The organism is Pseudomonas sp. NPDC008258, from assembly GCF_042956345.1.
Taxonomy (GTDB): Bacteria; Pseudomonadota; Gammaproteobacteria; order Pseudomonadales; family Pseudomonadaceae; genus Aquipseudomonas.
On the sequence record NZ_JBIBGE010000020.1, the window covers coordinates 20,116 to 77,786 of the forward strand.

49 protein-coding genes (1 of these 49 running past the window's edge) are annotated in these 57,671 nt (G+C 59.7%); 16 read left to right on the plus strand and 33 right to left on the minus strand.

What is annotated here, in order from left to right; translation table 11 throughout:
- From ACFY9W_RS17070 to rplU, 5 genes are all read right to left on the minus strand, one after another.
- Positions 1–450 (minus strand): CreA family protein (locus tag ACFY9W_RS17070; RefSeq protein WP_391132265.1); only part of this gene is annotated, 450 nt, incomplete at its 3' end.
- On the minus strand, positions 447–1,565 hold the full coding sequence (gene proB / locus ACFY9W_RS17075) for a glutamate 5-kinase (protein ID WP_391132267.1): 1,119 nt from the start codon (positions 1,563–1,565) through the stop codon (positions 447–449). The genes ACFY9W_RS17070 and proB, both read right to left, overlap by 4 nt.
- 85 nt (positions 1,566–1,650) lie before the next feature.
- A complete protein-coding gene (gene cgtA, locus ACFY9W_RS17080) occupies positions 1,651–2,877 on the minus strand; it encodes an Obg family GTPase CgtA (RefSeq protein ID WP_391132269.1) in 1,227 nt (408 codons plus the stop codon).
- A gap of 188 nt (positions 2,878–3,065) precedes the next feature.
- Positions 3,066–3,323 carry a 50S ribosomal protein L27 gene (rpmA, locus tag ACFY9W_RS17085; RefSeq protein ID WP_003247464.1) on the minus strand — a complete coding sequence of 86 codons (258 nt, stop codon included), beginning with the start codon at positions 3,321–3,323 and terminating at the stop codon, positions 3,066–3,068.
- 38 nt (positions 3,324–3,361) lie between these two features.
- The gene (rplU, locus tag ACFY9W_RS17090; protein WP_003247466.1) at positions 3,362–3,676 is read right to left on the minus strand and encodes a 50S ribosomal protein L21; all 315 of its coding nucleotides are present in this window, start codon (positions 3,674–3,676) and stop codon (positions 3,362–3,364) included.
- Between the two features lie 244 nt (positions 3,677–3,920).
- On the opposite strand from rplU, the gene ACFY9W_RS17095 reads away from it, so the two are divergent.
- The 3 genes from ACFY9W_RS17095 (at position 3,921) to ACFY9W_RS17105 (ending at position 5,729) form a co-directional block, all read left to right on the plus strand.
- Positions 3,921–4,889 (plus strand): polyprenyl synthetase family protein, encoded by a 969-nt coding sequence (locus ACFY9W_RS17095; RefSeq protein ID WP_012270433.1) that lies wholly within the window; start codon positions 3,921–3,923, stop codon positions 4,887–4,889.
- A gap of 168 nt (positions 4,890–5,057) precedes the next feature.
- A complete protein-coding gene (locus tag ACFY9W_RS17100) occupies positions 5,058–5,399 on the plus strand; it encodes a zinc ribbon domain-containing protein YjdM (protein WP_010951939.1) in 342 nt (113 codons plus the stop codon).
- An 84-nt stretch (positions 5,400–5,483) separates the two neighbouring features.
- A complete protein-coding gene (locus tag ACFY9W_RS17105; RefSeq protein ID WP_016713350.1) occupies positions 5,484–5,729 on the plus strand; it encodes a hypothetical protein in 246 nt (81 codons plus the stop codon).
- Positions 5,730–5,856: 127 nt separating this feature from the next.
- On the opposite strand, the gene ACFY9W_RS17110 is transcribed toward ACFY9W_RS17105, so the two are convergent.
- The 5 genes from ACFY9W_RS17110 to ACFY9W_RS17130 all read right to left on the minus strand — a co-directional run bounded on the left by ACFY9W_RS17110 (position 5,857) and on the right by ACFY9W_RS17130 (position 10,710).
- Positions 5,857–6,474 (minus strand): FKBP-type peptidyl-prolyl cis-trans isomerase, encoded by a 618-nt coding sequence (locus tag ACFY9W_RS17110; RefSeq protein ID WP_391132273.1) that lies wholly within the window; start codon positions 6,472–6,474, stop codon positions 5,857–5,859.
- Positions 6,475–6,559: 85 nt separating this feature from the next.
- On the minus strand, positions 6,560–6,865 hold the full coding sequence (locus ACFY9W_RS17115) for a DUF6482 family protein (RefSeq protein ID WP_391132275.1): 306 nt from the start codon (positions 6,863–6,865) through the stop codon (positions 6,560–6,562).
- A 217-nt stretch (positions 6,866–7,082) separates the two neighbouring features.
- Complete coding sequence (locus tag ACFY9W_RS17120) at positions 7,083–7,571, minus strand: TIGR00645 family protein (protein ID WP_003247486.1); 489 nt, start codon at positions 7,569–7,571, stop codon at positions 7,083–7,085.
- 201 nt (positions 7,572–7,772) lie between these two features.
- On the minus strand, positions 7,773–8,111 hold the full coding sequence (locus ACFY9W_RS17125) for a hypothetical protein (protein ID WP_391132277.1): 339 nt from the start codon (positions 8,109–8,111) through the stop codon (positions 7,773–7,775).
- Between the two features lie 160 nt (positions 8,112–8,271).
- Positions 8,272–10,710, minus strand: a complete 2,439-nt coding sequence (locus ACFY9W_RS17130; protein WP_391132279.1) for an AAA family ATPase — start codon at positions 10,708–10,710, stop codon at positions 8,272–8,274.
- A gap of 260 nt (positions 10,711–10,970) precedes the next feature.
- On the opposite strand from ACFY9W_RS17130, the gene ACFY9W_RS17135 reads away from it, so the two are divergent.
- The 4 genes from ACFY9W_RS17135 to ACFY9W_RS17150 all read left to right on the plus strand — a co-directional run bounded on the left by ACFY9W_RS17135 (position 10,971) and on the right by ACFY9W_RS17150 (position 14,464).
- Positions 10,971–11,459 (plus strand): DUF3015 family protein, encoded by a 489-nt coding sequence (locus ACFY9W_RS17135; protein ID WP_391132281.1) that lies wholly within the window; start codon positions 10,971–10,973, stop codon positions 11,457–11,459.
- Between the two features lie 72 nt (positions 11,460–11,531).
- Entirely contained in the window at positions 11,532–13,385 is a 1,854-nt protein-coding gene (locus tag ACFY9W_RS17140) for a DUF4105 domain-containing protein (protein WP_391132283.1), read from the plus strand.
- Positions 13,386–13,542: 157 nt separating this feature from the next.
- Entirely contained in the window at positions 13,543–13,899 is a 357-nt protein-coding gene (locus ACFY9W_RS17145) for a hypothetical protein (RefSeq protein WP_391132285.1), read from the plus strand.
- A gap of 67 nt (positions 13,900–13,966) precedes the next feature.
- Positions 13,967–14,464, plus strand: coding sequence for a GreA/GreB family elongation factor (locus ACFY9W_RS17150; RefSeq protein ID WP_391132287.1), 498 nt, complete (start codon positions 13,967–13,969; stop codon positions 14,462–14,464).
- A 131-nt stretch (positions 14,465–14,595) separates the two neighbouring features.
- On the opposite strand, the gene gdhA is transcribed toward ACFY9W_RS17150, so the two are convergent.
- The 3 genes from gdhA to ACFY9W_RS17165 all read right to left on the minus strand — a co-directional run bounded on the left by gdhA (position 14,596) and on the right by ACFY9W_RS17165 (position 18,617).
- Complete coding sequence (gdhA, locus tag ACFY9W_RS17155; RefSeq protein ID WP_391132289.1) at positions 14,596–15,936, minus strand: NADP-specific glutamate dehydrogenase; 1,341 nt, start codon at positions 15,934–15,936, stop codon at positions 14,596–14,598.
- Between the two features lie 312 nt (positions 15,937–16,248).
- Positions 16,249–17,916, minus strand: a complete 1,668-nt coding sequence (ettA, locus tag ACFY9W_RS17160; RefSeq protein WP_391132291.1) for an energy-dependent translational throttle protein EttA — start codon at positions 17,914–17,916, stop codon at positions 16,249–16,251.
- Between the two features lie 299 nt (positions 17,917–18,215).
- Complete coding sequence (locus ACFY9W_RS17165) at positions 18,216–18,617, minus strand: hypothetical protein (protein WP_391132293.1); 402 nt, start codon at positions 18,615–18,617, stop codon at positions 18,216–18,218.
- Positions 18,618–18,865: 248 nt separating this feature from the next.
- Here ACFY9W_RS17165 and ACFY9W_RS17170 point away from each other — a divergent pair, with 248 nt between their 5' ends.
- The 3 genes from ACFY9W_RS17170 (at position 18,866) to ACFY9W_RS17180 (ending at position 25,266) form a co-directional block, all read left to right on the plus strand.
- On the plus strand, positions 18,866–22,696 hold the full coding sequence (locus ACFY9W_RS17170; RefSeq protein ID WP_391132295.1) for an EAL domain-containing protein: 3,831 nt from the start codon (positions 18,866–18,868) through the stop codon (positions 22,694–22,696).
- Positions 22,697–22,979: 283 nt separating this feature from the next.
- Positions 22,980–24,233 carry a serine hydroxymethyltransferase gene (glyA, locus tag ACFY9W_RS17175; protein ID WP_274907367.1) on the plus strand — a complete coding sequence of 418 codons (1,254 nt, stop codon included), beginning with the start codon at positions 22,980–22,982 and terminating at the stop codon, positions 24,231–24,233.
- Positions 24,234–24,312: 79 nt separating this feature from the next.
- A complete protein-coding gene (locus ACFY9W_RS17180; RefSeq protein ID WP_391132298.1) occupies positions 24,313–25,266 on the plus strand; it encodes a bile acid:sodium symporter in 954 nt (317 codons plus the stop codon).
- 153 nt (positions 25,267–25,419) lie between these two features.
- Here the strand turns inward: ACFY9W_RS17180 and ACFY9W_RS17185 are convergent, their stop codons facing one another.
- From ACFY9W_RS17185 to ACFY9W_RS17230, 10 genes are all read right to left on the minus strand, one after another.
- Positions 25,420–27,786 (minus strand): TonB-dependent siderophore receptor, encoded by a 2,367-nt coding sequence (locus ACFY9W_RS17185; RefSeq protein WP_391132300.1) that lies wholly within the window; start codon positions 27,784–27,786, stop codon positions 25,420–25,422.
- 243 nt (positions 27,787–28,029) lie between these two features.
- On the minus strand, positions 28,030–28,959 hold the full coding sequence (locus ACFY9W_RS17190; RefSeq protein ID WP_391132302.1) for a FecR domain-containing protein: 930 nt from the start codon (positions 28,957–28,959) through the stop codon (positions 28,030–28,032).
- Positions 28,960–28,964: 5 nt separating this feature from the next.
- Positions 28,965–29,462, minus strand: a complete 498-nt coding sequence (locus ACFY9W_RS17195) for a sigma-70 family RNA polymerase sigma factor (protein ID WP_391132304.1) — start codon at positions 29,460–29,462, stop codon at positions 28,965–28,967.
- 111 nt (positions 29,463–29,573) lie between these two features.
- A complete protein-coding gene (locus ACFY9W_RS17200; RefSeq protein WP_391132306.1) occupies positions 29,574–31,997 on the minus strand; it encodes a TonB-dependent siderophore receptor in 2,424 nt (807 codons plus the stop codon).
- A 91-nt stretch (positions 31,998–32,088) separates the two neighbouring features.
- Positions 32,089–33,012: a FecR domain-containing protein gene (locus tag ACFY9W_RS17205; protein ID WP_391132308.1), complete on the minus strand. Its 924-nt coding sequence runs from the start codon at positions 33,010–33,012 to the stop codon at positions 32,089–32,091.
- Positions 33,009–33,530 (minus strand): sigma-70 family RNA polymerase sigma factor, encoded by a 522-nt coding sequence (locus ACFY9W_RS17210; RefSeq protein WP_391132310.1) that lies wholly within the window; start codon positions 33,528–33,530, stop codon positions 33,009–33,011. The genes ACFY9W_RS17205 and ACFY9W_RS17210 overlap by 4 nt, the downstream gene beginning before the upstream one ends.
- A gap of 223 nt (positions 33,531–33,753) precedes the next feature.
- Positions 33,754–36,189 (minus strand): TonB-dependent siderophore receptor, encoded by a 2,436-nt coding sequence (locus ACFY9W_RS17215; protein WP_391132313.1) that lies wholly within the window; start codon positions 36,187–36,189, stop codon positions 33,754–33,756.
- Between the two features lie 90 nt (positions 36,190–36,279).
- On the minus strand, positions 36,280–37,245 hold the full coding sequence (locus ACFY9W_RS17220; RefSeq protein ID WP_391132315.1) for a FecR domain-containing protein: 966 nt from the start codon (positions 37,243–37,245) through the stop codon (positions 36,280–36,282).
- Positions 37,242–37,778: a sigma-70 family RNA polymerase sigma factor gene (locus tag ACFY9W_RS17225; protein ID WP_391132316.1), complete on the minus strand. Its 537-nt coding sequence runs from the start codon at positions 37,776–37,778 to the stop codon at positions 37,242–37,244. The genes ACFY9W_RS17220 and ACFY9W_RS17225 overlap by 4 nt, the downstream gene beginning before the upstream one ends.
- Before the next feature lie 116 nt (positions 37,779–37,894).
- Positions 37,895–38,824, minus strand: a complete 930-nt coding sequence (locus tag ACFY9W_RS17230) for a malate dehydrogenase (RefSeq protein ID WP_391132319.1) — start codon at positions 38,822–38,824, stop codon at positions 37,895–37,897.
- A gap of 352 nt (positions 38,825–39,176) precedes the next feature.
- Between ACFY9W_RS17230 and ACFY9W_RS17235 the strand changes: the two genes are divergently transcribed.
- Both ACFY9W_RS17235 and ACFY9W_RS17240 read left to right on the plus strand, forming a co-directional pair.
- Complete coding sequence (locus tag ACFY9W_RS17235) at positions 39,177–40,562, plus strand: gluconate:H+ symporter (RefSeq protein ID WP_391132321.1); 1,386 nt, start codon at positions 39,177–39,179, stop codon at positions 40,560–40,562.
- Positions 40,563–40,644: 82 nt separating this feature from the next.
- Positions 40,645–41,934 (plus strand): arsenical efflux pump membrane protein ArsB, encoded by a 1,290-nt coding sequence (locus ACFY9W_RS17240; RefSeq protein WP_391132323.1) that lies wholly within the window; start codon positions 40,645–40,647, stop codon positions 41,932–41,934.
- Between the two features lie 281 nt (positions 41,935–42,215).
- On the opposite strand, the gene ACFY9W_RS17245 is transcribed toward ACFY9W_RS17240, so the two are convergent.
- Positions 42,216–42,608 (minus strand): hypothetical protein, encoded by a 393-nt coding sequence (locus tag ACFY9W_RS17245; protein WP_391132325.1) that lies wholly within the window; start codon positions 42,606–42,608, stop codon positions 42,216–42,218.
- A gap of 337 nt (positions 42,609–42,945) precedes the next feature.
- On the opposite strand from ACFY9W_RS17245, the gene ACFY9W_RS17250 reads away from it, so the two are divergent.
- The 3 genes from ACFY9W_RS17250 (at position 42,946) to ACFY9W_RS17260 (ending at position 45,591) form a co-directional block, all read left to right on the plus strand.
- Complete coding sequence (locus tag ACFY9W_RS17250; protein ID WP_391132327.1) at positions 42,946–43,929, plus strand: putative oxygenase MesX; 984 nt, start codon at positions 42,946–42,948, stop codon at positions 43,927–43,929.
- Positions 43,930–43,955: 26 nt separating this feature from the next.
- The gene (locus tag ACFY9W_RS17255; RefSeq protein ID WP_391132329.1) at positions 43,956–44,990 is read left to right on the plus strand and encodes a methionine synthase; all 1,035 of its coding nucleotides are present in this window, start codon (positions 43,956–43,958) and stop codon (positions 44,988–44,990) included.
- A 91-nt stretch (positions 44,991–45,081) separates the two neighbouring features.
- On the plus strand, positions 45,082–45,591 hold the full coding sequence (locus ACFY9W_RS17260) for a flavin reductase (protein ID WP_391132331.1): 510 nt from the start codon (positions 45,082–45,084) through the stop codon (positions 45,589–45,591).
- 310 nt (positions 45,592–45,901) lie between these two features.
- Here the strand turns inward: ACFY9W_RS17260 and ACFY9W_RS17265 are convergent, their stop codons facing one another.
- Both ACFY9W_RS17265 and ACFY9W_RS17270 read right to left on the minus strand, forming a co-directional pair.
- The gene (locus tag ACFY9W_RS17265; protein ID WP_391132333.1) at positions 45,902–46,129 is read right to left on the minus strand and encodes a hypothetical protein; all 228 of its coding nucleotides are present in this window, start codon (positions 46,127–46,129) and stop codon (positions 45,902–45,904) included.
- A gap of 618 nt (positions 46,130–46,747) precedes the next feature.
- On the minus strand, positions 46,748–46,975 hold the full coding sequence (locus ACFY9W_RS17270; RefSeq protein ID WP_391132335.1) for a hypothetical protein: 228 nt from the start codon (positions 46,973–46,975) through the stop codon (positions 46,748–46,750).
- A gap of 986 nt (positions 46,976–47,961) precedes the next feature.
- On the opposite strand from ACFY9W_RS17270, the gene ACFY9W_RS17275 reads away from it, so the two are divergent.
- Positions 47,962–48,792, plus strand: coding sequence for a hypothetical protein (locus tag ACFY9W_RS17275; protein ID WP_391132337.1), 831 nt, complete (start codon positions 47,962–47,964; stop codon positions 48,790–48,792).
- A gap of 521 nt (positions 48,793–49,313) precedes the next feature.
- Here ACFY9W_RS17275 and ACFY9W_RS17280 read toward each other — a convergent pair.
- From ACFY9W_RS17280 to ACFY9W_RS17310, 7 genes are all read right to left on the minus strand, one after another.
- Entirely contained in the window at positions 49,314–49,526 is a 213-nt protein-coding gene (locus ACFY9W_RS17280; RefSeq protein ID WP_391132339.1) for a KTSC domain-containing protein, read from the minus strand.
- Positions 49,527–49,534: 8 nt separating this feature from the next.
- The gene (locus tag ACFY9W_RS17285; RefSeq protein WP_391132341.1) at positions 49,535–51,307 is read right to left on the minus strand and encodes a helicase HerA domain-containing protein; all 1,773 of its coding nucleotides are present in this window, start codon (positions 51,305–51,307) and stop codon (positions 49,535–49,537) included.
- On the minus strand, positions 51,304–52,488 hold the full coding sequence (locus ACFY9W_RS17290) for an SIR2 family protein (RefSeq protein WP_391132343.1): 1,185 nt from the start codon (positions 52,486–52,488) through the stop codon (positions 51,304–51,306). Before ACFY9W_RS17290 ends, ACFY9W_RS17285 begins: the two co-directional genes overlap by 4 nt.
- 66 nt (positions 52,489–52,554) lie before the next feature.
- A complete protein-coding gene (locus tag ACFY9W_RS17295) occupies positions 52,555–53,946 on the minus strand; it encodes a DUF2130 domain-containing protein (RefSeq protein WP_391132345.1) in 1,392 nt (463 codons plus the stop codon).
- A gap of 356 nt (positions 53,947–54,302) precedes the next feature.
- Complete coding sequence (locus ACFY9W_RS17300) at positions 54,303–54,623, minus strand: hypothetical protein (RefSeq protein ID WP_391132347.1); 321 nt, start codon at positions 54,621–54,623, stop codon at positions 54,303–54,305.
- Positions 54,620–55,600 carry an integrase domain-containing protein gene (locus ACFY9W_RS17305; protein ID WP_391132349.1) on the minus strand — a complete coding sequence of 327 codons (981 nt, stop codon included), beginning with the start codon at positions 55,598–55,600 and terminating at the stop codon, positions 54,620–54,622. Before ACFY9W_RS17305 ends, ACFY9W_RS17300 begins: the two co-directional genes overlap by 4 nt.
- A gap of 1,097 nt (positions 55,601–56,697) precedes the next feature.
- Positions 56,698–57,671, minus strand: the 3' portion of a protein-coding gene (locus ACFY9W_RS17310) for a Fic family protein (protein WP_391132351.1). Its footprint extends 181 nt past the window's final position; only the last 974 of its 1,155 coding nucleotides appear in the window; its start codon lies off the right edge, out of view; it ends in the stop codon at positions 56,698–56,700.

A 57,671-nucleotide genomic window follows, 5' to 3' on the forward strand; every position in this document is an offset into this window, starting at 1 on the left:
AGGCAAGATCGGAATCGCGGTCACCGCATTCTGCGGGCTACCTTCGACAATGCGGTCGCTATACACCAGGTACACCAGCGTATTGCGCTTCTTGTCCAGGAAGCGCACCACCTGCATGGTCTTGAACACCAGCGAGGTGCGCTCCTTGAACACCTCCTCGCCGTCTTTCAACTCACCCTTGAAGTTGATCGGCCCAACCTGACGGCAAGCAATCGACGCCTCCGCACGGTCCTCGGCCAGCCCCAACCCACCCTTCACTCCGCCAGTCTTGGCCCGCGACAGGTAGCAGGTCACGCCCTCGACCTTGGGGTCGTCAAACGCTTCAACGACAATACGGTCGTTCGGCCCGAGGAACTTGAACACGGTGGACACCTGGCCAATTTCCTCGGCCCCGGCCAGCATTGGCAGCGCCAGCGCCGCCACGGCAATCACCCGCTTGAACACGCTCATACCAGCACCAGATTGTCGCGGTGTACCAACTCAGGCTCAGCGCTGTAGCCAAGGATCGACTCGATAGTGTCGGACGATTGACCAATGATCTTCTGCGCCTCCAAGGCGCTGTAGTTGGCCAGGCCGCGGGCCACTTCAACGCCATCCGGGCCGACGCACACCACCATCTCGCCGCGACGGAAGCTGCCCTGCACGGTCTTGACGCCAACCGGCAGCAAACTCTTGTTGGCCTGGCGCAGCGCCTGCACGGCACCGGCATCCAGCACCAATGTGCCACGGGTCTGCAGGTGGCCGGCCAGCCACTGTTTGCGCGCAGCGAGCATGCCGCGCTCGGGCGACAGCAAGGTCCCCAGGCGCTCACCCGCCTTGAGGCGGTCCAGCACGCGCTCGATGCGGCCACCGATGATGATCGTGTGAGCGCCGGAGCGGGCAGCCAGGCGTGCTGCGCGCAGCTTGGTCTGCATGCCGCCACGGCCCAGGGCACCACCGGTGCCACCGGCCACGGCGTCCAGCGACGGGTCGTCGGCACGGGCTTCGTAGATCAGCTGCGCTTCGGGGTTGTTGCGCGGGTCGGCGTCGAACATGCCATCGCGGTCGGTGAGGATCACCAGCAGGTCGGCCTCGACCAGGTTGGCCACCAGTGCCGCCAGGGTGTCGTTGTCGCCAAAGCGGATCTCGTCGGTGACCACGGTGTCGTTTTCGTTGATCACCGGTACCACACCCAGGTCGACCAGCGTACGCAGGGTGCTGCGGGCGTTCAGGTAACGCTTGCGGTCGGACAGGTCGTCATGGGTCAGCAGGATCTGCGCGGTGTGCTTGCCGTGCTCGCCGAAGCTCGACTCCCAGGCCTGCACCAGGCGCATCTGGCCGAGCGAGGCAGCCGCCTGCAGCTCGTTCATCGCGCTCGGTCGCGTGGTCCAGCCCAGCTGGCTCATGCCGGCAGCCACGGCCCCGGAAGAGACCAGTACCAACTCCACGCCTGCCTCACGCAGCGCGACCATCTGCTCGACCCAAACGGCCATGGCACCGCGGTCGAGGCCCTTGCCATCGGCGGTCAGCAGAGCACTGCCAATCTTCACGACCCAGCGCTTGGCGCCCGTCACCTTGCTTCGCATCTTCTTCCAACCTATGTCGAATCTGTAGATACCGTGGATACAAAAACGCCGCTCCAGAGAGCGGCGTTTAGTGTACTGCAACCGGTCAGTCGCGCACGTAAATGATTTCCGGGCCGTCTTCGTCGTCCTCGAAATCGTCGTCCCAACCGTCATCGTCGCCGATGTCGTGCACGCTCTTGACGCCGGTACGGCGCAGAGTGCGCGCGTCGTCCAGGGCCTGCAGCTGGGCACGGGCTTCGTCTTCGATGCGCTGGTCGAGGTCGGCCAGCTCTTCGGCGTAGGCCGGGTCGTTGGCCAGGCGATCGGCGCGGTCTTCAAGGTAGCGCATCAGGTCATGGCTGAGCTTTTCGGTGCCCTGCTTGGAAATGGCCGAAATCACGTAGACCGGGCCTTCCCACTGCAAGCGCTCGACCACTTCCTGGACGCGCTCGTCGCGCTCGTCTTCCATGACCATGTCGGCCTTGTTCAGCACCAGCCAGCGCTCACGCTCGGCCAGCGACGGGCTGAAGCGGGTCAGCTCGTTTACGATCACTTCGGCGGCATCGGCCGGGCTGCTTTCGTCCAGCGGCGCCATGTCGACTAGGTGCAGCAGCACGCGGGTACGTGCCAGGTGCTTGAGGAAACGAATGCCCAGGCCGGCACCGTCGGAAGCGCCTTCGATCAGGCCGGGGATGTCGGCGATGACAAAGCTCTTCCAGCGGTCGACGCTGACCACACCCAGGTTCGGCACCAAGGTGGTGAACGGGTAGTCGGCAACTTTGGGCTTGGCTGCGGAAACCGAGCGGATGAAGGTGCTCTTGCCGGCGTTCGGCAGGCCCAGCAGGCCCACGTCGGCCAGCACTTTCATTTCCATCTTCAGGTCGCGCTGGTCACCTGGCTTACCCGGGGTGGTCTGGCGCGGCGCACGGTTGGTGCTGGACTTGAAGCGGGTGTTGCCCAGGCCGTGCCAGCCGCCCTGGGCGACCATCAGCTTCTGGCCCGGGGTCACCAGGTCACCGATCACTTCCTGGGTGGAAGCATCGATCACGGTGGTGCCGACCGGTACGCGCAGGAACAGGTCGTCGCCTTTCTTGCCGGTGCAGTCGGTGCTGCCGCCGTTGGCGCCACGCTGGGCTTCGTGGTGACGGGTGTAGCGGTAGTCGACCAGGGTGTTCAGGTTTTCGTCGGCAACCATGTACACCGAGCCACCATCACCACCGTCACCGCCGTTAGGGCCGCCGTTCTCGATGAACTTCTCGCGACGGAAGCTCATGCAACCGTTGCCGCCGTCACCGGCCTTGACCCGAATCGATACTTCGTCAACAAACTTCATTAAAACCGCCTCTCGTCGGCAGACGAGCTGAATGACTCAAAAACATGAGGCTCTTGCAAAAATGAGCGCGGCGGCCCCGTACGACCGTAGAAACCAACGCCGGCAACCCAGACAAACAGCTTTGCAAGAGGCTCACCACAAACGAAAAAGCCCCGTCGCATGACGGGGCTTCTGGAGCGACGTCGCGATTAAGCGGCGACGATGCTCACGTAACGGCGCATGAACTCGCCTTTTTTCTCGAACTTGATCACGCCTTCGATCTTGGCGAACAAGGTGTGGTCCTTGCCCATGCCAACGCCGTAGCCAGCGTGGAATTCAGTGCCGCGCTGACGGACGATGATGTTGCCTGGCTTGATAACCTGGCCGCCATACATCTTCACGCCAAGGCGTTTAGATTCTGAGTCGCGACCGTTACGAGTACTACCACCAGCCTTCTTGTGAGCCATGGTTCAATTCTCCAAATAAATTCAGGGGATCTAGGGGATTAAGCCTGGATGCCGGTGATTTTGATCTCGGTGAACCACTGGCGGTGGCCCATACGCTTCATGTGGTGCTTACGACGACGGAACTTGATGATGCGAACCTTGTCGTGGCGGCCTTGCGAAACGACTTCGGCCACTACTTTAGCGCCAGCAACAACTGGAGCGCCGATGGTGACTTCTTCACCGTTGGCGACCAGCAGAACGCGATCGAAGGTCACGGATTCGCCAGTGGCGACTTCCAGTTTTTCGATCTTGAGGAATTCACCTTCAGCGACTTTGTACTGCTTGCCGCCGGTAACGATTACTGCGTAAGACATGGTATTTCTCCGATAATCCTGCTCACCCAGCGCTTTATATGATGAGTATTGGCTGGCATGGCTGCACAGGGCTGGAACGGCCCGGTGCAATTGCGTAAGGCAGGTGCTGCCCAGGAAGTTAGGGTGCGCGATTGTACGCAACACGGGTTTTGCTTGCAAGTGCCGCCCCCGGCCAGCCGGCACCGCGCCTTGACACACCGGGACCTGCGACCTAGCATGCCGCGCAACCTCACTGGAGCAGCCGATGCAACCCCAAACCTTCTACCGCGCGGTGGCTGATGATTTCAGCGCCGTCGACGAGATCATCAAGAAGCAGCTGACCTCGCGCGTGCCGCTGGTATCGAAGATCGGCGACTATATCACGTCTGCCGGTGGCAAGCGCCTGCGCCCACTGCTGGTGCTGCTGTGCGGCAAGGCCCTGGGCCGCGAGGGCGACGACCTGCGCCTGCTGGCCGCCACCATCGAGTTCCTGCACACCGCCACCCTGCTGCACGACGACGTGGTCGACATGTCCGGCATGCGCCGTGGCCGCTCCACTGCCAATGCCCTGTGGGGCAACGCACCGAGCGTGCTGGTGGGCGACTTCCTTTATTCGCGCTCGTTCGAAATGATGGTCGAACTGGGCTCGATGCCGGTCATGCAGATCCTGTCCAAGGCCACCCGTGTGATTGCCGAAGGTGAAGTGCTGCAGCTGTCGCGGGTACGCGACGCCAGCACCACCGAGGAAGTCTACATGGAAGTCATCCGCGGCAAGACCGCGATGCTGTTCGAAGCCTCGACCCACAGCGCCGCAGCGCTGGCCGAAGCCACTGACGAGCAGCGCGAAGCCCTGCGCACCTTCGGTGACCACCTGGGCGTGGCCTTCCAGCTGGTCGACGACCTGCTGGACTACAAGGGCGATTCGCAAACCCTGGGCAAGAACGTCGGTGACGACCTGGCCGAAGGCAAGCCTACCCTGCCGCTGATCTACACCATGCGCGAAGGCACTGCCGAGCAGGCTGCGCTGGTACGCCAGGCGATCCAGAAGGGTGGCCTGGAGGACCTGGAGCAGATTCGCGTGGCGGTCGAGGAGTCCGGTGCACTGAAATACACCGCGGAGCTTGCGCGTGATTACGTAAAGCGTGCCATTGCCTGCCTGGAAGTACTGCCAGCCAGCGAGTACCGGGATGCGCTGGTTGAGCTGAGCGAGTTTGCTGTAGCCCGTACTCACTGATAGACCGAGTCGCCTTCTTCGCGGGCTTGCCCGCTCCCACAGGTTGATACTGTCCCTGTGGGAGCGGGCAAGCCCGCGAATGCTTTTGTCCGGACATAATCCCTTCTGCAGAAATACCTTTTACAATGCAGGCCTTTAACCGCCCGTCTGTTTGTTTGAGGAACCCAAGTGAGCACTCTGCCACCCTGCCCGAAATGCAACTCCGAATACACCTATGAGGATGGCACCCAGCTGATCTGCCCTGAATGCGCCCACGAGTGGTCGGCCAGCGGCGACGCCGAGGCGGCCAGTGACGACGTGGTGAAAAAGGATTCGGTCGGTAACATCCTGCAGGACGGCGACACCGTCACCGTGATCAAGGACCTCAAGGTCAAAGGTTCTTCCCTGGTGGTCAAGGTTGGCACCAAGGTCAAGAACATCCGCCTGTGCGACGGAGACCACGACATCGACTGCAAAATCGATGGCATCGGCGCCATGAAGCTGAAGTCCGAGTTCGTGCGCAAAGTCTGATTACACAAAAATCTGCCAATTGGCGCTTGCTATTCTGATAATAAGAATTATTCTCATTGGAACTGCTATCCAAGGAGAATAGCCATGACTTATCTGATCGACGCCTGGCTGGACCGCCCTCACCCCTACCTGCGCATTCTTCATCGTGAAACGGGCGAAGTGTGCGCGGTGCTTGAAGAAGAAGCACTTGACGAACTGCGTGACCAGGGCGACCTGGACATGAGCGGGCTGAATTCGAGTGAACCGGGGGTGCTCAAGGAGCTGGTGCGGAACCTGTTTCTGTTTTGCTATGCGCGGGCGTTGCGCCCTGCGGGAACAGACTGGAATTGAGGCCGGCAGGGCCGGCCTCTTCGCGGGCAAGCCCGCTCCCACATGGACCGCACAAGGTTTGAGTTCTGCGCAACACCTGTGGGAGCGGGCGAGCCCGCGAATGGGCCGCAACGCGGCCCCGGCGATCTTACAGAACGTCGAGCAGCTCGACGTCGAACACCAGTACGCTGTGCGGCGGGATGCTGCCAACGCCTTGGGCGCCGTAAGCCAGCTCGCTCGGCACGTACAGGCGCCATTTGCTGCCAGCGTTCATCAGCTGCAGGGCTTCGGTCCAGCCAGCGATCACGCCACCCACCGGGAATTCAGCCGGCTGGCCACGATCGTAGGAGCTGTCGAACACAGTGCCGTCGATCAGTGTGCCGTGGTAGTGCGTGCGCACGTTGTCTTCGCGGGTCGGCTTGGCGCCTTCACCTGCGGTCAGCACTTCGAACTGCAGGCCCGAAGCCAGGGTGGTGATGCCTTCGCGCTTGGCGTTCTCGACCAGGAATTCCTTGCCAGCGGCAGCAGCGGCCTCGGCCTTGGCAGCAGCTTCGGCTTGCATGATGTCGCGGATCACTTTGAAGCTGGCCGACAGGTCGGCTTCGCTGACGCGGCTGTCGGCGCCATTGAAGGCGTCGGTCAGGCCGGCCAGGATGGCTTCCAGGCTGACACCTGGTGGCGGGTTGTCGCGCAGCTGGCCGCCCAGCTGACGGCCGATGCCGTAGCTTACGCGGGTTTCGTCGGTGGACAGGTTGAGTTCGGACATTGTCGTGCTCCACTGCAGGGCGCAGTGCAGCCGCGCCCTTGATGAAAAGGGCGAGCAGCCTAGCACACTGGGGCGCGGCGAGCAGCTACCAGGCCGAACGCTGGGAAATCGGCACCTTCAGGTCTTCTTCCGGGTGTGCGCCCATGCCACACATTTCGTCCTGCACCGACCAGTGCACCAGGTTCATCGAAACCATGGGGATGGTTTGCAGCAACTTGCGCGCATCTTCCACCGAACGTACACGCAAGCGTTCACCACGGGTGTCTGCCAGCGGGTGGGCATGCCCTTTTAGCCGGGCCTCAATAAGATAATCGCCGCCTTCGATGGCGATCAGGTTCACTTCGTCGACGTGGCCGGCCCTGGCCTCAATATTGAGCTGATGCAGGTTCATGAGAGCACCTCGCGATGGGAACCACGCATGAGAGCTCATTTTTTGTACAGGAAGAACGATTACACAAGGCATAACCAACGCCACTCGTCAGTTAGACCTGGATCCCTGTGGGAGCGGGCGTGCCCGCGAAACATGCGACGCGGTGGCTGGCACCGGCTTTGCCGGTGTTCGCGGGCTTGCCCGCTCCCACAGGGATTGCGAAGAGGTCTGGCTGGACTCAGTGCTTGGTCAGCTTGTCCAGATAACCCATGCAGAACGCCGAAACCACGAAGGTCATGTGGATGATCACGTACCACATCAGGTAATCGGTGGAGATGTTCTGTGCATCCATGAACACCCGCAGCAGGTGGATGGAGGAAATTGCCACGATCGACGCGGCCACCTTCATCTTCAGCGACGAAGAGTCCATTTTGCCCAGCCAGTTGAGCTTTTCCTTGCTTTCGTCGATATCCAGTTGCGATACGAAATTCTCGTAGCCGGAAATCATCACCATCACCAGCAGGCCGCCCACCAGCGACATGTCGATCAGCGACAGGATCACCAGGATCAGGTCGGCTTCGCTCAAGGCGAAGACGTTGGGCAGGACGTGAACCACTTCCTGGAAGAATTTGAGCGCCAGGGCCAGCAGGCCGAGGGACAGGCCGAAGTAGATGGGTGCGAGCAGCCAGCGCGAGGCATACATCGCATTTTCAAGAATACGTTCCATGGAGGGTTTGGGACTCGTCAGGTGACTGGAAAAACGACCGCGAGTATAGCCAGCCACCTGTTACAGCAAAAGCCCGGTGAATGGGGGCTGCTTTGCAGCCCATCGCCGGCAAGCCAGCTCCCACAGGTACAGCGCTAATCTCAGGCACTGCGCTGTACCTGTGGGAGCTGGCTTGCCGGCGATGAGGCCGGTGAAGGTGATTCAAGTCTCAGGATGAAACTGGTAATCCCCCAGGTTCCGACACCGCTCGCCATTGATCTTGCGCAACTGCGCCTGCAAATGCAGGCACCAGATCTGAGGGTCATCAGCCACCTGGTAACCGTGCAACGTCAGGCTGTCGACAATGGCATTGAGCACCGACTCGGCCACCATCGGCCCATGAAACGGCCCTTGGGCCTTGATTGCGGAAGGTTGTTCACCGGCCATGCCGGCGGCAAACAGCAGCGTCCACATGCCGTTATCCCCGGCCAGTGGGCGGATGCTGCATTCGATGCGGGTCACCAGGCCCAGGCACTGGCGTGTGAGGCTGAGGTTGCGCATGGCCGCGTCCCCTCCAATAAGCCTTGTTCAGCCTGAACCCAGGCTGTTTCCATCCTGAACGCTGATGCAGTCCTTAAGTTCCATCATAGAAGAACCGTGTAAAAAGATGGAAAACCGGCGCTGAACGGTAGCACATAGCCGCTAGCGCCGGTTTATTGACTCAGGCCGGTTTGGCCTGGGCAATCACCTCTTCCAGGCGCTCCTTTTCAGCCTTCTCGATGTCTTCCTCGCTGATCATCTCGGCAATTTCGCGCAGGCGTTCCACCACCCGGGCATTGACGCTTCCCTCGGTAAACAGGCCTTGGTCATCAAGCACACCGGCCTCCTCGCCCACCAGCAGGCTCAATGCCTCGTCAGCCTGGCTGACCGCGTAGACGTGGAACATGCCATTCTCCACCGCCTGCAGCACGCGCTCGTCGAGCATCAGGGTGGCGACGTTGGCACGCGGTATGATCACCCCTTGCTCGCCGGTCAGGCCACGCGCCTCACACAGGCGGAAGAAGCCCTCGATCTTCTCGTTCACCCCACCCACTGCCTGCACTTCACCAAACTGGTTGATAGAGCCGGTGATGGCGAAGCACTGCTTGAGCGGCGTGCGCGACAAGGCCGAGATCAGCGTACAGGCTTCGCCCAGCGAGGCGCTGTCACCGTCCACATAGCCGTAGGATTGTTCCAGGGCGATGCTCGCAGAAATCGCCAGCGGGAATTCCTGGGCATAGCGGCTGCCCAGGTAACCGGTAAGGATCATCACGCCCTTGGAGTGGATCGGCTGGCCAAGGTTGACCTCGCGCTCGATGTCGACGATGCCACTGCCGCCTGGGTACACGGTGGCAGAGATACGCGCAGGCATACCGAACGCCGAGTCCCCTACTTCCAGGACGGTCAGGCCGTTGCACTTGCCAATGGCCGCACCTTCGGTGTCGATCAGGATGATGCCGGCGAGCATATCGTCGAGCACACGCTGGGACACACGCCCGGTGCGGGTGGCCTTGGCCTTCAGCGCACGCTCGATGTGCCCGGCGTCGGTCATTTCGTCACTGGCCAGCTGGCGGATGAAATCGGCTTCGCTGACCAGCTGGAACAGGTCGCCGATACGCGCCGACAGGCGCGACTGGTTCTCTGCCAGGCGGGCGCTGTAAGTGGCCAGGCGCGCCACCGCATCGCTGGTCAGCGGCGCCATGCCCTCTTCGTTGGTGCGGGTGCGCAACAGCTGGGCAAACTGCTCCAGGTTCTCGTCGACCATGGGCATGTCTTCGTCGAAGTCCACCAGCACCCGGAACATCTCCTGGAAGTCCGAGTCGTGGTCCTGAAGTGCGTAGTACAGCTGGCGCGAGCCAATAATCACCAGCTTGACGTTGAGCGGAATCATCTGCGGTTGCAGGCTCACGGTGGCGACTCGGCCCAGCTCACCGATCGCTGACTCCATCTTCAGCTTGCGCGACTGCAAGGAACGCTTGAGCGCATCCCACACGAACGGCTCGCCCAGCATCTTCTCGGCTTCAAGAATCAGGAAGCCGCCGTTGGCACGGTGCAACGCGCCCGGGCGCAGTTGGCGGTACGAGGTGTACAGCGCGCCCTGGTCGGTGCTGTATTCGATACGGCCGAACAGGTTGTCGTACGTCGGGTGCGGCTCGAACACGACCGGCGCGCCACCGGCGGCATGGTGGCCGACCACCAGGCTTGGGGCGTACTGCTCTTCAAGCAGCTTGCGCGCAACGGCGTCGGTCTTGCTGTCGTCAACCAGTTGCTCGACCACGGTGCGTAGCAGGTTCAACTGCACCGACTGCAGGTAGGCGCACACCGCGGCATTCTCGGCGTACTTTTCCGACAGCGGGGCCAGCAACGGCTGCAAGGCCAGGGTAATGGTCTCTTCGTTGAGCTGGCGCAGCTGGTTGTTCGACTCGCGCTTCCACTGCGGCAGGCTGGCCAGTTCTTCGTTCAGCTGCTCCTCAAGCAGGGCAATGTCCTCGTGGAACTGCTCGCGCACTTCTTCCGGCAACTGGGCGAACTCGGCTTCGTCCAGTGCCTTGCCGTCAGCCATCGGCGTGAAGGCGACGTTACTGGCATCGCGGTACAACGCCACGTCCTTTTCCAGCGAGGCCCGCTCGATGACATCCAGGGCACGGTCATAACGCTGGTTGAAGGCACGGTCGATAGCGCCTTTCTTCTGCTGGTACGACGGGTGTTCGAACACGGCCGGGAAGGTCGACAACAGGTTGTCGATCAGCCCGCTCATGTCGGCGATGAATGCCCCTGCGCTGCCCGATGGCAACTCCAGGGCCCGGGGCTCGCGGGTGTCGTCGAAGTGGTTGACGTACACCCAGTCGGCCGGGGTTTGCTGGCGCTTGCCCTCGGCCTTGAGGTAGCGCTTGACGAACGAGAAGCGCCCGGTGCCGGGCTCGCCCATCACGTATACGTTGTAACCGGGGCGCGGCATGGCCACGCCGAACTGCAGGGCTTCGACAGCACGCTCTTGGCCCAGGACTCCGCGAAACGGCTCCAGATCGTCGGTATTGGTAAAGGCAAACTGCTCGGGGGAGAAACGCCGGGTCAGGGCTTCAGGCGCAAGACGCAGGCGCGCAGCGACAGGATCGGGCATTGGGTTTCCTTACTTCGACGGGGCAGATACGCAGCATTCTGGCGCTGCCCAAGCGCGCCTTGCAAGGCTCTGCGGGACTTTATATCGCGCCGGTCGCAGCTGGCGCAGGTCACGTAACAGCAAATTTTTCGCAATCAACAACGCAACCTTTAGATCGTGCCTAAACTCCAAGCTGCGCGGGTGGGTGAAATGCTTTCCCGACCTGGCAACCGAGTTGCCAGAAACCCTGACCCTTGGTTAAGACAAAGAGAACAAATGCTATGAAACGGATTCTTCTGGGTACTCTGTTCACCGTGGTCTCGCTGAACGCCATGGCCGAAGCGCCAGGCGGCCCGAACTGCGGCTGGGGCAACATGCTGTTCGAAGGCCAGCGCGGCACGCCGGCGCACTTCCTGGCTTCCACCACCAACGGCACCTCCGGTAACGCCACCTTCGGCATGACCTCCGGCACCAACGGCTGCTCCACCAAGGCTTCGCTGACCTACGGCGGCAAGTCGTGGTTCGCCATGAACGGCATGATGAACGAGCTTTCCGAAGACATGGCCATGGGCCAGGGCGAAGCACTGACCACCTATGCCGTGGTCCTCGGTGTGGCCCCGGAAGACCGTACCTACTTCCAGTCGGTCGCCCACCAGCACTTCAACCAGATCTTCACCAGCGCCGACGTCACTGCTGAAACAGTCCACAGCAACACCCTGGCCGTCCTGAAGAACGACCCACGCCTGGCCAAATACGCTACCGAGGCCTAAGCACTGCTGCTCCCGCCCCACCCTGGGGCGGGTTTCGCCTTTTTCGGCATCGTCAAGAAGTAGTTGCCCGATATGCTCAAACGCCTCGCTTTGCTGGCGCTGTGTGCCTGCGCCCCTGTTCATGCCGCGCCCGTGCTGGACCAAGGCCGTCTCCAGCAACTGGCCAACACCCCTTACTGGATTGCCCTGGGCCATTACGAAACTGCCAAGCTAGGCGGCTGGCGCAGTTATGTGGACGATGATGCGTTCTTCCTGGCCAAGGACGGTGCGCACCACCCCGACCAGGAGCTGCAAGCCACGGTCGAAGCGCTGTATGCCCCCGCCAGCCTCGGCGACAAGCATGCCCAGTGTGTATTCCCTGCACGCACCCGCTGGCTACGTGAACAGCTCGGCCTGCAAGGCCTGCCACAACCGGACTGCCAGGAATTCAAGACCTGGTATCAGTCGATCGACCCGCACAGCGCCGCGTTGATATTCCCGGCGGCCTACCTGAACAGCCCATCCTCGATGTTCGGCCACACACTGCTGCGCATCGACCAGTCCAGCACCCGCAGCGACGACACCACGCTGCTGAGCTATGCAATCAACTTCGGTGCCTACATCGAAGGCAGCGACAACAGCATCCTGTACGCCTGGAAGGGCCTGATGGGCGGTTACCCGGGGCTTTTCGCGCTGATGCCCTACCAGGAAAAACTCTCCGAATACCGCAGCCTGGAAAACCGCGACCTGTGGGAGTACCAGCTGGACCTCACACCCGAAGAGACCGGGCGCATGGTCGAGCATGTGTGGGAGCTGAAGCAGGTCCAGTTCGACTACTTCTTCTTCGACGAAAACTGCTCGTACCGCCTGCTGGAGCTGCTGCAAGTTGCCCGGCCGAGCCTGGACCTGACCTCGCAGTTCCCGTTGACCGCCATCCCCACCGACACCGTGAAGGCGGTGAAGCAGTCCGGCCTGGTCGCCAGCGAGACATACCGCCCATCTCGCGAGCGTGAATTGCTGGCCCGCGCCGAGCCCCTGGACCACGGTGAAAAGCATCAGGTGCTGGCCGTGAGTGCCGACACCGCTCAATTGCAGAGCCCCGAATTCAAGGCCCTGCCCCGTGAACGGCAAGCACTCGTGCAGGACGCCGCGTACCGCCTGGAGCGTTACCGGGCCAATGGCCAGGAGCGCGACCCCGGGCAGGCGAAGCGCAGCTTCGAGCTGCTGCGGGCGATCAACAGCAACCCGCCACCCCCTTTGCAGATCGAACGCCCCGGCCTGCCCGAGGATGGCCATGACTCACGCACCTGGCAGTTGGGCGTGGGCACCCGTGAAGACCGTGCCTACGCCGAATATGGCCTGCGCATGGCCTACCACGACCTCAACGACAACGCCTATGGCTTCCCACTGGGTGCGCAGATCGAGATCCTGCAACTGAAGGTGCGCCAATACGAGGGCAATGACTGGCAGGTGCAACGCCTGGACCTGGCCACCATCCGCTCGCTGACACCCCGTAACGAGCTGCTGAAACCCTGGTCGTGGCAAGTGGCTGGCGGGCTGGAGCGTGTACCTGGCAAGCACGACGACGAGGTGCTGGTCAGCCATGTGAATGGTGGCGCCGGTGGTACCTGGCAGTTGGCCGATGGTTTGCTGGGCTTTGCCCTGGGCACGGTGCGGATCGAGCACCATAACGACTTCGCCGAATTCATTGCCCCGGCCGCAGGGTTCAATGGCGGGCTGCTGTGGCGCAACGGGCTGGGCAACATGACGTTGGAGGCCAAGGGTGATTACTTCACCAATGGCGAGGTACGGCGCAGTGTGAGCCTTAACCAGCAGTGGGAGATCAGCCAGAACCTGGGGTTGCGCTTGAGTGCTTCGCGCGAGTTCAGCCACCTGGCCACGGCGCAGAACGAGGTGATGCTGGAGCTGAAGTGGTATCACTACTGAGGCCGCTTTGCGGCCTTTCGCGGGCACGCCCGCTCCCACAGGGTCACCACAGGCCTCAAGGTTAGTGTGACCCAACCGACTCTTTGACACTGTTTTGACGCCTCCCCGACAAATCGCCACCTAAACTTTCCACCAACAACTGGAGGGCTGGGTGGTTATGTCGCGGTACTGGTTCGGCGTGTGCATGGCGTTATTGCTGTCAGGTTGCGAAACCACCCATGAGCAGATGGTCAACCGTGGTTATCCTCCAGCTTATGCTGATGGCTTCCAGGATGGTTGCAGCAGCGGTCGTCAGGCGGCCGGGCTGATGGTGGGCAACTTCCGCAAGGACGTGCCGCGCTACCTCCACGAGCGACAATACGAGACCGGCTGGGACGACGGCTTTCGCCAGTGCCACGCCATGCAGAACAGTGAAGAACAGCGCCAGTACCACGAGCGGTTCTGGGACCAGCGCGACCGCGAGTGGGAGCAGGAAAAGGACCGAGGCGCCGCCAAGGCTTATCGCCACAACTGAGTCGCAAACGGACATCCCTTGAAACCGGCGGCCTGCCATGATGGTCTCCTGCACAAGGAGGCCCTGCATGAGCCGAGCATTCGTCAACGAGGAACAGGCCGCCGCCCAGGCCGACCAGCCGGTAGAGCGACGCGTCAGCGAACAACCCAACTACGTCACCGCCAACGGCCTGCGCCAGTTGCAGGCACGCGTGGCCGAACTGAATGCCTTGCGCAGCGAACTACAAGCGCAGGGCGAGCGTGGCGACAAGCAACGGCTGGCCGATACCGAGCGTGACCTGCGTTACTTCAGCGCCCGGGTGCAGAGTGCCCAGGTGGTGCCGGCAGCCAGCTCCCGCAGCAAAGTTCAGATTGGTAGCCGGGTGCGGTTCGTGGATGCGCAGGACAAGGAGCAGGTGGTGCAGCTGGTGGGTGAGGATGAAGCAGATGCTGGGCGGGGGCTGATCAACTGGGGGTCGCCGTTGGGGCGGGCCTTGCTGGGCGCGGGGCCTGGGGATGAAGTGGTCTGGCGGCGGCCGGTGGGGGATCAGGTGATCGAGATTCTCGAAATCGAGGCTGAGCCCTGAGGGGGCCGCTGTGCGGCCCATCGCCGGCAAGCCAGCTCCCACAAGTACACCGCAGGCCTCGAGGGCAGTGATATACCTGTGGGAGCTGGCTTGCCGGCGATGGGCTGCAAAGCAGCCCCAAAGGTCTCGAGTCAGACCACGCCTTGAGCCAGCATCGCATCAGCCACTTTCACAAAGCCTGCGATGTTCGCGCCTTTGACGTAGTTGACCTTGCCATCCGCCTCTTCACCGTAGTGCACGCACGCATGGTGAATCGACTGCATGATGTTGTGCAGCTTGCTGTCCACTTCACCGGCAGTCCACAGCAGGCGCATGGCGTTCTGCGACATTTCCAGGCCCGACACAGCCACGCCACCCGCGTTGGAGGCCTTGCCCGGTGCGTACAGGATGCCGGCGTCCAGGAAGATATCCACAGCCTCCAGGGTGGTCGGCATGTTGGCACCTTCGGCTACGCAGATGCAGCCATTGCGCAGCAGGGTGCGGGCGTCTTCGGCGCCCAGTTCGTTCTGCGTGGCGCACGGCAGGGCGATGTCGCACGGCAGGCTCCACGGGGTCTGGCCCTTGCGGAACTCCAGGCCAAACTGACCGGCCAGCTCGCTGATACGGCCACGCTTGACGTTTTTCAGCTCCATGACCGCATCCCACTGGGCGTCGGTCAGGCCGGCTTCGGCGTACAGGGTGCCTTCGGAGTCAGACAGCGAAATCACCTTGCCACCCAGGTCCATGACCTTGCGCGCAGCATACTGGGCCACGTTGCCCGAACCGGAAATCGCCACGCGGCAGCCATCGATACGCTTGTCCTGGCGCTTGAGCATTTCTTCGGCGAAGTACACGCAGCCGTAGCCGGTAGCTTCCGGGCGGATCAGGCTGCCGCCGTAGGTCATGCCCTTGCCGGTCAGCACCGACGTGAACTGGTTGGCCAGGCGCTTGTACTGGCCGAACATGAAGCCGATTTCGCGGGCACCCACACCGATGTCACCGGCCGGTACGTCGCAGTCGGCGCCAATGTGGCGGTACAACTCGCTCATGAACGCCTGGCAGAAGCGCATCACTTCGGCGTCGCTCTTGCCTTTCGGGTCGAAGTCCGAGCCGCCCTTGCCGCCGCCCATGGGCAGTGAGGTCAGGGAGTTCTTGAACACCTGCTCGAAGGCCAGGAACTTCAGCACGCTGAGGTTCACCGACGGGTGGAAGCGCAGGCCGCCCTTGTACGGGCCGATAGCGCTGCTCATCTGGATGCGGTAGCCGCGGTTTACCTGCACCTTGCCCTGGTCATCGACCCAGGAAACGCGGAACAGCACCGCGCGCTCAGGCTCGACCATGCGTTCGAGGATGCCCGATTGCAGGTAGTGAGGGTTGGCCTCAAGGAATGGCCACAGGGTGCGCAGCACCTCTTCCACCGCCTGGTGGAATTCAGGTTGGCCTGGGTCACGCTGTTGCAGGCGCGCAAGGAAATTGTCGACAGATTCGATCATGGTAGACATCTCACCGAAGGTTTTGGACTTATTGGTTTTTTCGGAAATGTACCAAGAAGCAATCGCACTGGAATAGGGCGTAATGTCGTTTTTTTGAAATTATTTGGTGCGTTTCTATAAATGTATACAAAAAGTGCGGTCGATGGTGACATCTTCGCGGGCATGCCCGCTCCCACAGGATCATCACAGGCCCTGAGATCATGAGGTCCCTGTGGGAGCGGGCGCGCCCGCGAATGAAGCCAGCACCACTTTCCAGCCAGGCACAAAAATGGGGCCACCCAGGGCCCCATTCTTGTGCATCAGAATACCGGCTTACTGGGCCAGCTTCTTGTGCCGTACACGGTGCGGCTGGGCAGCAGCATCGCCCAGGCGCTTCTTGCGGTCGGCTTCGTACTCGGTGTAGTTGCCTTCGAAGAACACCACGTTCGAGTCATCCTCGTACGCCAGGATGTGGGTAGCCACACGGTCCAGGAACCAACGGTCGTGGGAAATCACGATCGCGGCGCCTGGGAAGTCCAGCAGGGCTTCTTCCAGCGAACGCAAGGTTTCAACGTCGAGGTCGTTGGACGGTTCGTCGAGCAGCAGGACGTTGCCGCCCTCCTTCAGGGTCAGGGCCAGGTGCAGGCGGCCACGCTCACCACCGGAAAGGTCCTTGACGAACTTCTGCTGGTCGCCACCCTTGAAGTTGAAGCGGCCAACGTAGGTACGCGACGGGATCTCGTAGTTGCCGATGCGGATCTGGTCGGAACCGTCGGAAATCTGCTGGAACACGGTCTTGGCGCCGTCCAGGTCTTCGCGGCTCTGGTCCACGCAGGCCAGTTGCACGGTTTCACCGATCTCGATGCTGCCCGAGTCCGGCTGCTCCTTGCCCATCAGCATGCGGAACAGGGTCGACTTACCAGCACCGTTACCACCGATTACGCCGACGATGGCGCCTTTTGGCATGGCGAACGACAGGTTGTCGATCAGCACGCGGTCGCCATAGCCTTTGGATACGTTCTTGAACTCGATGACCTTGTCACCCAGGCGCGGGCCGGCCGGGATGTAGATCTCGTTGGTTTCGCTGCGTTTCTGGAATTCCTGCGACTGCATTTCTTCAAAGCGTTGCAGACGGGCCTTGGACTTGGACTGGCGGGCCTTGGCGCCTTTGCGCACCCACTCCAGTTCCTCTTTCATGGCCTTCTCGTGGGCGCTTTGCTGCTTGGATTCCTGCGCCAGGCGGTCCGACTTGGCTTCCAGCCAGCCCGAGTAGTTGCCTTCGTACGGAATGCCGGCGCCGCGGTCCAGTTCCAGGATCCAGCCAGCGACGTTGTCGAGGAAGTAACGGTCGTGGGTAATGGCTACCACGGTGCCCGGGAAGTCGTGCAGGAAGCGCTCCAGCCAGGCCACCGAGTCGGCGTCCAGGTGGTTGGTCGGTTCGTCGAGCAGCAGCATGTCGGGGGCCGACAGCAGCAGACGGCACAGGGCCACACGGCGTTTCTCGCCACCGGACAGGTGCTCGATGCGGGCATCCCAGGCTGGCAGGCGCAGGGCGTCGGCAGCCACGTCCAGCTGGCGCTCAAGGTTGTGGCCATCGGCGGCCTGCAGGATGGCTTCCAGCTTGGCCTGCTCGGCGGCCAGCTTGTCGAAATCGGCATCCGGGTCGGCGTAGGCGGCGTAAACCTCGTCCAGGCGCGCCTGGGCGTCCTTGATCACGCTGACCGCTTCCTCGACCACTTCACGCACGGTCTTGGTTGGGTCCAGCTGCGGCTCCTGTGGCAGGTAGCCGACGTTGATGTCGGGCATCGGACGGGCTTCGCCGTCGAATTCCTTGTCGACGCCCGCCATGATGCGCAGCAGGGTCGATTTACCGGCGCCGTTCAGGCCGAGCACGCCAATCTTGGCGCCCGGGAAGAACGACAGGGAGATGTTCTTGAGAATTTCCCGCTTCGGCGGCACAACCTTGCTCAGCCGATGCATGGTGTAGACGTATTGAGCCAAAACCAAGCCCTCTAATCAGATAGGTAAAGACATCGACGATCGCCCCGGCGCGCTGGCCAGGGGGATGTGTGTTTGGGTGTAATTGAACAAAGGCGACCATTCTACGCCAACGTACGGCGTTGCATAGGAGGGGGCGATGGTGGGGTGGGATCGCAGTGATCTGCGGGGGGCTATTGCCTGTGCCGGCCTCTTCGCGGGCACGCCCGCTCCCACAGGTTCACCACAGGGCCGAAGCAATCAGATATCCCTGTGGGAGCGGGCGTGCCCGCGAAAGGGCCGGCACAGCAGCCGAAGGTGGCTCAGACGTGCCGCTGCCGGGCCTTGCCCCGCGGCAACCGGCAGCGGTCGCCCTGTTCGGCCAGGCGTGCTGCCCAGGCAGATTTCACGCTGAAGCCACCGCTACGGGCCGGTGGCGGCTCGGCCACCTTGGCCGGCTTGGCGGCCGTAGGCGCCGTACTGACAACCTTGGCAGCCGGTTTGGCCGCAGCCTCTGCAACTGCCGGCGCTGCTGCCGCCTTGGCGGTCTTGCGCAGTTCAGCCAGCGATGGGGCCTTGCTTTTGGCGGCGGTCGCCTCGGGTTTGACCAGCGAACGCTGGCAAGACTTGCAGGATACGTCCTCGGTCACGGCAGTGCTGACAAGGGTCTGACTGCTGCGCCCACAGGCGGAATCGAGGCCATTGGAGGAAAAGTGAGTAACCAAAACCGAACATCTCCGATGCGTTGTCATGTAGAGCGGGCGCTATTCTCGCACAGGTTGCAGGGGCTTGCCGAACCACCGGGCAGCCACCACCGGTCAACATGGCTGGCACTTTGCCATAATCCTAGGCATGCTAGCCGGTTTCAGGTGTCCGGCCTTATAGTGCGCCACCGCGGTGCGGCAACCAGACACCGGCACACACCGTGCATGACCCGTCCCTGCCATCGCCAGCCCAATCGCAGGATCAACGCTTGACCAACCTTACTCATCCGTCGTCATTGCGTAACGTGCCACAGGCGCCCGCCGCTACCCTGCGCGGGTCGATCAAGGGTGCGCTGGCGCTGCTGGCCCTGATCCTGCTGGGCCTGCTGCTGTGGCAGCTGTTCGCCCAGTTCCACCACACCCAGACCGACCTGCGCAAACAGAGCCTGGACGCCACTGCGGAGCTGGCCGACCACCTGAGCCTGAACATGGCGTTCAAGGCGCAGCAGGCAGTCAATGTAGTGCAGCCCTACGTCAATTCACCGGCACCTGCGGCCCTGCCCACCCTGCTGGATACCCTGCGCGAGCGCCTGCCTGCCTTGCAGAGCGTGGCCTGGCTGGACAGCGCCGGCCAGCTGCGCGCTGACAGCCTGGCCGCCAGCCCCGACCGCCAGTTGCTTGACGAGTTACTCACGCTGAACCAGGGCCGCCCGTACTTCTTCACCAATTCGGCCGACAACCGCACCTTGTACCTGTTGCTGCGCCAGGCTACCGAACAGGACCGCGGCTACTGGTTGCTGCGCCTGTCACCGGACTACTACCGCGAACTCACCACCCACCTCGACGGTGGCGGTCACCCGTTGTGGCTGCTGGAAAACAGCCGCAGCGGCGATGTACTGCAACGCCATGCGCCGGCCGATACCAGCAACGAGCCGCTGCAAAGCGTGATGCTGGCGTTCATCGACAACAGCACCTGGCAACTGCGCGGCCTGTTCGACGCCAAGCTCGCCCAGCAGAAACTGCTGCCAGCGCTGATCGGCAAATGCCTGCTGGTTTTGTTCTGCGCCCTGCTGCCTGTTCTGGCGCTGATCAACATGCGCCGCCGCCAGCGGGCGCTGCAGGAAGACCGCCGGCGTTACCAGGAAATCTTCGAAGGCACCGGCGTGGCCTTGTGCGTGCTCGACCTGTCCAGCCTGCCCGGCCAGCTCGACCGCTACCACCTGCGCAACCTCTCCGCGCTCAAGCAGAGCCTGGCCCTGGACCCTAACCTGCGCCGCTCGCTGCTGCTGGAACTGAAGATCACCGAAGTCAACCAGGTTGCGCGCCAGCTGCTGAATATCGAGTGTCACGAAGGCGCCTGGCAGCGACTGATCGACGGCAGTGGCGATGGCCGCGACAGCGTCGGCATGCAACTGATCGATGCGCTGATCGAACAGCGCCCGCTGCTGGAACTGGAAGTGCGCCTGCCTGCGCCACTGGGCGGCGAGCTGCACCTGTGGCTGATGGCGCGGCTGCCGCAGCAACGCCGCGATCACCAGGCGGTAATCCTCAGCATCAGCGACATCACCAGCCGCAAACAGGTGGAGCTGTCGCTGCTGGAGCGCGAAAGCTTCTGGTCGGACGTGGTGCGCACCGTGCCCGACCAGCTGTATGTGCAGGACGTGCTCAGCCAGCGGATGATCTTCAGCAACCGCCACCTTGGCCAGACCCTGGGTTACGACCGTACCGAGCTTGCACAGATGGGCGAGCGCTTCTGGGAGCTGCTGCTGCACCCCGAAGACGCCGCCCAGTACCAGGCCCTGCGCCAGCAGCAACGCGACAACAGCCATGACCACCCCCTGCACTGCCAGTTGCGCTTCCGCCACCATGATGGTGGCTGGCGCTGCTATGACATCCGCGAACAGGTGCTGACCCGTGACACCGATGGCCTGGTAACGCGCATCATCGGCGTGGGCAAGGATGTAACGGTGCAGATCGAGGCCAGCCAGTCGCTGCGCGACAGCGAACAGCGCTACCGCATGCTCGCCGAAAGCATCAGCGACGTGATCTTCTCCACCGACAGCCTGCTGCAACTCAACTATGTCAGCCCTTCGGTGCAGAGCGTGCTGGGCTACCAGGCTGACTGGATCTTCGCCAACGGCTGGCAGTCGATCATTGCCAACCCGGCCCAGCTCACGGGCATCTACAGCCTGATGGAGCGTGTCAGCAAAGCCATGGGCGACCCTGCCCAACTGGCCCAGCTGCGCAGCCAGTTGCCAACCCAGCTGTTCCTGTTCGACTGCCTGCGCGCCGATGGCCGCAAGATCCCCATCGAACTGCGCCTGGTGCTGGTTTGGGATGATGACCAGCGTTTCGAAGGCGTGCTCGGTGTGGGCCGCGATATCAGCCAGCAACGCCGCGCCGAAAAAGACCTGCGCATGGCCGCGACGGTGTTCGAGCATTCCACGTCGGCCATTCTCATCACCGATCCGGCCGGCTATATCGTCCAGGCCAACGAGGCGTTCAGCCGCGTCAGCGGTTACGCCGTCAGTGAAGTGCTCGACCAGTTGCCGGGCATGCTCACCGTGGACGAACAGCAGGAAGGCCACCTGCGCTACGTGGTCAAGCAACTGCACCAGCGCGGTAGCTGGGAAGGCGAGGTATGGCTCAAACGCCGTGACGGCGACCACTACCCGGCCTGGGTCGGCATTACCGCGGTGCTGGATGACGAGGGCGACCTGGCCAGCTACGTGTGCTTCTTCACCGACATCAGCGAGCGCAAGGCCAGCGAGCAGCGCATCCACCGGCTGGCCTATTACGACGCCCTCACCCACCTGCCCAACCGCACCCTGTTCCAGGACCGCTTGTACAACGCCCTGCAACAGGCCGAGCGGCAGAAGGCCTGGGTGGTGCTGATGTTCCTCGACCTGGACCGCTTCAAGCCGATCAATGACTCCCTCGGCCATGCCGCTGGCGACCGCATGCTCAAGGACATGGCCCAGCGCCTGTTGGCCTGCGTGGACGACGACGACACCGTCGCACGCATGGGCGGCGATGAGTTCACCCTGCTGCTGCAACCGCGCCCCAGCCGCGAAATGGCCCTCAACCGCGCCATTCACGTGGCCGAGAACATCCTCGGCAGCCTGGTACGGCCGTTCGTGCTGGAAAACCGCGAGTTCTTCGTTACCGCCAGTATCGGCATCGCCCTCAGCCCGCAGGATGGCAGCGAGCTGAGCCAGCTGATGAAAAACGCCGACACAGCCATGTACCACGCCAAGGAACGCGGCAAGAACAACTTCCAGTTCTACCAGGCCGAGATGAACGCCAGTGCCCTGGAGCGGCTGGAGCTGGAAAGCGACCTGCGCCACGCCATGGAGCAGAACGAGTTCATCCTCTACTACCAGCCGCAGTTCAGCGGCGACGGCAAACGCCTGACCGGCGCCGAGGCGCTGCTGCGCTGGCGGCACCCGACCCGTGGCCTGGTGCCGCCGGGCGATTTCATCCCGGTGATCGAAGAGCTCGGCCTGGTGGTGGAAGTGGGCGACTGGGTGCTGCGCGAGGCCAGCCGCCAGCTCAAGGCCTGGCACAAGGCCAAGGTGCGCGTACCCAAGGTGTCGGTGAACATTTCGGCGCGGCAGTTCTCCGACGGCCAGCTGGGCACACGGATTGCCAACATCCTTGATGAAAGCGGCCTGCCGCCAGCATGCCTGGAGCTGGAGCTGACCGAGAGCATCCTGATGCGTGAAGTGAACGAGGCACTGCAGATTCTTGCCAGCCTGAAAAACCTCGGCCTGAGCATTGCGGTGGACGACTTTGGCACCGGTTATTCATCGCTGAACTACCTCAAGCAGTTCCCCATCGACGTGCTGAAGATCGACCGCACCTTCGTCGACGGCCTGCCCGAAGGCGAGCAGGATGCGCAGATTGCCCGGGCGATCATCGCCATGGCCCACAGCCTCAACCTGGCGGTGATTGCCGAAGGTGTGGAAACCCACGAACAGCTGGAGTTCCTGCGCGAGCATGGTTGTGACGAGGTTCAAGGCTACCTGTTCGGGCGGCCGATGCCGGCGCATCAGTTCGAGGCACAGTTCTCCAACGAGACGTTGTTCATGTTCCATTGATGCTGCCTACACTGGCCCCATCGCCGGCAAGCCAGCTCCCACAGGAGCTCCACAGCCCTTGAGAAGTGTGTAGGCCCTGTGGGAGCTGGCTTGCCGGCGATGGGGCGCAAAGCGCCCCCAAAAACCGGACTTGAAAGTCAACTCAAATGCCCGCCCAGCCCAGACACGGCGCGGGATGCAACATGAAGCCCATTGGTCCGCGACTTGATGCCACTTCATATGCCAGCCGCGAAGCAATCGGTTAGAATGCCCCCCCAAATTACCCCGATCCTTGAGGACCGCCATGTTCAGCCGTGATTTGACCATTGCCAAGTACGACGCCGAGCTCTTCGAAGCCATGCAGCAAGAAGCCCTGCGCCAGGAAGAGCATATCGAGCTGATCGCTTCGGAAAACTACACCAGCCCGGCAGTCATGGAAGCTCAGGGCTCGGTCCTGACCAACAAGTACGCCGAAGGCTACCCAGGCAAGCGCTACTACGGTGGTTGCGAGTACGTCGACATCGTCGAGCAACTGGCCATCGACCGTGCCAAGGAGCTGTTCGGCGCCGACTACGCCAACGTCCAGCCGCACGCCGGTTCCCAGGCCAACGCTGCCGTCTACCTGGCCCTGCTGTCGGCCGGTGACACCATCCTGGGCATGAGCCTGGCCCACGGTGGCCACCTGACCCACGGTGCTTCGGTAAGCTCCTCGGGCAAACTGTACAACGCCATCCAGTACGGCATCGACGCCAACGGCCTGATCGACTACGACGAAGTCGAGCGCCTGGCTGTCGAGCACAAGCCGAAGATGATCGTTGCCGGCTTCTCGGCCTACTCGCAGGTTCTGGACTTCGCCCGCTTCCGCGCCATCGCCGACAAGGTCGGTGCCTACCTGTTCGTCGACATGGCCCACGTTGCCGGCCTGGTTGCCGCTGGCGTGTACCCGAACCCGGTTCCGTTCGCCGACGTGGTTACCACCACCACCCACAAGACCCTGCGCGGTCCACGTGGTGGCCTGATCCTGGCCCGTGCCAATGCCGACATCGAGAAGAAGCTGAACTCGGCTGTGTTCCCAGGCGCCCAAGGCGGCCCGCTGGAGCACGTGATCGCGGCCAAGGCCATCTGCTTCAAGGAAGCCCTGCAGCCTGAGTTCAAGGCTTACCAGCAACAAGTGGTGAAAAACGCCCAGGCCATGGCCAGCGTGTTCATCGAGCGTGGTTTCGACGTGGTATCCGGTGGTACCCAGAACCACCTGTTCCTGCTGTCGCTGATCAAGCAGGAAATCTCCGGTAAGGACGCTGACGCCGCGCTGGGCAAAGCCTTCATCACCGTCAACAAGAACTCGGTACCGAACGACCCACGTTCCCCGTTCGTCACCTCGGGCCTGCGTTTCGGCACCCCGGCCGTCACCACCCGTGGTTTCAAGGAAGCCGAGTGCAAGGAACTGGCCGGCTGGATCTGCGACATCCTGGCTGACCTGAACAACGAAGCAGTGATCGACGCTGTACGTGAGAAGGTCAAGGCCATCTGCAAGAAGCTGCCGGTTTACGGCAACTGATTGGCAGCCGCCTGAAGTTGAAGAGCCCGGCCTAGTGCCGGGCTTTTTATTGAAAGCCCCCTAGCGCGCAGGATGCACCTTGACCAGAGAACAACTGGAAACCCGACAGATCCCCCTGTATTTCGCCGCAGTACTCGCCGCCGCTGCTTTCGGCCTGCTGGCCAGCGGTACTGCGCGACACCTTGAAACCCTGATCACCCCTGCCATCGCCGTGCTGATGTATGCGATGTTTCTGCAAATCCCTTTCCTCGACCTGCGCCAGGGCTTGGGTAACCGCCGCTTCATCAGCGCCCTGCTGCTGGCCAACTTCATGCTCGTGCCGCTGCTGGTCTGGGCCATCACCCGAGGGCTGGTGGAGCACCCGGCGATTCTCGTCGGTGCCTTGCTGGTACTGCTTACGCCTTGCATCGATTACGTGGTGGTGTTTACCCACCTCGGCAAAGGCGACGCACGCCTGACCCTGGCCGCAACCCCCGTGTTGTTGTTGGTGCAACTGCTGCTTCTACCGGTGTATCTGGCCTTCATGCTGGGGGACAACAGCCAAGTGGCAATCTCCGTCACCCCGTTCGTGGAAGCGTTCGTGTTGCTGATCGTGCTGCCGATGGCACTCGCCGTGCTCACCAGCGCCAGCGCCCGGCGCTCGCGTGCAGTCTCGGCCTGGAACGATGCCTGGGCGTGGCTGCCGGTGCCGGCGATGGCGTTAGTGTTGGTGGTGGTGATCGCTTCGCAGATTGCAGCGGTGGTGCGTGATTTCGATCGGTTGCTGCCAGTGATCCCGGTTTACGTCGGCTTCATGCTGCTGGCGCCAGCGCTTGGTTTTTTATCCGCACGGTTGTTGCGCCTGCCAGCCACCGAGGCACGCTCGGTAACGTTCAGTGCCGCCACGCGCAACTCGTTGGTTGTGTTGCCGTTGGCACTGGCGTTGCCTGATGACATGCGCGGGCTGGCCGCAGCGGCGGTGATTACCCAGACGCTGGTGGAGTTGGTCAGCGAGCTGATTTATGTGCGGGTAGTGCCACGGCTGGTGGGTTGATTCGTTCGCTCATGTTGATGCGCTACATGGCACCGGCTTCGCCGGTGTTCGCGGGCAAGCCCGCTCCCACAGGATCGCGCCTATCCTGGATTTTGCGCGATCCTGTGGGAGCGGGCTTGCCCGCGAAGGGCCGCAAAGCGGCCCCGTGGGCACTTACCAGTTGTAGGTCACGCTCCCGTAAACCGTGCGCTGCTGCCCATACTGGCAGCCCATGTCGCTGAAACACCCGGCCACGTACTCTTTGTCAAACAGGTTGCTGGCATTGAGCGCCAGCTCCACACCCTTGAGCGAAGCATCCAGCTTGCCAAGCTCGTAGCTGACCATTGCGTCCACCAGCACATAGCTGTCGACCTTGAAGCTGTTCTGCGCATCACCATAGGTGCTGCCCACATAGCGGGTGCCCGCGCCCAGCCGCAGCCCGTTCAGCGGGCCGCCCTGCAACAGGTAGTCGGCCCACAGCGAAGCCATGTGCTCCGGCGTACGGAACGGGGTGTTGCCCTTGGTACCGCGCTCAGACTGGGTGACCTCAACATCGTTCCAGGTGTAGCTGCCAATCAGGTTGAAGCCCGGCGCCAGCTCGGTCTTGGCTTCCAGCTCCACCCCGCGCGAACGCACCTCGCCTTCCTGGCGGCTGAAGCCGTTGACGTTCTCGGTCACGTTCTGCCGGGTTAGCTCGAACACTGCGACGGTGTACAGGCTATTACTGCCTGGCGGTTCGTACTTCAGGCCCAGCTCGTACTGCTTGCCGGTTTCCGGGTCAAGCTGGGTACCATCGGCAGTGGTGCCCATGACTGGCAGGAACGACTCGCTGTAGCTCAGGTACGGCGCCAGGCCATTGTCGAACAGGTAGACCAGCCCGGCGCGGCCGCTGAATTTCTCGTCCTTCTGGGTTTGCGGGGCGCGGTCGTCCTTCTGGTTGGCAGCCCAGTCGTAACGCCCACCCAGCAGCAACACCCAGTTGTCGATACGCAGCTGGTCCTGCAGGTACACACCGGTCTGCGACAGTTTCTGTTCATAGCTGGCAGCGCTGAACGGCACTGTATTCAGCGGTTGGCCATACACAGGCTGAAACGGGTCAAAGCTTTGCAGGATGAAATCCAGCGACTGCTGCTGGTCGAACTTGCCGTTGTTGTAGTCCACGCCGGTGAGCAAGGTGTGCTCCACAGGCCCGGTGGCGAAGTTGGCCTGAACGTGGGTATCGACGGTAAACAGGCGGCCATCGCCCTTGCGCGCGTCGCTGTAACGCGAGTACTGCCCGCCACCGGCCGGGCCGAACAGGGCGATTTCGCTGCTGGCCTGGCGGTAGTTGCTGTAGCGCACGTTCTGGCGCAGCGTCCACACCTCGTCGAAGTGGTGCTCGAACACATAGCCCAGCGAGGTTTTTTCGTTGGTCATGAAGTCGTAGGCGCTGTCGCCCACATAAGTGTCACGGTCCAGCCGGCCACGCGTATCCCGGAACACTGTGCCACTGGCGGGCAGCGCATTGGCGAAGTTACCGGTCTGGCGCTGGTATTCACCCAGCAAGGTGAACTCGGTATCGGCACTGGGGCGATAGCTGAGTGCCGGGGCAATGTATTGACGGCGATTGGTGATGTGATCGGTCTGGGCGTCGGTTTCGCGGAACAGGCCAGTCAGGCGGTAGCTCCAGATGCCCTCGTCATCCAGCGCATCACCCAGGTCGAAGGCGCCTTGCTGGTAGTTCAGGTTACCGGCTTGCAGCTGCACCTGACGCAGGGGCTGCTGGGTCGGGCGCTTGCTCACCAGGTTGATCTGCCCGCCCGGGTCCGAGGCCCCGTAAAGCACCGAGCTGGCGCCGCGCAGCACTTCAATGCGCTCCAGCCCGTAGGGTTCTGGGGCGTCCCAACCGAGGAACTCGGGCAGGAAGGTGCGGGTACCGTCGCGCAGCATGCGCCCGGTACCCTGCTGGAAACCGCGAATGGACAACTGGTCGACCACGAACTGCGGGCCGGCCAGTTCGGTGTTCACCCCAGGGGTGTAACGCAGCGCCTGGGCTACGGTCTTGGGTTGTTGGGCCTCGATCTGCTCGCGGGTGATCACCGACACCGAGGCCGGGGTTTCGATCAACGCCGTGTCGGTCTTGCTGCCTACCGAGGAGCGCTTGGCCACGTAGCCATCGTCTGGGCTGACCGAGCTGTAGGCCTGGCCGACGATGGAAGTCGCGCCCAGTTCCAGGGTGCCGGACGATTGCGCGGCGGGCTCGAGGGTGACGCTGGCGCTGCCGGTGGAGCGCCAGGTCAGGCCACTGCCTTGCAGCAACTCGGTCAGCGCCGCTTCCGGCTCGCGCCGGCCGTTGATGCCACGGCTGCTCTTGCCCTGCACCAGGTTGCCATCAAAGATCACCTGCAACCCACCCTGCGCAGCCAGGCGGTTGAGCGCGCTGGCCAAGGGTTGCGGGGCAATGTCGAAATCACGCGGCTCGGCCTGGGCCAGGCCCGGCAGCAGCGCACACAGCAAAGAAAACGACGTCAGCGACGCCCTGCACAATTGCCCTCGGTCCATCTCACTCCCCCCCGTTCAAATACGAAGCATTCGTTTTTGAACAGGGATGACGGATGACCACAGCAGACCCGTAAAAATAGTTTTGGATAAACCCGCACAACTTGATTTAGCGTGGGACCTGTGGGAGCGGGCGAGCCCGCGAACACCGGCAAAGCCGGTGCCATCCACCGAGTCGCCTGCTTCGCGGGCATGCCCGCTCCCACAGGGACCGCGTAGCGCTCAGGCTGGTGCATCCACTGTTACTCAGTCACGCGCCTCAAATACCAGCAGGTATTGCGAGTAACGGCGGATATGTAATGGAAAAGCCTGCTCCAAAGTCGCCAGCCCTTCGTCAAGCCGGTCCAGCCGGAACGTGCCACTCACCTTCAAGCCACGCAGTTGCTCATCGCCAATCACCAGCCACCCCGGCCGGTAGCGCTCCAGCGCTTTCAACACCTGCGCCAGCGGGGCCTGCTCGAATACCAGCCGCCCCTGTTGCCAGGCCAACGCACTGTCCACATCCAGCCGATGCTTGCTGCCTGACCGCCCAGCCCCTCGGCCCACCGCTTCACCGGCAGAAAGCTCAACCCGGTCCACCGTATCGCTGACCGCCACACGCCCGCGCCTGACCACCACATCCACCGCCGCGCCCTCGCGGCTCACCGCGTACACAGTGCCCAGCGCAGTGGCCTGCACCTCGCCGGCCTGCACGGTAAACGGCCGCGCCGGGTCGTGCGCCACTTCGAACACCGCCTCGCCCTTGCGCAAGGTAATGCGCCGCGCCCGATCACTGATCTGCACATCCACCGCCGACTCGGCATCCAGGCTGATACGCGAGCCATCGCTCAGCGCAACAACCCTACGCTCCCCTACCCCGGTCCGGTAATCCGCCCCCCACTGCCCGTGCCAGGCCAACGCCACGCCGACACCCAGCACCAGCACCGCCGCACTGGCCAGCGCCCATTGCCGGGCCGGCGCACGCCGCCGCACCGGGGCCTGAAGTTGCCCACTCAACGCCCATAGCTGGCGCGCCTCGACAAACGCCTGCTGATGCTCCGGCGCCTGCGCGCACCAGGCCCGCGCCGCCTCCACATCGCCTGGGCGCACATCACCCGAGGTCAAACGCACCACCCAGGCATGGGCAGCCCGGCGCACGTCAGGTGAAGGGTCGAGGGGAGCAGAGGGCTTGTGCATAACCGTCAACGTTGCAAACTCTGGCCCAGAAAGTCCAGCGCGATGGCCAGCTGTTTCTCGACCGTGCTCACGGAAACGTCCAACTGTTCGGCCACCGCCTTGTGCGCCATACCCTCCAGGCGGCACAGCAGGAATATCTGCTGGCAGCGTGGCGGCAGGCGCTGCAGCGCCTCGGCCATCAACGCCAACTCACGCCGGGCGGCAACCTCGGCAAACGGCTCCGGGCTTTCGCCAGTGACTTCGTACAGGTAAGCCATGCCCTCGTCATGCTGCCCCCGCGTGCCGCGGCTGCGGGTGTGGTCGATGACCAGGTTGCGGGCAATGCGAAACAGCAGGCTGCGCAGGTTCAACACCGGGCCGCGAGGCGGCTGGCGCAGCATGCGCAGGTAGGTTTCCTGCACCAGGTCGGCGGCGGTGTCGGTGTTGCGCAACTGCCGGTACAGGAAGGCGCGCAACTCCCCGGCATGGGCCTTGAAAGCCAGTTCCAGCTCTTCGGTCTTCATGCGTGAGGGCAACCCGGGCAGGGGAAGAAGGCGCTGACTTTAACGATAAGGGTTTTCATTTACAACGGGGCAAACGCATGACGCGCTCACCCCATACTCACCGACTGCCAATCAGAAACGATACTCCATGCTGGTCATGAAGTTGCGCGGCTCGCCATACACCACCCAACTGTCGGCATAGCCGTAGTACTTCTTGTCGAATACGTTGTTGAGGTTGAGCTTGACGCTGAGGTCGTGGGTTACGTCATAGCGGGTCATCAGGTTGACCACCGCGAAGCTGCCTTGGGTAAAGGTGTGCAGGTCCTGGCCATACTTGCTCTGCCAGTTTACCCCGCCGCCCACGGTCACCTGGTTGAGCGCGCCCGGCAGGCGGTAAGTGGTGAAGGTCTTCACGCTGTGACGCGGAATATTGGTCACGATGCGTTGATCGTCCTCATCGGTACTGACGCTGTAGGCGTAACCGGCCATGGCCTGCCAGCCTTCGGCCAGCTCGCCATCCAGCGACAGCTCGACACCTTCAGTGGTGGTGCCCTGTTCGAGGGTGTAGATATCCGGGTCACGCAGGTACACCGCCAGGTTGTCCTGCTCGATCTTGAACAACGCCAGGCTGGCGTTGAGCTTGTCGTCGTTGAAGCTGCCCTTCACCCCCACTTCGTAGCCCACACCCTCCTGTGGGTCAAGCGCCTTGTTGTTGATGTCCTTCATACCGTATTGCTGTGGGTTGAAGATCTTGGTGTAGCTGCCGTAAAGCGACCAGGTGTCGTTCAGGTCGTACACCAGGCCGGCGTAGGGCAGGAAGATGCCGTGCCGATTCTGGCTGTCCTTGGTGCTACCGCCGCTGTAGCTGATGTTCTCGTTTTCGCGCTTCCAGTCGGTAACCCGGCTGCCGAGGATCAGGTGAGTGTTGTCGGTGATGTGAAAGCGCGTAGTCAGGTACGCCGCGTACTGGTTTTCGTCAATCAGGCTTTTGCCCACAGGGGTGGTATCGGGCCGCGGGCCGCTGCCATCCCAACTGAAGAAGTTGTCGATGGTACCGTCATAGCCGGTCCATGGCCCGTACCAACCGCCCCGCTCCGGGGTGTGCTCCCGGTAGCGCGACAGCGTGGTGCCAACGATCAGCTCATGCTCGCGGCCAAACAGGCTGAACGGGCCGGTGACATAGGCGTCGAGGGTGTCCTGGCGCGGTGTGCCGCTCCAGCGGTTGGGATACATGTAGGCGCCAGCGCCGGTCTGCTGGTCGATGCTGCCGTTCAGGTAGTTGGTCAGCTGGTCGAAGGAGTTCTGCGTGTGGCTGAGCTCGACCTTGGCACTCCAGCCATTGTCGAACGTGTGCTCGATAGAGCCAAACAGGTTAGTCACCTTGCGATCGTAATAGGCCCAATCCGGGGAACTGTTGGTCGAGCGCGAAAAGTCGGTTTTCTGGCCGTTGCTGAAATACACCGGAAAACCCGCCCGAAGCGGCGAGTTGGTGTGGGTGTTGGCGTAGCTGAAGCCCAGGGTGAGCAAGCTAGCTTCGTCCAGGTCGAACTCGGTAATGCCGTAGACCAGCGCAGCATCCGACGACATGCGGTCGACCCAGTACTTCTGGTCTTTGTAGTCCACCACCAGGCGCCCACGCACATTGCCTGATTCGGTCAGTGGCCCCGAGGCGTCGAAGCCAACGCCGTAGCGGTCCCAGCTACCGGCCTCGGCAGTGACGCTGACCTGCGGCTCGAAGGTGGGCCGCTTGCGGATAAGGTTGATGGTCGCCGAAGGCGTACCGGTGCCGCTGATCAGCCCGGTGGCACCGCGCACGATCTCGACCCGGTCATACATGGCGGTGTACTGGGTGGAGTTGTCGATGCGCGACGAGGTCGGCACGCCATCGACTTCGAAGTTGTTGATCTGAAAGCCACGCGACCAGTAAGTGTTGTTCTCGGCGCCGATGCTGGTATGCGACGCGGTGATGCCTGGAGTCTGCTCCAAAACCTCGTTGAGGGTGGTGAGCTTCTGGTCGTCCAGGCGTTGGCGGGTCATTACCGTCAGCGACTGCGGGGTTTCTTTCGGCGTCAGGTTAAGACGCGTGGAACTGCTGGAGGAATAGGTGCTGTAGAGCCCGGTCCCTTCGGTGGTCGAGCCCGGCGCCTTGCCGGAAATGCTTAAGGTGTCCAGCTGCACACTATTGCCCACGCTCACGGGCAGGGTGATGACGAAGCTGCTGGCATTGGGCTGGCTCAGGTACGCATTGCTGCCGGCTACCAAAGTGCGAATGGCATCACCGGCGCTGAACTGGCCCTGCACGGCCGAGGACGACTGGCCGCCGACCTCACGGGTGTTGTAGATCACCTGGTAGCCACTCTGCGCACTGAAGGCATCGAGCGCATCGGCCAGCGGCTGGGCCGGGATGTTGAAGTCGAAGCGCTGGCTCTGCGCCTGCGCAACACCCGCCTCGGCCGCCTGCAATGACAGTGAAGGCAGCGCTGAAAACAGGCTGGCCGCCAGCATGGCGCTGCCCAGCAGGCGGCGTTTGAAAACGGAATCGCGTGGGTGCTGCATGTGTACTCCCCGGAAAAATGCGAATGCAAATATTTCTTATGTGTGGGGTGTGACGCAGCAGAAATCCCAATCCCCGCGCGAGGGGAAAAAATTATCGAATGATCAGCCAGTGCCCCAGTACCACATGCGCTTGCAGTTGTTGGCTGCTGACCAACGCATCGAGGGCGCTGTCGGCCTTGTCCAGGTTGAAGCTGCCGCTTACCCGCCGTTGCCCGGCTTGCTCGTTCAACAACACCAGGCGCTTGCCCTGGTATCCGACCAGTTGTTGCAGTACCTGCTGCAGAGGTACCTCACGCACCCGCAACTGCCCGGTACGCCAGGCCAGCAGGCGCTCGGCGTCTACCGATTCCGGAGTTTCCACCCGCTCGCCATGCACCCTCAGACGTTGCCCCGAGGCAAGTAATTGTTGGTGTGATGGCGTACTGACCTGCACCCGGCCACTGAGCAACACCACCTCATCCCCACCCGCTTCGCGGCTGACCGAAAAGCGCGTGCCCAGCACCTCGACCTTTGCCTCGTCGACATGCACCACGAACGGCCGGCCGTCGTGCACCACCTCTGCGAACACCCGCCCCTGGCGCAGCCGCACGGTGCGCGTGGCCCCCTGCACGTCCACATCCACGCTGCTGGCGCTGTCCAGCCACAAGCGCGAGCCATCGTTCAGCAGCACCTCCCGACGCTCGCCTGCCACCGTCGCGTAATCACTGCCCAGCTCCTGCAACGCCGGCACCGACAGCCATGCCGCGCCGGCTGCCAGTACCAGGCAGGCAGCGGCGGCGTAACGCGGCCAGCGCTTTGCTTTGCCACGGTCGGCCTTGCGCACCCGGTGCGCGGGTAGTTCGAGGGTTTGCCACAACTGCTCCACTTCGGCATAGGCCCGCGCGTTTTGTGGTTTCAGCCGCCAAGCCTCGAAGGCAGCAAACTCGTCACTGCCAAGGTTTTCGGCACGCAGCCGGGTAAACCAGTTCAGGGCCTGCTGGTGCGCGATGGGATCGTGGTCGGAAGAGACGGTCATGGCGATTCGGTCTTGATGCGTGCATCCAGGGCGGCGGCGGCGCAGTGGCTGAGGGCTTTGTTCAAGTGCCGCTCGACGGCGCGCTCATTGATGCCAAGCTGCTTGGCGATGTCCTTGTAGCCCATTTGTTCTACCCGGGCCAGCAGAAACACCTCACGGGTGGGCGATGGCAGGCCGTCGATCAGGCGCTCCAGATGTGCCAGCGTGTTGCCCGCCACCGCGCTGCGCTCGGGCGTGGCCTCGCTCAGCAACTGGTCCAGCGCCTGCTCATCGTTCACCCCGCGCACCTGGGTACGGCGGGCGTGGTCGATGCTCAGGTTGGTGACAATGCGGTAGAGAAACGCGCGCAGGTTGCCGACCTGGCCGTGTTCGCTGTGCAGCAGGCGCACGAAGGCGTCCTGCAACAAGTCCCGGGCGGTTTCGCGGCAGCGCACCTTGCGGGTGAGAAAGGCCAGCAATTCGTTGCGGTGACGTTGGTAGAGCAGCGACAGGCTGCGGGCTTCCTGCTCGTCGGACATGGACTGGCGCGTGTTGGGGTAGGGATGGAGCGGGCGATGCTAGCGTTGTTGAGAATTGTTCACAAGGGCGATACTGCGTCGTTCCACCGAATTTGGTAACTGCGCGGACATTGTGGGAGCGGGCACGCCCGCGAAGCAGGCGACACGATGGAGGGCACCGGCTGCGCCGGTGTTCGCGGGCACGCCCGCTCCCACAGATTCTCTATTGGCTTCAGCTACACAGTTAAAACCTCGCCCGCAACGCCAGGTTGAAATTGCGCGGCTCACCATAGAAGTTCCAGTAGTTGAGGTTGCCCAGGGTCTGGTAGTACTTCTTGTCGAACACGTTATCCAGGTTGTACTGCACTTCGAGGTGCTTGTTGATCTCGTAGATCGCATGCAGGTTGGTCAGGTGGTAGGCGTCCTGCTGGATCTTGTAGCTTGCGCCGGCCTCGGTCTGGGTCATCTTGCTCTGGGCGTAGAAGCTGCCGCCCACACGCAGTTGGTTGAGCACGCCAGGCAAGCGGTAGTCGGTGGCGACCTTGAACAGGTGGCGTGGCGAGGCGCCGTTGAAGTCTTCGCCTTTCTGCTCACCAGCAATGTACTTGGACTGGGTATAGGTATACCCCGCCGACACGTTCCAGTCCGGCAGCACCTCGCCGGTCAGCTCCAGCTCGATGCCTTTGTTGCGCACCTTGTCGGATGCACGGTAGCAAGCAAAGGTCTGCGCACAGGTCACCCGTTCGGCACGGCCGGTCTGGTCGGCCTGGAACAGCGCGATGGAGGTTTGCAAGCGCTTGTCCAGGAACTCACCCTTCAAGCCGACCTCGTAGTTGCTGCCCGTCATCGGCAGGAGCGTGTTGCCATCCACATCCTGCGAACTCTGCGGCTTGAAGATTTCGGTGTAGCTGGCATAGGCCGACCAGTTTTCGTTCAGGTCCTGTACAAGGCCCGCATACGGGGTGACTTCGCCACTTTTGGAGAAGTGCTTGTGGTCGGTGGGTTCACGCACGCCATTGGTGTCGTCCAGCGAATCGTGGCTGTACCAGCTCCAGCGGCTGCCGAGGATGAGCGTGGTGCTGTCGGTAAGGCTGAAGCGGCTGGCCGCATACACACCCTTCTGCTCCTGGGTACGGTTGTATTGCCACTGGTTGACGTTAAGGGCGGTCGGCTTGGGCGGGTCGAACGCGGCCAGGTTGTTCATGTCGACAATGTAGCGGTAGGTGGCATCGCGCCCGCCGTGGTAATCGAAGTCGTCCTTGTTCCAGTTGCCGCCCACAATCAGCTCATGCTGGCGGCCCAGCAGCTGGAACGGGCCGGTGAAATAACCATCGATGCTGGTCTGGGTGTCGTCGAAGTGAAAGTGGCGCGGGTTGAGGGTGAACAGGTCGGTGCCACCACCCGGATAGGTGTAGTTGCCCAGGAAGTCCGACTTGGCCCACATCTGGTTCACGGCCACCACGCCCTTCCAGCCGTTGGCAAAGGTGTGCTGGATGTCGGCGAACAGGGTGGTGTTGCGCTTGTCCAGGTGGTTCCAGTCGCCGGTCAGCGAGGTGGAACGCGAGATCGGGTAGAACGCGCCGCTCTGCTGGCTGGGCAGGCCCGACCAGTCGTACCCGGAGTTGCGGTCCTTCTGGTAGGTAAAGCCGAACGTGGCCAGGGTGGACTCATCCAGGTCGGCCTCGACAATGCCGTAGAACAGCTGGTTTTCTTTCTGGGCGGTGTCCAGGTAGCTGTTGGCGTTGTTGTAGGTAATGACCGAGCGACCGCGCAGGGTACCCGCGTCGTTCAGCGGCGCAGACAGGTCGACCATGGTCTTGTAGTCGTCCCAGGAGCCAACCGACGTTTCGATCAACGCCTGGGGCTCGGCCGTGGGCCGCTTGCGAACCAGGTTGATGGAGGCCGACGGGTTACCCGCGCCCTCCATCAGGCCGGTGGCGCCGCGCACCACCTCCACGCGGTCGTAGATGTCGGTGTTGGGCTTGGAGATGGTGTCCATCGAGTACGGGTTGCCGATGTTGGTCGGCACACCGTCAATCTGCAGGTTTTCCACTGTCTGCCCGCGGGCCTGGTACAGCGAGCGCTCGCTGCCGTTCTTGATGATGGTGACGCCGGTGGCATTGCGCATCACGTCATCGAGGTTTTTCATGTTCTGGTCATCCATGCGCTGGCGGGTGACCACGGTGACCGACTGCGGCGTTTCGCGCAGGCTCATCGGCAGCTTGGTGGCAGTGGACGAACGCCCCGTGGCGTAAGCCCCGGTGCCTTCGGTCAAGTCGCCCAGGCCTTGGCCGGATATGGTGGTGGTGCCCAGTGTCAGCGCACCGGCTGCGTCCTCGGCCTGGCGCACCAACTGGAATTCCCGCTCGCCCGTGCGCACGGCTTCCACACCACTGCCAGCCAGCATCTGCGCCAGCGCCTGTTCCACATTGGTAGCGTTAACTGCCTGGCTCTGCTTGTTGGCGGTGAGCGTGGCATCACCGCCGATCAACAACCCGGCCTGGCTGGCCAGCAGGTTCAGTTGCCGCGCCAGCGGCCCGGCAGGAATGTCAAACACCACGCCTTGCGCCGCTACGCTGTTGCTGTCGGCCTGGGCGGCGGCAGCGTGGCCACCAAGGGCTAGGAGAATGGCCAGGGCCAGCGGATGGCGGCGCAGGTAAGCAGGGTCGCGAAGCAGCATGAAGGGGTCCTTCCGTAAGCAGGATGAAGTAGCGTCATCCCACCAAGCGCATGAGCGTCGCAAAACCAGAAAAAGAATTTTGAAAAATTTTCAGCGCGCCTCGATCGAGACCCACCAAGGCAAGGTGCGCACCACCCGAATGGGCAACGCACGCTCAAGCATTGCCAGGGTGCGGTCGGTGTCCAGCAACGGGAATGTACCCACCGCACGCAAGCTGTTCAGCGCGGGGTCGATGCCCAGGTGGCCACGGCGGTAGTCACGCAGCACGTCGACTACCTGGCCCAATGGCATGTCTTCTGCCACCAGCACACCACGGCTCCAGTCCTGGCGCAGGGCTTGTGCAGCCGTCGACGCGCCCGCCTGGTGTGCGTCGAACACCAGCATTTGCCCGGCGCCCAGCGTGGTTTGCACACCGCTGCCGGAGCAGGTGGCCTGCACGGCGCCTTCGAACACACTCAAGGTGGTTGTCAGCCCCTGGTCCCGCACGCTGAAGCGCGTGCCAAGCGGTTGCATGCGCCCTGCCCGCGTAGTGACGGCAAGGGGCCGAGGGTCGCTGCCGGTTTCGATCAGGATTTCGCCGCGGTACAGGCGCAGCTGCCGCACCCCCTCGTCGAACTGCACATCCAACGCCGTTTCGCCGTTCAGCCACAGCTGGCTGCCATCGGCGAGTGTCAGCGGGCGCACCTCGCCCAGGCCTGTGCGGTAGGTGGCAAACCAGGCACGCGGCGAGTCCACCCAGCCCCGCTGCCAGCCGCCCCACCCCAACAGCCCCGCAGCACCCGCCACGCAAAAGCTGCCCAGCACGGCCCGGCGCGACTGCTGGCCACGGCGAACGCTGTCGAACACCTGCCGCGCCTGCTCGGCCTGGCCGTCGAGGTTGCCGAAGCGTTGATTGATGTTTTCCACATAGGACCAGGCCAGGCGATGGCGCGCATCTTCGCTCAGCCAGGCACGCCATTGTGCATGGGTGGCGGGGTCGCTCTGCGCTGCGTGCAATCGTGCGAACCAGCCGGCAGCCGCTTGCAGCACGGCATGGTCGAGTTGGGCCCGGCTCATGCCAGCGCGTCGTCCAGGTCCACTTCCAGCAGCAGGCACTGGTACATCGCCTGGGCCAGGTATGTGTTCACACTGCGCTCGCTCACGCCCAACTGCTCTGCGATCTCGCGTTGCTTCATGCCTTGCAACTGCGCCATGAAGAACGCCTCGGCCACCCGCTTGGGCATGCGCTCGAACATCGCCTGCAATTGCCCGAGTGTTTCGAGGATTACGGCCTGGTGCTCCAGCGATGGCACCAAGTGCTCTGGCTGTGCTGCCAGCACCTCCAGGTAGGCCTGTTCCACTCGCCGCCGCCGCCAGAAGTCCACACAGGCATTGCGCGACATGCGCCCGAGGTAGGCGCGCGCGTGCTCGTGGTCGTTGAAGGCACGGGGTTTGGTCAGCAACCGCACGAACACATCCTGCGCCAGCTCCGCCGCATCATGGGCGTTGCCGAGCTTGCGCTGCAGCCACTGGCGGATCCAGCCGTGGTGGGCACGGTAGAGCGCCTCCAGTTCGAAACCAGGGGCTGGAGCACTGGGAGGGGCATTCATGGGGGGACGCCATTGTGCTAATAGGAATTATTAGCAATGGTAGCTTGGATGCATTCCGAGGGGCAATCCGCGCTGTCAGGGCGCCCTCACGCCGGCGATAAAGCCATGCCCTTCGCTCAAAGGGCCTTCATCTCGGCAATATCCCGTGCCACCTGATCGGCAGAATGGTCAAACATCGCCTGCTCCTGCGCATCCAGCGGCAACTCGATTACCCGCGTAAGCCCCGCGCCCGCCAGTACACACGGCACACCCATGGCAATGTCCTTGCGCCCGTACTCCCCTTCCAGAATCGCCACCGCTGGCAAGATACGGTTTCGTTGATTGGCGATGGCATCCACCATCTGCGCAATGGCCACGCCGGGTGCATCACAGGCGCTGCCCATCTTCTTCAACCCCAGGATCTCGCCGCCGCCTTTGCGCGTGCGCTCCACGATTTGCTCGATCTGGTCACTGGACAGGAAGTGGGACAACGGCACCGAGCCGATCTGGCAATAGCGCATCAACGGCACCATGCTGTCGCCATGCCCGCCCAGCACCAGTGCCGTGATGTCCCGTGCGGAAAACCCGGTTTGCTCGGCGATGAAACACTTCATGCGTGCGGTATCCAGCACCCCCGCCTGCCCGAACACCTTGTCGCGCCCAAGGCCGCTGAGGCTCCAGGCGCGGTAGGTGAGCACGTCGACCGGGTTGGACACCACCAGCACCGTCGCCGCTGGGGCATGGTGTTTGATGTCGGCCATGATGCCATCCAGTATCGGCAGGTTGATGCTCAACACATCCTGGCGCGACTGGCCGGGCTTGCGCGGCACGCCTGCGGTAATCACCACCAGCTCGGAGCCATCCAGCATTTCGGCCTTGGCGCCGCCGTAAACGCGGGTATCCGAGCCGGATTCCACAGCAGCCTGCCACACGTCCAGCGCCTTGCCCTGCGCCAGCTCACCCTGCACATCCATCAATACCAGCTCACGGCACAACTCATCGCGGGCGATGATCTGCGCCGCCGCTTCGCCGACCAGGCCGGCACCTATGATTGAAAGTTTGTTCACCTGACACCTCCCAGCGGCGCGCGCCACCAGGAACACGCCTGCGTATACAGGGAAGTATTGCCCGCCGGGGCTAAAAGGCCACCCGAAGGTGATGGCTGACAACCGCGCGCCCCTCCAGAGACGACCACCTGCCCTTGACAGTGCCCGGTCGCAACCGAAATACTTTGAAACGATTCATATAGATGACTAAATAACAAGGTGAATCGCTCCATGACTACCCCACCCAACCATGTTCATTTGCCGTGTACGGAACCTCCATCCGTAGGCATCAGTGCCATTCCTCTCGACGTCGAACCGTTCGCCTTCAAATCCTGAGTGCCGCAAGAGCGCCTGCCCAACCGAGATTCCTTGCATGACTCCTTTAGATATACAGCTGTTGCTGACTGCCTTGGTCAGTGTCCTGGTACTGGTGGCGCTTATCGTGTCGCGCCTGAAGATGCACCCGCTGCTGGCCTTGCTGGTGGTGTCCATCGGCGTTGGCTTTGCAACCCGCATGGAGCCCGGCAGCATCGTCGCCCACCTGATCACCGGCGCCGGCAAGACCCTGGGCGCAGTCGGGGTGGTGATCGCGCTTGGCGCGATGCTGGGTAAGATCCTGGCTGACGCAGGCGTCACGGAGCAGGTCGCTGATGTGATCCTCAAACGCACGTCAGACCGCATGATCCCGTGGGCCATGATGCTGGTTGCCTTTGTCATCGGCATCCCCATGTTCTTCGAAGTGGGCCTGGTGATCATGCTGCCGCTGATCTTCAGCGTGGCGCGCAAGCTGGAAGGCAAGGCACGCTTCAAAGGCTCGGCGTATGTGTATGTAGGTGTGCCGGTAATTTCGGCGCTGGCCGCCATGCACGGCATGGTCCCGCCGCACCCTGGCCCCCTCACCGCCATCGCCGTGCTCAAGACGTCGGTTGGCCCCACCATGCTCTACGGCTTCCTTGCGGCTATCCCGGCAATGATCCTGGGTGGCCCGCTGTACGGCATGTTCATTTCCAAACGTATGAGCACACGGCCAGACCAGGCGTTGCTCGACCAGTTCACTCTGACTGAAAAAGCCGGCGATCAACCCCGCCCCGGCGTGTTCATCGGCATGCTGGCCGCATTGCTGCCGGCAATCCTGATGCTGGTGCATGCCGTGGCCGAAATGCTGCTGCCCAAAGGCAATGCACTGCTGGAGCTGGCCAGCTTCCTCGGTAACCCGCTGATCGCCATGCTGCTGGGCGTGCTGTTCGCCGGCGCCAGCCTGGTACTGGCCCGTGGCGGCGACGCCGAACAACTGCGCGATGCGTTGGGCAAAAGCCTCAAGCCTATTGCCTCCATCATCATGATCATCGCCGGCGGCGGCGCCTTCCAGGAGCTGCTGACCAGCGCCAAGGTGGGCGATGCCATTGTGCACCTGACCCAGCAATCGGCCTTCCCGCCCTTGATCCTGGGGTGGCTGATTGCGATGTTGCTGTCGGTGTCTACAGGGTCCGCCACCGTGGGTATCGTTGGCGCTGCCGGCTTGCTGGCACCGCTTGCAGGTGCAGACCCCAGCCTCAACCTGCCGTTGCTGGCCCTGGCCATCGGTTGCGGTTCGTTGTTCTTCAACTATGCCAACCATGCCGGCTTCTGGATGGTGAAGGAGTCGTTCGGCATGACCATGGGCGAAGCCACCAAGACCATTTCGGTGGTGCAGTCCATCGTGGCGGTGGTCGGTTTGATTGTGGTGCTGGTGTTGAATGCAGCTATCAGTGTGGGTTAAAGCAGACTAAAACGACCAAGGGCGGCTTGCCTGCACGCAAGACCGCCCCATCCGCCAGGCTTCGTGCTGCTGAGGGTCACACATGCTCATCGCTGCCCTGATCTTCGTGTTCACCCTCACACTGGTCATCTGGCAACCCAAAGGCCTTGGCGTTGGCTGGAGTGCCGCTGCAGGCGCAACGCTGGCGCTGCTCACCGGTGTGGTCAGCCTCGGTGATGTGCCAGTGGTATGGCATGTGGTGTGGAATGCCACGGCCACCTTCATCGCGATCATCATCATCAGCCTGTTGCTGGACGAGGCCGGTTTTTTCGCATGGGCAGCCTTGCACATGGCCCGCTGGGGCCGGGGCAACGGCGGGCGCCTGTTCGCGCTGATGGTGCTGCTGGGCGCTGCGGTGTCGGCACTGTTCGCCAACGACGGCGCAGCGCTGATCCTCACCCCCATCGTCATCGCTATGCTCACCGCCCTGCGCTTCAGCCCTGCTGCCACACTTGCCTTCGTCATGGCTGCGGGCTTTATCGCCGACACGGCAAGCCTGCCCATGGTGGTGTCCAACCTGGTGAACATCGTCTCTGCCGACTTCTTCGGGGTGGGCTTTGGTGCGTACGCCGCTGTCATGTGGCCAGTGAACCTGGTGAGCGTGGCCGCCACCTTGCTGATGCTGTGGCTGTTCTACCGCAAGGCCATCCCCGCCCAGTACGACCCCGAACAACTGGCCGCCCCCAAGCGGGCCATTCGGGACCAGGCCACATTCCTTGCGGGGTGGTGGGTGCTGGCCCTGTTGTTGGCCGGCCTGTTTGCGCTGGAGCCGCTCGGTGTACCCATCAGCGTTGTCGCGACGCTGTGTGCCGTCATCCTTCTGGTCATCGCTGGCAAGGGCCACATCATCTCTACACGCAAGGTCATCAGGCACGCCCCCTGGCACATCGTGGTGTTCTCGCTGGGGATGTACCTGGTGGTGTACGGCTTGCGAAACGCAGGCCTTACCGATGCGCTTTCCACACTGTTCAGCCACTTCGCCGGGCAGGGCCTGTGGGCTGCCACGCTGGGCACCGGTATTACGGCAGCGTTGCTGTCCTCGGTCATGAACAACCTGCCCAGCGTGCTTATCGGCGCGCTTTCAATCCAGGGCAGCAATGCCACGGGCGTGATCCATGAGGCGATGGTGTACGCCAACGTGATCGGCTGCGACCTGGGCCCGAAATTCACGCCCATCGGCAGCCTCGCCACCTTGCTGTGGCTGCACGTACTGGCGCAGAAGAACATCCGTATCACCTGGGGTTACTACTTCAAGGTGGGCACCCTGCTTACCCTGCCGATCCTGCTCGTGACCTTGGCCGCGCTGGCATTGCGCCTGAGCCTGCCGGCCTAGGAGCCAAAGCTTGCAAGCACGCCGCCGACCCTGTGGGAGCGGGCGTGCCCGCGAAGAATCCAACGCGGTGCATGGCACCGGCTGCGCCGGTGTTCGCGGGCTTGCCCGCTCCCACAGGGTCCCTGCTGAATCAGTAAGTGATGTGCAGTTCCATGAGGGCGGGCAAGCCCGTGAAGGGCTGCAAAGCAGCCAGCTCGAGGCCTTCGAGCACGCGCTGCACGTGCAGAAAATGGATCAGCCACTCAGCGACAGAACATACATCGTCGAGCCCGCAGTAGTTCTTACTCTACCTGCTCGGACATAGCGCCAGCTGCCTCGGCTTCGACGTAGCTGGACTCCCCACCACCCTGCGCGCCCGACAACCATCCCCAAACGAAATGCAGCGTAGTGCGTCCAGCTTCATCGACGCCTACCCTGCCCCGTGAACAACCGGCGAGCATTTCGCCGTCGTTGGTGATGCAGTGGTAAAGCAGCTCGATGGTATCCGGGCCAGTTACCCGGCCCACCTGATGGCCGGTACGAATCCGGCCGCCTTGATAGGTGCTGGTGATAGCAAATTCTTCGACCAGATAGTGGAAAACCGTGCCGGTCCCCGACAGGCCTTGGGTATTGTTGGCGACAGTGAAGCGACGATTATGCAGCCGGTCTTTGACGTGGGCGTATGCGCTTTCCATGGCGGAGTATCCTCAATGTGGCGAGATGCCTGGCGTTACGAAACCTTAAGGCTGTATATCGTGACGCGAGGCAGCGAAAGTTTCACACTGCTGAGGATGCATGAAAAAGGCCAGGAACTCGAGAACCCATTCTGCGGGTTCGTTGGGGTGAGAATTTCTCAATCAAACCTAGCCTCATCATGAGCAGCGCTAAAAAATCTCTGAATTCAATTCATTGGCTATCGCTCTAGAGCGCCCCCTAAAATGTATCTCAAATAGACAGTGTAGTTCTGGTTAGCTGAACAATAGCGCTACAAGACGCACTGAATCCATTACGAGATCAGGGTAACAAGCCAAAATGAGCAATGACTTTGCATTTGCCATTAAGAGCATTTGTTTCGATGAAAACTATCAACCATCGAACAACACGCGCATAACCACCAACTTCGCCAACTTGGCGAGAGGGGCCAGCCGTCAGGAGAATTTGCGCAATACTTTAAAGATGATTGACAATCGCTTCAATGCGCTGGCGCACTGGGACAACCCCAAGGCTGACCGGTACTCGGTCGAGCTTGAAATCATCTCTGTCGAAATGAATATTGCGGCCGAGCACAGCGACCATGCCCTACCCTTGATTGAAATCCTGAAAACCACCGTGGTTGACCGCCAAACCAACGAGCGCATCGCCGGAATGGTGGGCAACAACTTCTCATCGTACGTACGGGACTATGACTTCAGCGTGCTGTTGCTGGGCCATAACAAGGATCGGGCTGAGTTCAGCACACCCGATAACTTTGGCGACCTGCACGGCAAGCTGTTCAAGTCTTTTGTCAGCTCGGACGCTTACAAGGCGCATTTCAACAAGCCGCCTGTAATCTGCCTGAGTGTCTCCAGTGCCAAGACCTATCAGCGCACGGAGAACCAGCATCCGGTACTCGGTGCTGAATACCAGCAGGATGAATACTCCCTGACGGATGAGTATTTCAAGAAGATGGGCCTGAAGGTACGTTACTTCATGCCGCCGAACAGTGTTGCTCCCCTGGCCTTCTACTTTGCCGGTGACTTGCTGGGCGACTACACCAACCTGGAATTGATCAGCACCATCAGCACGATGGACACGTTCCAGAAAATTTACCGCCCTGAAATCTACAATGCGAACTCCGTAGCTGGTAAGTCCTATCAGCCCAGCTTGCAACATCAGGACTATTCGCTGACGCGTATTGTTTATGATCGAGAAGAACGTGGCCGGCTCGCTATTGAGCAGGGGAAGTTTGCCGAAGAGCACTTCATCAAACCTTACCACGCCATCCTTGAGCAGTGGTCTACCCGTTACGCCGCTTGAATCGCCCACGTACAAGGTCTTTTATTGTGAAAAAATTGCTCCCCACGTCGACTGCTGGCAGCTTGCCTAAACCTTCCTGGCTCGCAGAACCTGAAAAACTCTGGTCACCGTGGAAACTGCAAGGTGATGAACTGATCGAAGGCAAGCAAGATGCGCTGCGCTTGTCTTTGCAAGAGCAACAACACGCCGGTATCGACATCGTCAGCGATGGCGAGCAAACACGTCAGCATTTCGTCACGACCTTCATCGAACACCTCGATGGCGTGGATTTTGAAAAACGTGAAACCGTCAGGATTCGCGATCGCTACGATGCCAGCGTGCCAACGGTGGTGGGCGCCGTTGCCCGTCGCAAGCCCGTGTTCGTCGAAGACGCCAAGTTCCTGCGTCAGCAAACCTCGCAGCCGATCAAGTGGGCACTGCCAGGCCCCATGACTATGATCGACACGCTGTATGACGCGCACTACAAAAGCCGCGAAAAGCTGGCCTGGGAGTTCGCCAAGATCCTCAACCAGGAAGCTCGCGAACTCGAAGCGGCCGGTGTCGACATCATCCAGTTCGACGAACCTGCCTTTAACGTGTTCTTCGACGAAGTGAACGAGTGGGGTGTCGCTACGCTGGAGCGCGCCATCGAAGGCCTCAAGTGCGAAACCGCCGTGCACATCTGCTACGGCTACGGCATCAAGGCCAATACCGACTGGAAAAAGACCTTGGGCTCGGAATGGCGTCAATACGAAGAAGCCTTCCCCAAGCTGCAGAAGTCCAGCATTGATATCGTCTCGCTGGAGTGCCACAACTCCCACGTGCCGATGGACCTGATCGAGCTGATCCGTGGCAAGAAAGTGATGGTCGGCGCCATCGATGTGGCCAACCACGCCATCGAAACCCCAGAAGAAGTGGCAAACACGCTTCGCAAGGCCCTGCAGTTTGTAGACGCCGACAAGCTGTACCCATGCACCAACTGCGGTATGGCGCCCCTGCCGCGCCACGTGGCAAGAGGCAAGCTCAATGCGCTGAGCGCCGGCGCAGAAATTGTCCGTCAAGAGCTACTGAACAAGCGCTGAGCCTAAAGCAGCGAAGGTTCAGGTGGAGTACAGCCCGAGTGATCGGGCTGACTTGGCACCTTCGAGCGGTAATCAATACCCAGGACCCACTATGTCACTCCCCAGTACTGCTATCGAGCCGTTGAGCTTCCGCGAAGCGCTTGGGCACTACGCCTCTGGCATCACGGTGATTACAACGCACATCGACGACGAGCCGATCGGCTTTACTTGCCAGTCGTTCTACAGCGTGTCGATGAGCCCGCCGTTGGTGTCATTCAGCGTAATGCGCAGCTCGGCCAGCTACCCTAGAATTCGCCAGGCCGGTCGGTTCGCGGTCAACATTCTGTCCGGTGAACAGGTCAATGTCTCCAACCAGTTCGCCCGGCGCGGCACGGACAAGTGGCACGGGGTGGAGTGGCAGCAATCGCCTTTGGGCAATCCAGTCATTGCTGGCAGCTTGTACTGGCTCGATTGCGAAATTCACGCAGAGCACGAAGCGGGCGACCACCTGATCGTGATTGGTGAGGTGAAGGCGTTCAACTTGCAGAAAGCGGCTGATTCGCAGCCATTGCTGTACTTCAAGGGCCAATACCGCAACCTTGCCGAGCTTATCGCGGTTTGAGCGTGCAGGCTTGCAGCCTGGCGTTGTGCGGGTTGCGCGGCGCCACTACAGAACCTTGGGCCAGAATGCTCATGAAGCCTCGCCCTTAAAGGCCACCCGCTCTCGATACGCCATGCATCAACGCGCTTAGGCCATTTTCAAGTTGATGCTGATGATGACCTGCACAGTCCCTGTGGGAGCGGCCTTGCGTCGCGATGGGCTGCGCAGCAGCCCCATTCCCGGCCCTGACAGGAATCCCATATAGCGGCCTACAGCAAAACGGGCCAGCTGCAACAACGCTCTCTGGCCCATCGCTCATCAACACCGGCGCCTAACTCTCCAACGCCTGGCCGTTGCGCTCCATCACCTTCCCGCACTGCTCACTGGCCAACCGGCTGATGATCCGGATTGCCTGATGGATGCCGGCCGTGTTGCGAAAGCTCAGTCGGGGGTTGTGTTCGCATTCCAGCATCTCGTCGTGCTGGACCAGGGCCTCACCTAGCAGTTCGAGGGTCCAGGCGTAGCTTTGGATGGTGGATAGGCGTTCTTGGTCAGACATAGCGGGCCTCCGGTTGGGCGGAGACAGCGTGTGGTTCACTGATGGTGAAACCACTGGGGACTGCCGAATAACGACGGAGGAGAACGGATGCGAGGATCTGTAACGGATTTACGGTGGTCATGCATGAGTTCCTTTCGTGATGGAACTGCCACCGCTCGCGGCCAAGCAAGTTAAGGTGGCAGCAGTACGCGGGTTGGCCGACCGGGACGAAAGGAGCCCGGCACACCCGAAGGTGTCCCGCGCACCACCGCCATAACGCAACATCGCGGGCACAAAAAAAGCGCCTGCGATGAAGATTGGGCGCTGATGCGCCTTTCGATTCCGACCGGCCAAGGTCGCATCGCCGATGTGTCGGCGACGGAGGGACTTTATTCCTGGGTGGCCGTTTTCGCAAGTTTCTCAAGGTATGAAAGGGCTGCCCGCGCCGTAGGAAAACGACCTGCCACAGGTAACGCCCACCTCCAGAACATACGCGGTCGGTGTAGGAGCTGGCTTGCCTGCGATGGGCTGTACAGCAGCCCCATACCCCGGGTCGGCAGGAGTAACCCACCAGCAGCCCTCAACAGGAACGGGCCAATCGGAACTCCGAAATCTGGCCCCTCCATCAATGGCCTTCGCCTACCCCTCCAACTCTTGACCGTGCCGCTCCATTACCTTCCCGCACTGCTCACTGGCCAACCGGCTGATAATCCGAATCGCCTGATGAATCCCGGCCGTGTTGCGAAAGCTCAGCCGCGGGTTGTGTTCGCATTCCAGCATTTCGTCGTGCTGGACCAGGGCCTCGCCTAGCAGTTCGAGGGTCCAGGCGTAGCTTTGGATGGTGGATAGGCGTTCTTGGTCAGACATGGCGGGCCTCCGGTTTTGTGGAGACAAGGCGCGGGTTGCTGATGGTGACGTCACTGAGGGCCGCCGAAAAACGACGGTGGAGAACGAATGCGGGGATCCCGAACAGACTTGAAGTGAGCATGCATGCGGTCCTTTTCGATTGAAGCACCACGCTGACCGTCGCCAAACGGTTAGGGTGGCAGCTGTACGCAGGTTGGCGAACCGAGGAAAAGGAACTCGGCAGACCCGAAGGTCTCCCACGCACAGCCGCCATTACACGAAACTGCGGACACAAAAAAAGCGCCTGCAATCGTGGTCGGGGGCGCCGATGCGCCTTTTCGTTCGGGTCGCCAAACCCGGTCGCGGAATTGGCCGCGACTGGAGAAAGGTATCGCTGTAGGGGCTCTGATGCAAGGTTCGCGTTGTGTGAAAGGTCGTGAAGATCTGTAGGCAAAAGACAGTCGAAGGGAGTGCATGCTGAGGTGCCAAAACTGGCAATTTGAGCGTTGCGGAGACAGACGGACGGTTGTAGGCCGGGAGGGCCCGGTTTATACGGGGCTGGAAGTCGGTGGATATTTATAGATACCCCATAGAGTACCTATAAATAAATCAGCTAGTTATGGCTTTCCGTGGAATCGAACTGGGAATCGAGTTCCAATGAGCGCTGCGACCACTCGTTTCAATACTAGGTTGGGGAACGGCATAAAACGCTCCATAGCAGACCTTTGCGTCGCGCAGCTTACGAGGAAATGCCATTTTCTGAGTTTAGATAGTGCATAGGGAATCAGTGGCGACTCATATATACGTAGACGACTTTTAAATAAATCTAATTCTTGAAAGCCTCAAAGAAAATAGCTATGATCAAACGAAGCCAGAACTCCTCTATCTCTAAAACCAAGACTGAGAGCGCTGCCTAATCGGTCATAATATACCAATCAAGCAGCTTGAAATTCTCTCCATTTAAAATCAGATATTAGTGCTTAAATGCAAAGCACACAGGACAAATTATGACTACCTTGATTTCATGGCTTGGTGTAGACCAAAGAGGACCTGCATCAATCTATTTGGCAAGTGATAGCCGGATTTCATGGGGAGCAGCAGATCAGTGGAATTACGGCGGGAAACTTTTTACTGCACAGTCTTCACCTGAGGCTTTTGGATTCTGTGGAGATGTGCTATTTCCGCTTCTAGTTCTTGGCCCATTATGCCAGAGAATAGATGCCAACAAAATGCTTGCCGCGTGCAGTAACTTTCATGACAAGCTAGAACGAATTCGCAGAAGCGTGGAAGTAAGCTTCAAAGAGTATCCTGCGTCACAAAAAAGACCTTTTCAGATATTTTACATCTCTCGAACAGGTGAAGGAATGACGTGTGAGTTTCATGCGGGCCGTGTATTCAGCGACAACCCAAAAATCGTAAGTTCCGAAGTAATGAGATTCCCTAGCGACCCTGTGTTAGGCCCCCGGTCTGGTCTTATAGGGGAGGCAGGATCTGGAAGTAACTCTATGAAAAACTGGGACTACCGCTGGCAGAAAACTGACATTCAAAACACTAGTCGCAGTGTCTTTGGTGCATTCTGTTCATCGATTAATAGCGGAGATGACCCGCTATCGGGCGGCGCACCGCAACTGATTGCAATTTACAGGTCTGGCCTGCCTAAGCAGTTAGGGGTGATATGGCAGGGCAAGAAGTATTTTTCAGGATTAGAGCTAGAGGACTTTTCAGCTGGAGAAGAACTAGACTGGCGAAATGAGCGATTTGAAATTTGCGACCCACTAACATTAGTGGTGAAAGCAGGGGCTCAGAAACAGCCTGTACCAAGAAAATTAATTACATAATGGAAATCACCTGTAAAAAGCTCTCTATGAAAGCTTTTTACCAGGTGGGATTCGCGCCCACGACCTCTTACATGTACATGTAAGCGCTCTAACTAACTGAGCTACTGGTTCGAGCCGGAATTTAAATGAAGACACCTGTGGCTGTCAAGCATTTTTTCGTATGGTTCGAAGCCTGCGTGAAGACAGACATCTAACGGGACCGAATTCATGCGCGTTTTTAGTTCAGTTAAAAACGTGACGGGCCTCTAAGCAAGAATAACAAATAAAACAGCTATCTATGACTTATAACTCGGGACGTCCTAGCTACCAGCGTGGTGCCAACCTGCAAGCGATGGGATTCTATAAATCATGGCCATTTCCATCTTTCATATAAGGCTTTACTTGCTGCGTTAGAGAGCCACAAGTGTAGAAACAATCTAAAGCCACGCATTAACTAGCAACGCCCGCATCATAATGTTGCCCACTATAAGTAAAGAACTGTATGCGCAGCTTTAGTTAAAAAATAAGCTCTACGCAAGGTGCTACCCTGAGCGCGAGAACCCGTAAACATTTTTTATCCGCTGCGCAAAGTACCCCCCGACGGAAGATGCGGATATCAACTCTTGGTAGACATATTCAGGTACGTCGTAATATTCATATACCGCTCCACTTAGGAACTCAACCTCAAGAGTCTGCGAGGACTCATCATGGCCAACAGATGCAATATTCGAAGAGCTAACAGATACACGTTCCATAACGCCTCCTATTGTGCACTATCTTGATTTCTCCACGCTCTGACGAGCCTAGAGTAGTCCTCATTATTTCGTGCAGAGCTCCATTTCTCCCCAATTTGCGGATCCCCGCTATTTGGGTACTTCCCATCTGGCAAAACGTTAAATCTACACCGCGTTGGAAGCTGTGCTGCTTCTCCAACTATAATTGCCTCTCCTGTTCTAAGAATGGGGAGGGAGTCGACAATTCCAGCTAAGCCATCAGACATAGCGGCTTTGACTATGCCACGATCCGTCGAATTATTTATACGCAATGATATAATAGTTCCGCACTGAGACAAAATTGTCTCATCTATCTCTGACGGGCGCTGACTAACAATCATAGCACCAACACCAAACTTTCTACCTTCTTTCGCGATCCGTTGTACCATTTCTTTCGAGTGCCCGCTCTCTGACTTACCAAGATAACGGTGGGCTTCCTCAAGAACGACAAGAAGCGGGCGTTCACGCATTCCTTCAGTGACATTTCTCCCCCAGATTGCGGATTCAAAGATAATATCTAGTACCGCCCCTAAAAGAAGTGTCAGTCGCGCAGAGGGCATGCCTGACAAGTCAAATATGGTTATGGGCTTATCATGCCCAAGCCAATCATTCAGAAGGCCATCTAAATCTTTCTCAATTATCCCGTTACTATCTGGATTCCAATCACCGGGCTCTAACAAGAATGAATATTGTGTATCTAGCATCCTTGATTTCATTAAATCAAGCTGCCGCTTCATTGCCCCAGTTCCGCCCTTCTTTGGGAGCGCTGTACCAGCGCCAGGAGGGAGAAATTTAGGTGCTATCAGGTCAGTGAAATTCCCTTCTCCCCCGGGGACATACGCAGGAACAGTCATGGCCGAATCGTTATAGTTAACACTATCCTCATAACACAGGTCATACCATATCTTTTTTAACCTATACGGCAGTGGCGTATTACTCGTTATTTTGTCAGCATCTATATTGGGTATATCATTCTCGGCGACTCCAAGCTTCTTCTCCTCAACAGTCTTATCCATGAAAAGAGAACGTTGAGAATCGTTAGGACTATTGCAGAGAAACTCAACAAGTTTATCTGGCGAGATACACCAAAACGGAATATACAGCTGATTTTCGCCTGAGGGCATAATTGAAAAAGTCTTAGCGATGTCACTAAGGGCTGGGCCATACTCACCATGGATATCTATTAGCAAAACTCTAGCGGATGGTAAGGGCGAACCATCAGATTTGACCACCATCGAACGGAGAATGCTGGCCGTGCTGGTTGACTTCCCGGATCCTGTAGACCCAAGGATTGCGGAATGGCGAGCAACAAGCTTATCAAGATCCAAACTTACTTCAATGCCCTCCGAGCTGGACAAGCGACCGACTTGAAAGTGACTATTCACATTCTTTCGGAAAATTAATTTCAGATCACTTTCAACGACAAAATGAACATGATCGCCGATGCTTGGATACTCACTTATCCCCCTATCGAAGTTCCCTCCAATAGACTCTCCCACCAGCTCCACTTTTATCCATTTTCTATCTGAAGAAATTTTTGACTCAGCATCGACCGTCGATGTTTCACTAGACTCAGAGATCACTCCATAAAGTTGATTATATCCTAGCGGAATCTTTACGAAACTTCCTACTTGCCCGATTCGATAATTGCGTCCTTCTAGAACGACAATTCCAGACTCCACAGAGGCAGCTAGATCGACGGCCACCGAAGAGCTCGAAACCGCACTGACGACCCCAAGAAATGTTGGCTGGATATTTGTCATACCTCCTCCTCTTTCACTTCCTGAGATACGGGATGAACTGCATCTTGAGAAACGTCGCTACCAGCAGTTGCCAGAAAGCGAGCTAACCGAAGAAAGTCCCCGAGCAAGAATTTACTATCCTTATAGTATTCCGCTCGTATTTCATGCCAGTTCTTAGTTGGAGGAGTGCCGATTTTCCACTTTGCCTCCACCCCATTGATTACAGCGCCATCACTACAAAAAACACTTATCCCTGGACATTTGAGCGCCAACTCCTTTGCAGCCGATTCGTTTTCTAAATTATTAAATTGAAATGCAAATAGTGCCGCAGTTGGGTTAGCCATCAGACACTCAAGCAAGCGTGAGGAAATGTGGGCATCAGCGAAAGAAAATCCGGCGCTTAAAATTAATGTATCAGGTTCAAGGATGAAATTTTTCAGGCGCTCAAAAAGAGAAGAGAACGGAGCGGCTTGTGTTTGATCATATTTTATGTGCGATGGGTATACCATGTTAGCGTTTTTTGAATCTGGCACACGTACAACCTCACCCTTAGAATTTGTTTCCCAGCCAATTGAACCATGAAGTTTCCAAAGTCTTACCCAACGGGGCGGCAAATCATTTTTTGAAATACTTGAAGGATCAAAAAAAGCACTCTTGGATCCGCTAAAGCCATCAAAATAAGGTGTTTTAGCTCGCTCTAGTGCATTCTCTATCAAAAGATCATAGTTTGTTGTAAATATTTCAACAGCATATTTTCTGTTTATCCCGTTAATCCACGAAACAAGTTCTGAGTACGGATTTTTTCCTAGTGGCAAGTCTTGGGAAACCACATCCCTAATCGAATTGCATATTGCTTCAGATAATGCCGAAAAGTCTTTTTCCGTAAAATCAAAAAGCTTCCCTTCCCCGATTACCTCAGCAAGCATTCTGACACGCGAAAGAACCTTTTCTAAGTTTGAATCCGGAAATGATGATTTAATCTGATTGTAGACTTCACGTTGACTGTCAGTCAGATCTCCTAAGACGATTTTCTCTAGGCCGGCAATATTTGGTATCAGTGGCTTCCAATTTTCTGCGTCACCTACATTTATGCTGACAGGCGCCCCTGCACCAATCAATAACCCTATTTTCTTTCGTCCATTTGTAGCAAGCTGACGAAATCCAAACATGTGCTGATCGGGATTGTGCGAGGTATTTTCCATAATTTCACCTGTTACATTGAGTCGACGAATGCATATTGACAGCAGAAGTTCGCTTCCTTGGTTCTGCTAGGTAGCCTTTAAATCGGCAAATTTAGCTGCCATGGTTGGATTGCCGCGATTAAGCTTTTTGATCGTAACATCCTGCGCCTTGTCGTTCGCCAGACGAAGGTTTCGGTCAGTACCTAGCAGTGATTCTTTGGTTTTTTGAAGGTGCTCAATTGACTTATCAATTTCGCTTATTGCTATTTGGAATTTTCTTGAGGCCAAATCATAATTCTTTGCGAATGCTGATTTAAATGTCTCAAGCTCAGTTTCGAAATTTGTGATATCAATATTTTGAGCTTTCATAAGCGCAAGCTCAGACTTGTACTGCAGAGAGTTCACTGCAGCATTTCGCAGCAATGTAATTATTGGAATAAAGAACTGAGGCCTGACTATGTACATTTTTGGAAATCTATGGAAAACATCTACTATCCCCATATTATATAGCTCACTATCAGGTTCTAGGAGAGTAACCAGTACAGCGTACTCACACCCTTTCTCTATGCGATCTTTATCAAGCTCCTTCAGAAAGTCTTCATTCTTTTTTTTGGTCGTAGTTTGATCGCCCTCGTTTTTCATTTCGAACATAATAGAAACAATATCTGTTCCCGCTTCGTCCCAATCGCGAAAAACATAGTCCCCTTTACTTCCGGTTCGTGCGTCATTGTCCTTTTCAAAGTATGCTCTTGGAAAAGCTGTGGCTCGAATTCGATTAAACTCTGTTTCACAATGCTGCTCGAGAGTTTCACCAACCATCTTTGTAGATAAACGCACCTTCATGTCTCGGAGGCGCTCGATAGCGTCGTCACGGTCTTTGATCTGTGTTTCGTATTTATCTTTGAGCGATTTTTCTGCAAGCAATTTTTCTAGTTCGGCTTTCTCGAGACCACTTTGCAGTTTGTCCCGTTCTTTCTCGACAGAGCTGACGGCATCAGCTATCGCAAGCCTTTTTTCGATCTCTATACTCTCAATCTTGGTTTTTAATTCTTGAATTTTAGAGTCTTTTCCCGCTGTGGTCTTCTGCAACTCGTTTAGCAGTTTTGCCTCAGCTAACCTAGATGCGGATTCTTGTTCTAGGCGAGTTTGCTCAAGTTTAGAGGCAAGCGTATCTCGTTCTTTCTCTACAGCACTCAAAGCCTCACTGATGGCGAGTTTGCGTGCAAGCTCTTCAGAGTCAATCCTGGATTGTAATTCTTGAATTACTGAATCCTTGGCTGCTTCGGCCTTCTGCAATTCGCTAGCGGCCTTTGCTGTTGCTATTTCAACGGCATTCCGTTTTTCCTTGTCCGCTAACTCAAGTCGCGTATGCAATTGTTTTTCGAAGTCGTTGTCCCGAACCTGCTTGAGGATATCTGCGTATCCAGCCTCATCAATTTTGAAAGCCTTAGCACAATGCGGACAGATAATTTCGTGCATGTTTCGCCTCCGTGCAATTTTTATATTTCACAAAGTTCAACGTCTAGGTTTCAGTTTGGTCAGCGCACTTTGCTTACCTGTGTGCCTGCACATCTGCAAGACCGTTGCCAGCCCCTCTGCCCCCTAGCGACTCTAGCACATGGCCACGTGCCATCAAGGCGGACAAACCAAGGGTCTGCATTAGACTGGGGCCTCTACCAGTGCTTGGGTCAGTTTTTCTTAGAACCTAAGCTCGGTTTAACATTGCTCGCTACTCAGACTAAATGCTCATTGATTTTTTTGTTCAGCGATACGCCAACCGTTGGCCATCAGATTTTTTTCTGGGCCGAGCCCAGCTTAGTTCTGGCCACTAAGGACTATTCGAAGGTTCGTCTACTTTTAGCTCGTGCTCTACGCGCCGCTTTGCGGTTGAAGACCCATGACTTTTTTAAACGGCGAGCAAGCAGCCGCACCGTCAATCCGTAGTAATACCGTGTCCCCTCGCTCGAGCGGCTCATGCGATGCTCGAGAAACCAGTCCACATGCTTTCTCCGCCAAGCCCAAGGTGTCTCTCGTTGCCAGCGCTTCGCGATTTCAGCCTGCATGATCTTTGCCTGGCGCAAATGGCGTTTTCGCGTTGCCTGCGACCCGGTCAGAACGCCCGTCAAGAACAGCTCCATATCGAAGGGTTTACTCATTTCCACCCTCCAATATAGGCCGCGACCACATCGATCCGGCCGTGCCCCAGCTCGTAGCTGATTTGCCTTCGGGTCTCACGATCAAGACACCTATCTATCTGGCAACATTGTCCGCCATTGATAGGTGCGCGGTGTTGAGTGATGTGCTCATAGCGCTCACATGCATACGCCGCTCGTAAGTCATGGAAGCCTTTCAGGTTGTGTACATGCAGGATGTGCCACGCTGGGCGAATGAATTCTTGCAGAACATTCAGATAGCTTTCGTGTGGCGCAATCAGGTTGCGGCTACCTGTAGGCGACACCTGCCCTGCAAACCCAAGCGCACCTCGAACATGGTCGTCCACCTCAATCCATCGTGGCGCCGAGGCGCCGGCGCGGCCGCCTTTGGTGCCATCCTGAATGTTGATCCTGCCTAGTTCCTTAGCCTCACGGCTTAGCCGTGGCAGGTCAGCCAAGATGGCCTCACGCAAGCGCATGCCGGTGGCTCGCGCCAACAGAACGATCGCGGCGGCCCGGAGCTGATGTCGGCTGCAAAGCGCATCGGCGATCTGCTTAACCTGTTCGCGGTTTTGGCCCTGCGGCACTGACTGGCGAACCCCTCTGCGCTGCATACCCAACGCCTTGCTCGGACTTGACAACTTCACACACTGATCGCTGCGAAGCGCCACCATGGTCCTGTTAACGCTGGATAGGCGGTTTTGTGCGGTACTGACAGCAAGGTCACCGCGCCTAACCACGTCGCGCAGATACGCCGCATAGTCCGCCAACACCTTCCGATCAATCTGCCGCGCATCATTGATACCCGGCCCCTGTTCTGAGCGGCACCACTTCACGAATGCCTGCCACCGATCACAGTGTGCCTTCACCGTGCCGTAGTGGCCGCCGCCGAACATGTCTTTCAACGCCTGCGGCCCTGCATAGCTCAGTTGCCTGCCGTAGCCGAAATTGCGGCCATCGCGTCTGCCCACCAATGCCATGTTGGTCACCTCATCTTCCGATCTCCGATCCTCGCCCCACGTCATCCCGCCAAGAATGCTGAGTGTTATCAGGGATCAAGGCCCCTGCGACCTGTGGGGAATGTCCACTACGCGGGACTGTCGGCTCCTTACGTCCGGGAGCAAGGGCATCTCATGATCTGGCCTCCTGAGCACCGTTACCGGTGGGCGGGTGGAGGCTGCATTGGCTGACGAGACCAGTGCCGCGAGATCCTGAGCCAGGTGCAAGCAGCAATGCGATGACCGGGGCATGCCTGACTGTCAGTCAGGTGTAGTCCATTCCTTGGTATGCGGCACCATCATCTACATGGCTGTTGCTGGTGACATCGGCGTTTGTCACGCCGATTGTCACGAGGGAAGTTACCGTAGAGCCCTGTTCAAGTCGGTCTGGAGGACTGATAGATACGCCAGTGCCGTTTCGGAATAAATACACGGGCGTAGCGGATAACTTTGATGTCTGGAGTGGATGGCACGGGCTTCGCCCGTGTTCGCGGGCAAGCCCGCTCCCACAGGAGTTCGCGCCAGCTTTTGAAAATTGAGCAAGACAGTTGCTCTCACCTTTAGAGCCGGGCTGCATGCGAGGGCGATACAGGTTCTGGTGGTGGGGTGGGTTGCGGCGCAGGTCTGGGATTTCGGCGACATTGCATAAATTGTCGGGGCCGCTTAGCGGCCCTTTCGCGACGCAAGGCCGCTCCCACATGGTTCTCACCTGATGTCTGAGTGCTCAGCTTGCTAGTGGCTCTGCAAGGCCACCCTTTCTGGGTCGCCCTCTGATGTTCATTGAGGCTGTAGTCGCAGCGATTCTTTAGTTTCCGAATTCACCATCCTTCAGGTCAGAACCCAGTCGAATCATCGGCCGTATGGTGGGGCCTATCGACTGTCCCTACGTCAGTGAGCGCCAGCTTCACTGCTGCCAGATTCGGGGGGCCGATTACTGGCAAGCCATGCCCGAAAACGCACAATTGCAGTCCTCGGGGTTCATCCTCGGAGATTTGGCCTGGAGGGTCAAACCATCCGCTTTGGCAGATTGTTGCTGCGGGTGACCAGGTAATGCTGGAGATTGCAGCGGGAGGCACATCTCAGGGTTTATCGAGTGGCTCGGGTATGAAACCTTGGCCTCTCAACGCCTTGATCACACCCCGTATCAGGTAATTGTTCGAGAACCCGATCGTGTACTGCCTGGAGCCTGGGCTAACTGGTATCAACATGCCCTGCTCCACCAGGTTCTTGATCTGGTAGGTCCGCTGGCCCGCAGTAAGCTTGGGAACCGCCCGTGCGATGTCGCCAGACTTCACCACTTTCATGCTTATCGCACAGTCCAGAATCTGCTCTTCGACTGCGGTGATCCATTCCCGGCTGCGCGCATAGCTCACGGCAGGGGACAAGATCGATTTTGTCAGGTAGCCATACTGGGTAAGCCTGTCCACCTTTTCCAGCTCATCCCGAATGCCCTCCAGCACATAAATGCACCACGCCTCCAGCCCGGCTGCGGTGCCGGTATCGGCCATCCCCAACATGGCGTAATACTTCTCGCGGTCGTTGCAGAACACGGCAGTTGGGTTCAGCACCCTGCCGCCCACGTTCACGTTGAAACCGTATTTCATCAGCAACGCATACGTGAGCAGCCTTACCACCCGGCCGTTGCCATTGCCGAACGGGTGAATCCAGCCGAACCGATGGTGTGCAAGGGCAACCTTCATCAATGCATACTTCGGCGAATCCTCACGGTTGATGAAGCTGACCAGCTCCTGCATGTACTGCGGCACCAGCAGCCCCTCAGGCGGAAGGTGATCCGACTGCGAAATACGCACCGACCCTTCGCGGTAGGCGCCAGGTGTGCGGTCCCCTTCGCGCCGCAAATCGACCACGGTCATGGCGTGCAACTCGCGGATCATGTGCTCGGTCAGGTCTACACCGGGCTGCATCACCTGTTCGATGTAATCCATCGCCTTCTCGATGTTGGCAACCTCCAGCAACTGATCGGTGCTTTCAGCAGTGCCCTCGACTTTGCTGTCGATGTAGTCCGCCAGTGTGGTGTGGTTACCCTCGATTC

Bases quoted from the DNA above. Each gene is read 5' to 3' on its own strand.
- proB (WP_391132267.1), bottom strand. From the start codon at position 1,565: ATGCGAAGCAAGGTGACGGGCGCCAAGCGCTGGGTCGTGAAGATTGGC.
- cgtA (WP_391132269.1), bottom strand. From the start codon at position 2,877: ATGAAGTTTGTTGACGAAGTATCGATTCGGGTCAAGGCCGGTGACGGC.
- rpmA (WP_003247464.1), bottom strand. From the start codon at position 3,323: ATGGCTCACAAGAAGGCTGGTGGTAGTACTCGTAACGGTCGCGACTCA.
- rplU (WP_003247466.1), bottom strand. From the start codon at position 3,676: ATGTCTTACGCAGTAATCGTTACCGGCGGCAAGCAGTACAAAGTCGCT.
- ACFY9W_RS17095 (WP_012270433.1), top strand. From the start codon at position 3,921: ATGCAACCCCAAACCTTCTACCGCGCGGTGGCTGATGATTTCAGCGCC.
- ACFY9W_RS17105 (WP_016713350.1), top strand. From the start codon at position 5,484: ATGACTTATCTGATCGACGCCTGGCTGGACCGCCCTCACCCCTACCTG.
- ACFY9W_RS17110 (WP_391132273.1), bottom strand. From the start codon at position 6,474: ATGTCCGAACTCAACCTGTCCACCGACGAAACCCGCGTAAGCTACGGC.
- ACFY9W_RS17115 (WP_391132275.1), bottom strand. From the start codon at position 6,865: ATGAACCTGCATCAGCTCAATATTGAGGCCAGGGCCGGCCACGTCGAC.
- ACFY9W_RS17120 (WP_003247486.1), bottom strand. From the start codon at position 7,571: ATGGAACGTATTCTTGAAAATGCGATGTATGCCTCGCGCTGGCTGCTC.
- ACFY9W_RS17125 (WP_391132277.1), bottom strand. From the start codon at position 8,111: ATGCGCAACCTCAGCCTCACACGCCAGTGCCTGGGCCTGGTGACCCGC.
- ACFY9W_RS17130 (WP_391132279.1), bottom strand. From the start codon at position 10,710: ATGCCCGATCCTGTCGCTGCGCGCCTGCGTCTTGCGCCTGAAGCCCTG.
- ACFY9W_RS17135 (WP_391132281.1), top strand. From the start codon at position 10,971: ATGAAACGGATTCTTCTGGGTACTCTGTTCACCGTGGTCTCGCTGAAC.
- ACFY9W_RS17140 (WP_391132283.1), top strand. From the start codon at position 11,532: ATGCTCAAACGCCTCGCTTTGCTGGCGCTGTGTGCCTGCGCCCCTGTT.
- ACFY9W_RS17145 (WP_391132285.1), top strand. From the start codon at position 13,543: ATGTCGCGGTACTGGTTCGGCGTGTGCATGGCGTTATTGCTGTCAGGT.
- ACFY9W_RS17150 (WP_391132287.1), top strand. From the start codon at position 13,967: ATGAGCCGAGCATTCGTCAACGAGGAACAGGCCGCCGCCCAGGCCGAC.
- gdhA (WP_391132289.1), bottom strand. From the start codon at position 15,936: ATGATCGAATCTGTCGACAATTTCCTTGCGCGCCTGCAACAGCGTGAC.
- glyA (WP_274907367.1), top strand. From the start codon at position 22,980: ATGTTCAGCCGTGATTTGACCATTGCCAAGTACGACGCCGAGCTCTTC.
- ACFY9W_RS17185 (WP_391132300.1), bottom strand. From the start codon at position 27,786: ATGGACCGAGGGCAATTGTGCAGGGCGTCGCTGACGTCGTTTTCTTTG.
- ACFY9W_RS17190 (WP_391132302.1), bottom strand. From the start codon at position 28,959: ATGCACAAGCCCTCTGCTCCCCTCGACCCTTCACCTGACGTGCGCCGG.
- ACFY9W_RS17195 (WP_391132304.1), bottom strand. From the start codon at position 29,462: ATGAAGACCGAAGAGCTGGAACTGGCTTTCAAGGCCCATGCCGGGGAG.
- ACFY9W_RS17200 (WP_391132306.1), bottom strand. From the start codon at position 31,997: ATGCAGCACCCACGCGATTCCGTTTTCAAACGCCGCCTGCTGGGCAGC.
- ACFY9W_RS17205 (WP_391132308.1), bottom strand. From the start codon at position 33,012: ATGACCGTCTCTTCCGACCACGATCCCATCGCGCACCAGCAGGCCCTG.
- ACFY9W_RS17210 (WP_391132310.1), bottom strand. From the start codon at position 33,530: ATGTCCGACGAGCAGGAAGCCCGCAGCCTGTCGCTGCTCTACCAACGT.
- ACFY9W_RS17215 (WP_391132313.1), bottom strand. From the start codon at position 36,189: ATGCTGCTTCGCGACCCTGCTTACCTGCGCCGCCATCCGCTGGCCCTG.
- ACFY9W_RS17220 (WP_391132315.1), bottom strand. From the start codon at position 37,245: ATGAGCCGGGCCCAACTCGACCATGCCGTGCTGCAAGCGGCTGCCGGC.
- ACFY9W_RS17225 (WP_391132316.1), bottom strand. From the start codon at position 37,778: ATGAATGCCCCTCCCAGTGCTCCAGCCCCTGGTTTCGAACTGGAGGCG.
- ACFY9W_RS17235 (WP_391132321.1), top strand. From the start codon at position 39,177: ATGACTCCTTTAGATATACAGCTGTTGCTGACTGCCTTGGTCAGTGTC.
- ACFY9W_RS17240 (WP_391132323.1), top strand. From the start codon at position 40,645: ATGCTCATCGCTGCCCTGATCTTCGTGTTCACCCTCACACTGGTCATC.
- ACFY9W_RS17245 (WP_391132325.1), bottom strand. From the start codon at position 42,608: ATGGAAAGCGCATACGCCCACGTCAAAGACCGGCTGCATAATCGTCGC.
- ACFY9W_RS17250 (WP_391132327.1), top strand. From the start codon at position 42,946: ATGAGCAATGACTTTGCATTTGCCATTAAGAGCATTTGTTTCGATGAA.
- ACFY9W_RS17260 (WP_391132331.1), top strand. From the start codon at position 45,082: ATGTCACTCCCCAGTACTGCTATCGAGCCGTTGAGCTTCCGCGAAGCG.
- ACFY9W_RS17265 (WP_391132333.1), bottom strand. From the start codon at position 46,129: ATGTCTGACCAAGAACGCCTATCCACCATCCAAAGCTACGCCTGGACC.
- ACFY9W_RS17270 (WP_391132335.1), bottom strand. From the start codon at position 46,975: ATGTCTGACCAAGAACGCCTATCCACCATCCAAAGCTACGCCTGGACC.
- ACFY9W_RS17275 (WP_391132337.1), top strand. From the start codon at position 47,962: ATGACTACCTTGATTTCATGGCTTGGTGTAGACCAAAGAGGACCTGCA.
- ACFY9W_RS17280 (WP_391132339.1), bottom strand. From the start codon at position 49,526: ATGGAACGTGTATCTGTTAGCTCTTCGAATATTGCATCTGTTGGCCAT.
- ACFY9W_RS17285 (WP_391132341.1), bottom strand. From the start codon at position 51,307: ATGACAAATATCCAGCCAACATTTCTTGGGGTCGTCAGTGCGGTTTCG.
- ACFY9W_RS17290 (WP_391132343.1), bottom strand. From the start codon at position 52,488: ATGGAAAATACCTCGCACAATCCCGATCAGCACATGTTTGGATTTCGT.
- ACFY9W_RS17295 (WP_391132345.1), bottom strand. From the start codon at position 53,946: ATGCACGAAATTATCTGTCCGCATTGTGCTAAGGCTTTCAAAATTGAT.
- ACFY9W_RS17300 (WP_391132347.1), bottom strand. From the start codon at position 54,623: ATGAGTAAACCCTTCGATATGGAGCTGTTCTTGACGGGCGTTCTGACC.
- ACFY9W_RS17305 (WP_391132349.1), bottom strand. From the start codon at position 55,600: ATGGCATTGGTGGGCAGACGCGATGGCCGCAATTTCGGCTACGGCAGG.